The 57,671-nt window shown below is 64.0% G+C and carries 35 protein-coding genes and 2 tRNA genes (1 of these 37 running past the window's edge); 27 read left to right on the top strand and 10 right to left on the bottom strand.

The features are described from left to right. Positions 1 to 1,177, top strand: partial view of an MFS transporter gene (locus tag CSQ87_RS09410; protein ID WP_100513623.1) — the 3' portion only. It extends 185 nt beyond the left edge of the window; only the last 1,177 of its 1,362 coding nucleotides appear in the window; its start codon lies beyond the left edge, outside the window; it ends in the stop codon at positions 1,175 to 1,177. Positions 1,178 to 1,306: 129 nt separating this feature from the next. On the opposite strand, the gene CSQ87_RS09405 is transcribed toward CSQ87_RS09410, so the two are convergent. Next, positions 1,307 to 2,278, bottom strand: coding sequence for an amidohydrolase family protein (locus tag CSQ87_RS09405; RefSeq protein ID WP_165776818.1), 972 nt, complete (start codon positions 2,276 to 2,278; stop codon positions 1,307 to 1,309). Positions 2,279 to 3,209: 931 nt separating this feature from the next. Further along, entirely contained in the window at positions 3,210 to 4,007 is a 798-nt protein-coding gene (locus CSQ87_RS09400) for an SDR family NAD(P)-dependent oxidoreductase (RefSeq protein WP_100513621.1), read from the bottom strand. Positions 4,008 to 4,593: 586 nt separating this feature from the next. Between CSQ87_RS09400 and rhmD the strand changes: the two genes are divergently transcribed. From rhmD to rplA, 9 genes are all read left to right on the top strand, one after another. After that, positions 4,594 to 5,820 carry an L-rhamnonate dehydratase gene (gene rhmD / locus CSQ87_RS09395; RefSeq protein ID WP_207761136.1) on the top strand — a complete coding sequence of 409 codons (1,227 nt, stop codon included), beginning with the start codon at positions 4,594 to 4,596 and terminating at the stop codon, positions 5,818 to 5,820. 67 nt (positions 5,821 to 5,887) lie between these two features. Beyond that, positions 5,888 to 6,652 (top strand): aldolase/citrate lyase family protein, encoded by a 765-nt coding sequence (locus tag CSQ87_RS09390; protein ID WP_100513637.1) that lies wholly within the window; start codon positions 5,888 to 5,890, stop codon positions 6,650 to 6,652. Between the two features lie 221 nt (positions 6,653 to 6,873). After that, positions 6,874 to 7,668 (top strand): IclR family transcriptional regulator, encoded by a 795-nt coding sequence (locus tag CSQ87_RS09385; protein ID WP_100513619.1) that lies wholly within the window; start codon positions 6,874 to 6,876, stop codon positions 7,666 to 7,668. A gap of 59 nt (positions 7,669 to 7,727) precedes the next feature. Next, on the top strand, positions 7,728 to 8,954 hold the full coding sequence (locus tag CSQ87_RS09380) for a pyridoxal phosphate-dependent aminotransferase (protein WP_100513618.1): 1,227 nt from the start codon (positions 7,728 to 7,730) through the stop codon (positions 8,952 to 8,954). A gap of 232 nt (positions 8,955 to 9,186) precedes the next feature. Further along, positions 9,187 to 9,259 (top strand) — tRNA-Trp (locus CSQ87_RS09375). 41 nt (positions 9,260 to 9,300) lie between these two features. After that, a complete protein-coding gene (secE, locus tag CSQ87_RS09370; RefSeq protein WP_100513617.1) occupies positions 9,301 to 9,531 on the top strand; it encodes a preprotein translocase subunit SecE in 231 nt (76 codons plus the stop codon). Positions 9,532 to 9,672: 141 nt separating this feature from the next. After that, positions 9,673 to 10,527, top strand: a complete 855-nt coding sequence (gene nusG, locus CSQ87_RS09365; RefSeq protein WP_100513616.1) for a transcription termination/antitermination protein NusG — start codon at positions 9,673 to 9,675, stop codon at positions 10,525 to 10,527. 682 nt (positions 10,528 to 11,209) lie between these two features. Further along, positions 11,210 to 11,641, top strand: coding sequence for a 50S ribosomal protein L11 (gene rplK, locus CSQ87_RS09360; protein ID WP_100513615.1), 432 nt, complete (start codon positions 11,210 to 11,212; stop codon positions 11,639 to 11,641). A gap of 14 nt (positions 11,642 to 11,655) precedes the next feature. Continuing rightward, positions 11,656 to 12,348, top strand: coding sequence for a 50S ribosomal protein L1 (gene rplA / locus CSQ87_RS09355; RefSeq protein ID WP_100513614.1), 693 nt, complete (start codon positions 11,656 to 11,658; stop codon positions 12,346 to 12,348). Between the two features lie 220 nt (positions 12,349 to 12,568). Here rplA and CSQ87_RS09350 read toward each other — a convergent pair whose 3' ends face one another. Then, positions 12,569 to 13,339 (bottom strand): IclR family transcriptional regulator, encoded by a 771-nt coding sequence (locus CSQ87_RS09350; RefSeq protein ID WP_133122388.1) that lies wholly within the window; start codon positions 13,337 to 13,339, stop codon positions 12,569 to 12,571. A gap of 265 nt (positions 13,340 to 13,604) precedes the next feature. Here CSQ87_RS09350 and CSQ87_RS09345 point away from each other — a divergent pair, with 265 nt between their 5' ends. The 4 genes from CSQ87_RS09345 to CSQ87_RS09330 all read left to right on the top strand — a co-directional run bounded on the left by CSQ87_RS09345 (position 13,605) and on the right by CSQ87_RS09330 (position 20,254). Continuing rightward, complete coding sequence (locus CSQ87_RS09345; RefSeq protein ID WP_100513612.1) at positions 13,605 to 14,963, top strand: MFS transporter; 1,359 nt, start codon at positions 13,605 to 13,607, stop codon at positions 14,961 to 14,963. A 56-nt stretch (positions 14,964 to 15,019) separates the two neighbouring features. Then, complete coding sequence (locus CSQ87_RS09340; RefSeq protein ID WP_100513611.1) at positions 15,020 to 17,080, top strand: glycoside hydrolase family 31 protein; 2,061 nt, start codon at positions 15,020 to 15,022, stop codon at positions 17,078 to 17,080. Positions 17,081 to 17,211: 131 nt separating this feature from the next. Next, complete coding sequence (locus tag CSQ87_RS09335) at positions 17,212 to 19,401, top strand: alpha-galactosidase (protein ID WP_100513610.1); 2,190 nt, start codon at positions 17,212 to 17,214, stop codon at positions 19,399 to 19,401. Positions 19,402 to 19,579: 178 nt separating this feature from the next. Beyond that, the gene (locus tag CSQ87_RS09330; RefSeq protein WP_100513609.1) at positions 19,580 to 20,254 is read left to right on the top strand and encodes a TetR/AcrR family transcriptional regulator; all 675 of its coding nucleotides are present in this window, start codon (positions 19,580 to 19,582) and stop codon (positions 20,252 to 20,254) included. 73 nt (positions 20,255 to 20,327) lie between these two features. Here CSQ87_RS09330 and CSQ87_RS09325 read toward each other — a convergent pair whose 3' ends face one another. Together CSQ87_RS09325 and CSQ87_RS09320 are read right to left on the bottom strand one after the other, a co-directional pair. Beyond that, a complete protein-coding gene (locus CSQ87_RS09325) occupies positions 20,328 to 21,608 on the bottom strand; it encodes an MFS transporter (protein ID WP_100513608.1) in 1,281 nt (426 codons plus the stop codon). A gap of 211 nt (positions 21,609 to 21,819) precedes the next feature. Next, entirely contained in the window at positions 21,820 to 24,039 is a 2,220-nt protein-coding gene (locus tag CSQ87_RS09320) for a glycoside hydrolase family 3 C-terminal domain-containing protein (protein ID WP_100513607.1), read from the bottom strand. Between the two features lie 414 nt (positions 24,040 to 24,453). Between CSQ87_RS09320 and CSQ87_RS09315 the strand changes: the two genes are divergently transcribed. Further along, positions 24,454 to 25,584, top strand: coding sequence for an AAA family ATPase (locus CSQ87_RS09315; RefSeq protein ID WP_100513606.1), 1,131 nt, complete (start codon positions 24,454 to 24,456; stop codon positions 25,582 to 25,584). Between the two features lie 372 nt (positions 25,585 to 25,956). Here CSQ87_RS09315 and CSQ87_RS09310 read toward each other — a convergent pair whose 3' ends face one another. The 3 genes from CSQ87_RS09310 to CSQ87_RS09300 all read right to left on the bottom strand — a co-directional run bounded on the left by CSQ87_RS09310 (position 25,957) and on the right by CSQ87_RS09300 (position 31,107). Next, positions 25,957 to 27,552 (bottom strand): PucR family transcriptional regulator, encoded by a 1,596-nt coding sequence (locus CSQ87_RS09310; RefSeq protein ID WP_100513605.1) that lies wholly within the window; start codon positions 27,550 to 27,552, stop codon positions 25,957 to 25,959. A gap of 121 nt (positions 27,553 to 27,673) precedes the next feature. Beyond that, positions 27,674 to 29,908 carry a DUF6020 family protein gene (locus CSQ87_RS09305; RefSeq protein WP_133122387.1) on the bottom strand — a complete coding sequence of 745 codons (2,235 nt, stop codon included), beginning with the start codon at positions 29,906 to 29,908 and terminating at the stop codon, positions 27,674 to 27,676. Positions 29,909 to 30,513: 605 nt separating this feature from the next. After that, the gene (locus CSQ87_RS09300; protein ID WP_100513603.1) at positions 30,514 to 31,107 is read right to left on the bottom strand and encodes a biotin transporter BioY; all 594 of its coding nucleotides are present in this window, start codon (positions 31,105 to 31,107) and stop codon (positions 30,514 to 30,516) included. Between the two features lie 315 nt (positions 31,108 to 31,422). Between CSQ87_RS09300 and CSQ87_RS09295 the strand changes: the two genes are divergently transcribed. The 4 genes from CSQ87_RS09295 (at position 31,423) to CSQ87_RS09280 (ending at position 46,192) form a co-directional block, all read left to right on the top strand. Further along, positions 31,423 to 32,592, top strand: coding sequence for a biotin--[acetyl-CoA-carboxylase] ligase (locus CSQ87_RS09295; RefSeq protein ID WP_100513602.1), 1,170 nt, complete (start codon positions 31,423 to 31,425; stop codon positions 32,590 to 32,592). Between the two features lie 275 nt (positions 32,593 to 32,867). Then, complete coding sequence (locus CSQ87_RS09290; protein ID WP_100513601.1) at positions 32,868 to 34,769, top strand: ATP-binding protein; 1,902 nt, start codon at positions 32,868 to 32,870, stop codon at positions 34,767 to 34,769. Between the two features lie 6 nt (positions 34,770 to 34,775). After that, positions 34,776 to 36,488 (top strand): acyl-CoA carboxylase subunit beta, encoded by a 1,713-nt coding sequence (locus CSQ87_RS09285; protein WP_100513600.1) that lies wholly within the window; start codon positions 34,776 to 34,778, stop codon positions 36,486 to 36,488. A 224-nt stretch (positions 36,489 to 36,712) separates the two neighbouring features. Further along, complete coding sequence (locus CSQ87_RS09280) at positions 36,713 to 46,192, top strand: type I polyketide synthase (protein ID WP_100513599.1); 9,480 nt, start codon at positions 36,713 to 36,715, stop codon at positions 46,190 to 46,192. Positions 46,193 to 46,441: 249 nt separating this feature from the next. On the opposite strand, the gene CSQ87_RS11045 is transcribed toward CSQ87_RS09280, so the two are convergent. After that, a complete protein-coding gene (locus CSQ87_RS11045; RefSeq protein ID WP_207761135.1) occupies positions 46,442 to 46,984 on the bottom strand; it encodes a hypothetical protein in 543 nt (180 codons plus the stop codon). A gap of 604 nt (positions 46,985 to 47,588) precedes the next feature. Between CSQ87_RS11045 and CSQ87_RS09270 the strand changes: the two genes are divergently transcribed. From CSQ87_RS09270 to CSQ87_RS09260, 3 genes are all read left to right on the top strand, one after another. Further along, the gene (locus CSQ87_RS09270; RefSeq protein WP_100513597.1) at positions 47,589 to 48,056 is read left to right on the top strand and encodes a holo-ACP synthase; all 468 of its coding nucleotides are present in this window, start codon (positions 47,589 to 47,591) and stop codon (positions 48,054 to 48,056) included. Between the two features lie 604 nt (positions 48,057 to 48,660). Then, entirely contained in the window at positions 48,661 to 50,409 is a 1,749-nt protein-coding gene (locus CSQ87_RS09265; protein WP_100513596.1) for a sodium:solute symporter family protein, read from the top strand. Positions 50,410 to 50,454: 45 nt separating this feature from the next. Beyond that, positions 50,455 to 50,805, top strand: coding sequence for a hypothetical protein (locus CSQ87_RS09260; protein WP_100513595.1), 351 nt, complete (start codon positions 50,455 to 50,457; stop codon positions 50,803 to 50,805). A gap of 156 nt (positions 50,806 to 50,961) precedes the next feature. Here the strand turns inward: CSQ87_RS09260 and CSQ87_RS09255 are convergent, their stop codons facing one another. Further along, the gene (locus tag CSQ87_RS09255) at positions 50,962 to 52,200 is read right to left on the bottom strand and encodes a MalY/PatB family protein (protein ID WP_243388906.1); all 1,239 of its coding nucleotides are present in this window, start codon (positions 52,198 to 52,200) and stop codon (positions 50,962 to 50,964) included. A gap of 302 nt (positions 52,201 to 52,502) precedes the next feature. Between CSQ87_RS09255 and CSQ87_RS09250 the strand changes: the two genes are divergently transcribed. The 5 genes from CSQ87_RS09250 to CSQ87_RS09230 form a co-directional block, all read left to right on the top strand. Further along, a tRNA-Gly gene (locus CSQ87_RS09250) sits at positions 52,503 to 52,576 on the top strand. 139 nt (positions 52,577 to 52,715) lie between these two features. Further along, complete coding sequence (locus CSQ87_RS09245; protein ID WP_133122386.1) at positions 52,716 to 53,471, top strand: hypothetical protein; 756 nt, start codon at positions 52,716 to 52,718, stop codon at positions 53,469 to 53,471. Between the two features lie 134 nt (positions 53,472 to 53,605). Continuing rightward, entirely contained in the window at positions 53,606 to 53,875 is a 270-nt protein-coding gene (gene rpsO, locus CSQ87_RS09240) for a 30S ribosomal protein S15 (RefSeq protein WP_100513592.1), read from the top strand. Between the two features lie 236 nt (positions 53,876 to 54,111). Beyond that, positions 54,112 to 56,844 carry a polyribonucleotide nucleotidyltransferase gene (locus CSQ87_RS09235; RefSeq protein WP_100513591.1) on the top strand — a complete coding sequence of 911 codons (2,733 nt, stop codon included), beginning with the start codon at positions 54,112 to 54,114 and terminating at the stop codon, positions 56,842 to 56,844. 528 nt (positions 56,845 to 57,372) lie between these two features. Continuing rightward, positions 57,373 to 57,671: hypothetical protein (locus CSQ87_RS09230; RefSeq protein ID WP_207761134.1), on the top strand; the 299-nt coding region annotated here is incomplete at its 3' end.

The following is a 57,671-nucleotide window of genomic DNA, read 5'->3' as shown; positions in this document are numbered from 1 at the left end:
GAACGCCGCGCAGGTCGGCGCGGTCTCCGCGATCCTGACCTTCGCCTTCGCCGCCGGCTCGTTCTGCGGCGGATTCGTCGCCCAGCGCTTCGGACTGGTCCGCATGTTCAACCTCAACGCCTTCGTCTGCGCGATCGCGCTCGCCGCCTGTGCCGCGGCCCCGAACTTCATCGTGCTGGCCCTGGGCATCGGCGTGGCCGCGCTCGCCGTGGGCTTCGATCTGCCGGTGTCGATCAGCGTGATCACACACGACGTGCCCGACGAGACGCTGAAGGGTCAGCTGGTGAGCCGCACGCAGGTGCTGTGGTCGGCTGGCATCCTCGGACCGTACGTGCTCGCGCTGGCCGTCAGTCCTCTGGGATTCCTTGGTGCGCGCGTAGTCTTCGGCCTGCTGGCGGTCGTCGCCCTGGGCACGGCGCTGTGGCGCGTGGCGGATCAGCGCATCTCCCGCCTGCATCGTGCGGCCGCCGATCGTGAGCGGGCCGCCTTTTCGGCCGGGGTCGACGACTCCCCGTCCACCCGTTCGATGGGCATCGTCGACGTGCTGCGATCGGTGCATGAGCGGACCGGACGCAGCTACGCGCTGCTGTTCTCGGTGCTGGCGCTGTTCTACGTGATGTGGAATCTCATGGCCAACACCATCAACCAGTTCCAGACGTATCTGCTGGTCTCCCAGCACGCTTCGCAGATGCAGGCGGTGTTCATCGGCATCGTCGCCGCGGTGCTGTGCGTGGCGGGCGGCATGGCCTACGGCCGGGTGCCGAAGGGCGTGTGGCGCGACCGCCTGTTCTGGGTGGGCGCTGCCGCGCAGGTGCTGGCCATGGCGATCATGGCGGTCGGCGGCACGATGTGGTCCACGGCCCTCGCCGTGATGCTGTTCCAGTTCTTCGGCAACTTCGCCGGTGAGATGAACGCCAAGGTGTGGACGCAGGAGACGTTCCCGGTGGCGGTGTCCGCTGAGGCGCAGAGCCTGATCCTTGGCATCGGCCGCATTCCCTGCGCCTTCGCCTCGCTGGTGCTGCCGTCGCTGCTCGTGCCGGGCGTGATCGACGTGGCGCTGTGGGCGTTCGTCGTGGTGGCGGCCCTCTCCGGCGTGTTCGGCGGCCTCGTCGTGCGACTGACGACGGGGCGGGGCCGTGCCGATACCACCGCCCGAGTCGGCGTTTCCGCCGCGTAGGTGAAATTAATCGCTTGAGCTGCCGGTGGTTGACGGTGATGTGTGCGTCTTCAAGGCGCGGGAGACGAAGGCGTACGGTGGTACGTCGAGTCTTCCGCAACGCCGAAGACGCTCCATCACCGTCAACCACTAGAAGCGGTAATATTTGTGGGCATTACCTACAAACAGGGCATCCTGCTCGTCCTCGCTGAGGGTTTCCACACAGCGCGCGTAGGCGTGCACGAGATCCACGTACGAGCAATGCAGCTTGTCGACCGGGAAGTTCGAGGCGAGCATGGTCTTATCGATGCCGAACGCGTCGAGCACCGTGTAAATGCCGGGCTTGATGCTCTCGATCGTCCAATAATGATCCATCGACGGCTGGCCGGAAATCTTGATCACCGCGTTGTCGCGTTTGCCGAGCTCCGCCAGCCCGTTCTTCCACAGCTGGAATCCGGCCAGATCGCGGTCGGCCCACATGCCGGCATGGTTGATGATGAACAGGGTGTTGGGGTGCGCGTCGATCACTTCGGCGGCACGGGCGAACTGCGTGGGGTACAGCTGCATGTCGAAGCTCAGACCGTGCTGCTCGAGCAGGGCGAGGCCGTCGAGCCACGAGGGCTCGTCCATGTACGAGCGGCTCACATAGTGGTACAGCGGATGCGGGTGCATGTTGAGGTTCTGGCGCACGCCGCGCAGACTCGGATGATCCAGCTCCCGTTCCAGAGTGGCGGCGAAGTCGGGGGAGGAAAGATCCCCGCCACCGACGGTCACCACAGGCAGCCCGGTTTCCCTGCTCTGTCGCTCCACGCTGGCGATTTCGGCCACCGGATCGTCGGCATTGGCCTGAACATGCACCGCGCCGACGAGATCGATGTTGCTGCCCTTGGTCTCGTCGAGCAGATCGGACGCCAGATAGTCGCCGGCCTTGAACAGCGGATCCCACGGCCCTTCGAAGGTGGGGGCCTTGGAATCGTTGAACCACGAGTACAGGGCGGTTTCCATGAGATGCACATGCGTGTCGATGAACGGGCGGATCCGTTCGACATGCTCGGGCGTCTCCGGGATGATGGTGTACATGCGGCCGGGGACGGGCTGCTGGTAATCCTCTCCAAGCGTCATTGCTAGGTGGTCCTTTCTCATGATGGAGTGTCTGCGGCGTCATGATGGAGTGTCTGCGGCGTTACGGGAAGCTCGACGTACCTTTGTACGCCTTCGCTTCCCGCGCCTTGCGGCCACACGCATCATGGGCAAGGACGGGTGTGGCTGCGGAATGTGGGTCTGCGGCGTTGCTCCTCGGTCGACGTACCTTCGTACGCCTTCCCTCGGTGCGCCTTGCAGCCACACGCATCATGAGCAAGGACGGTGTGGCTGCGGAATGGGGTGTCTGCGGCGTTGCGGGAGGCTCGACGTGCTCCGCTGTGCGAGGGAACGATATGACGTTGTCGATACGCTCCGGGCCGCTCAGGCCAAGTCCTTACGATCGACAACGCCATATCGTCCCCTCTCGGGGTACCGTGTGTTTGGCCACCCCCAGTCCCGCTGTCGCGCGATAGTCCCTGACGTATTGCGCGCCGCACGGCTGAAGCTTGCGGGAAGTTGTGCTCCCGCTGGCGGGAGCTGGCAGCCGTAGGCTGACTGAGGGTGGTCGAGCGGAGTCTTGTGGAAGGGCTGCGGTGGTGCGGTGTTTGGCCACCCCCACCCGGCTTACGCCGGGAGCCCCCGACATCTTGTGCGACGCATGGCCTTTGGTGGCCCATGCTGCTATGGACAGTCCACCGGACTGTCCATCCGGCGGGGGCGAAGCCTCATCATGCCTTCCATTGAGCGCCGCTGATGCCAAGTTTTAGCACCGCTAATGCCAAGCTTTAGCACCGCTGATGGCGGGAGGATGTGTGTGGCCGCAAGGCGTGGGAGACGAAGGCGTCGATTTCTTCCCGCCTAGCACCGCTGATGGCGGGGTAATGTGTGCGGCTTCAAGGCGCGGAGGATGAAGGCGTACAAAGGTACGTCGAATCCTCCGCAACGCAGAAGACGCTCCATTACCACGCCATCACAACACGGAGCGGGTGTCGGATTCGTAGGAATTGCGTCCCTGTCCCGTGGCGGCGGTGGTGCCGCCGTCGACGGGGACGACGAGGCCGGTGAGGTAGGAGGCGCCGGGGGAGGCGAGGAAGAGGGCGAGGTCGGCGCAGTCTTCGGGCTTGCCGGTGCGGCCGAGGGCGACGCGGTCGATGTAGGGCTTGAGGCGTTCGGGGTCGGTCCAGACTTCCTTGTTGATGTCGGTTTCGATGAAGGCGGGGGCGAAGGCGTTGATGCGGACGCCGTACTGGCCGTAGTCGAGGGCGACGCAGCGGACGAAGCCGTTCATGGCGTGCTTGGTGGAGTTGTAGGCGGTCTGGCCCCAGTCGCCGTAGAGGCCGGAGACGGAGGTGTCGACGACGATGTTGCCCTTGGTTTCCTTGAGGTAGGGGAGGGCTTCCTTGGTGAGGTAGAAGAGGCCGTCCATGTTGACGGAGAAGAGCTTGTGCCAGACTTCGTCGGAGACGTGTTCGATTTCGCCGCCTTCGAAGATGCCGGCGTTCGATACGACGACGTCGAGGTGTCCGAATTCGTTGACGACGTCCTGGACGAGGTCGTGGACCTGTTCGTGGCTGGAGACGTCGGTGATGTGGGTGTGGCCGTGTTCGTAGCCGGCGACGGTTTCGTCGAGCGGGGCCTGGCGGAGGCCGACGGCGACGACGGTGGCGCCGTTGTCGAGGAAGCCGCGGGTGATGGCGCGGCCGATGCCGGTGCCGCCTCCGGTGACGATGACGACCTTGCCTGCGAAGTTGTACTGGTTTGCGGTCATGTTCTCCTCGTTTCTATACGTGTTGACTGCGTTGTCTGCGGGCCGTGGGGCGCTGCGATGCCGCCGTGCCGTCGTCTTGGCGGCGATGCAGGCGGCGTATCGGTCGCGGTACGGTCCCTGAGAACTAAGTTCAGTATAGGAAGTGTGGAACAAAATCCCTATATGTGGGATTTGTTTCCGACGAAGGACCGTTGCGGAGAAGATATTGTGCCGGATTGTGCCGGACCGAGACGGATTGTGCCGGACCGAGACGGATCGCCACGGATCATGACGGATGTCGCCGGACCGAACCGGGTCGCGAATCGCCGGTCGAGATCGCACGGGATATCCGTGGTTGCGGATGGCGGGTCCGGGGACTATCGAAAAGAGACCTTCCGGCCGATCGGCCGCCGAATGCCGCCAGTCAACGCCGTAAATCCCAAATATGGGGACGCCATTTCAAGACTGGTACAGTGACGAATGTCAACGATTCGAGACGCCGCGACATCGCGGTATCGGCCGACGAGGCAGACGATGCGACGACGCGTCAACGAACGATCCTCCACCGACGTAGGCGGGGGACGCCACACGAACAAGGACAGGCACTATGGCACTAGCACCATCATTGAAGCTGCCCACCATCAAGCACATCCGTGCTTACAGCATGGGCGGCGCCGCGGCCAAGGTTCACGGCCAGGGCGGCGGCGACTACCACGATCAGGGCAAGGACCACTGGATCGACGATCACATCGCCACGCCGATGAGCAAGTACGAGGAGTACAAGCAGTCCCGTCAGTCCTTCGGCATCAACGTGCTCGGCACGCTGGTCGTTGAGGTCGAGGCCTTCGACGGCACTACCGGCTTCGCGATCTCCACCGCGGGCACGGTCGGCTGCTTCATCGTCGAGCACCACCTGTCCCGCTTCGTCGAGGGCAAGCGCGTCGATCAGATCAAGCTGATCCACGACCAGATGCTCAACGCCACCCAGTACTACTCCGGCGGCGGCGGTGTGGTCATCAACACCATCTCCTGCGTGGATCTGGCCCTGTGGGACCTCTATGGCAAGGTCGTCAAGCTCCCCGTCTACAAGCTGCTCGGCGGCGCCGTGCGCGACGAGATCCACTTCTACGCCACCGGCGCCCGCCCGGATCTGGCCCAGAAGATGGGCTTCATCGGCGGCAAGATGCCGACCCACTGGGGTCCGGCCGACGGCGACGAGGGCATCGCCAAGGACATCGCCACGCTCAAGGAGATGCGCGAGCGCGTAGGCGACAACTTCTGGCTGATGTTCGACTGCTGGATGAGTCAGGACGTCAACTACGCCACCAAGCTCGCCCACGCGGCCGCCCCGTACAAGCTCAAGTGGCTGGAGGAGTGCTTCCCGCCCCAGCAGGTGGAAAGCTACCGTCAGCTCAAGCAGAACATGCCGAAGGGCATGCTCATGACCACCGGCGAGCACACCGGCACCCTCGAAGGCTTTAAGGAGCTCTCCGAGGCCGGCGTGGACATCCTGCAGCCCGATGTCGGCTGGTGCGGCGGCGTGACCTCGCTGTGCGAGATCGCGGCCGTGGCCAAGTCCCGCGGCCAGCTCGTGGTGCCCCACGGCTCCTCCGTGTACTCGCACCACGCGGTCATCACCTTCACCAACACGCCGTTCAGCGAGATGCTCATGACCTCGCCGCACGCCGACTACGTCCGCCCGCAGTTCGACCCCGTCCTGATCGACGAGCCGGTTCCGCACGACGGCATCATCACCGCCGAGGAGCTCGACAAGCCGGGCTTCGGCGTCGAACTCAACCGCGAGTGCCCGCTCGAGCGTCCGTTCGAACACTGATCGGGCGCCGAAAAGGTACGCGATGAGCTACGGCACATCCAATGAAGAACATGTCGGAGGGCATGCCATGACATCTTTACCGCATAACGCCTTCAAACAGGCGCTGAAGGAAGGCAGGGAGCAGTACGGCCTGTGGATGGCCCTCGCCTCTCCCACCGCCGCCGAGATCTCGGCCGGCGCCGGCTACGACTGGCTGCTGGTCGACGGCGAGCACGGTCCGTACGATCTCAACACCATCCTCGACGTGCTGCGTGCCGTGGCCCCCTACGACACCACGCCCGTCGTGCGACCGGCCTCGGCCGATCCGGTGCTGATCAAGCAGGTGCTCGACCTCGGCGCGCAGACCCTGCTGCTGCCGATGGTCAACACCAAGGAGGAGGCGGAGCTGATGGTCAAGGCCGTCAACTACGCCCCCGAGGGCATCCGCGGCGTCGGTTCGCCGATCGCCCGGTCCGGCCGCTGGGGTCGCATCCCCAACTACATGCGTGACGCGAAGAACGAGATCTGCCTGCTCGTGCAGGTCGAATCCCAGGAGGCCCTCGACAACATCGAGGACATCGCCTCCGTGGAGGGCATCGACGGCATCTTCATCGGGCCGGCCGATCTCTCCGCCTCGCTGGGCCACCCCGACGATCCGGCCGCGATCATGGACCAGGTCTACGACGCGTTCGACGTGATCAGGTCGCACGGCAAGGCCGTCGGCTTCCTCGCCTTCGACGTGAAGACCGCCAAGGAGGCCTTCTCCCGTGGCGCGAACTTCGTGGCCGTGGCCGGTGACACCGACCTGTACGTCAAGGCCCTGGCCGCGGACATCGCCCAGTACAAGGGCTGACCCCGCACTTCCTTTCCGCTGTTGCTGACACGGGTCTTCCGCCGGTCCTGCCGACGGGAGGCCCGTTTTTCCGTTGTCCCGTCTTCCGGTCGGACTGGTGTCGGTCGGGTGAATGCGCGGTCGGATCGGTAAACGGTCGGACGGATATGGGGTCGGTTCGGCGAATGGTCGGATCGGTGACGGTCCGACGGGTGATCGTAAGTGAAATAAAGTAGGAGACTATGGCAGAGAACAGTGCAGCCCCCTCCGGCACGCGAACGCTGATCCACGGGATCATGGTGCTGCGCGCCGTTGCCGGCGGCGCGACCAACCTCCGCGAAGTGGTGGAGCAGACCGAACTGAGCCGCAGCACCGCCCACCGGCTGATCCAGGCCCTGCGTGTGGAACGGTTCCTGCGCGAAACCGACGGCGGCCGACTCCAGCTCGGCCCCGCGCTGATCGAACTGGGATTCCAGGCGCTCGACAGCGTGTCGCTGCAGACGGTGGCCCACCCGATTCTGGTGGATCTCGCCCATCAGGTGAAGGACACCATCCACCTGGCCGTGGAGGATGCCGGCATGGCCCTCTACCTCGACAAGATCCACGGCACCCGCGGCATCGAAGTGCGGTCATGGCCCGGATGCCGCATGCCGCTGACCTACACCGGCATCGGCAAGGCCCTGCTGCTCGACGCGCCCGACCGATGGCGCTCGCAGTACGTGCAGGACCGCAACCTCGCCGGACGCGATCCCGAACACGACTACGCCGACGAGGCCACGTTCTCCGCCGCCATGACGAAATTCGCCAAGCAGGGATTCGCCTACGACCTCGAGGAGAACGAACCGGGCATCCGATGCGTCTCCGCACCGGTGCGCGACGGCCGCGGCAAGACCGTGGCGGCGATCTCCGTCTCCGGGGCGATCCAGTTCATGCCTCCCCGGCGCATGAAGGCCCTCGGACCGGTGGTGGTGGACGCCGCCAGCCGGGTGAGCGCCGAACTGGGCTACCACACCGCCGACAACGACCGGATCTCCTGACCCGACCACACGGCCGGTCGACCTACCGTATTTCGCGATCTAGTTATAGGCTGGGCATCATGGCTGAACAAGAATCAAGGCGCACCCTGAGCGACCGAATCAACTCCGTTTCCCCCTCCGCCACCCTTGCCGTGGACGGCAAGGCCAAGGCCCTCAAAGCAGCGGGCGTGGATGTGATCGGATTCGGCGCCGGCGAACCCAATTTCCCCACCCCCGACTACGTCGTGGAAGCGGCCGCCGAAGCCTGCCGCGATCCGCGCAACTACCGCTACACGCCCACCGCCGGCCTGCCCGAGCTGCGTGAGGCGATCGCCGAGAAGACCAAGCGGGACTCCGGCTACGAGGTGAGCCCGCAGCAGGTGGTCGTGACCAACGGCGGCAAGCAGGCCGTCTACGAATCGTTCCAGATCCTGATCGACCCCGGTGACGAAGTGATCGTCCCCGCCCCGTTCTGGACCTCCTACACCGAAATGATCAAGCTCGCCGGCGGCGTGCCGGTCGAAGTGCTTTCCGGCGCCGACCAGAACTTCACGCCCACCGTGGCGCAGCTGGAGGCCGCCCGCACCGCCCGCACCCGCGCGATCATCATCAACTCCCCGTCCAACCCCACCGGCGCGGTCTGGCCCGCCGACACGATCAAGGCGATCGGCGAATGGGCGCTGGAACACGACCTGTGGGTGATCTCCGACGAGATTTACGAACACCTCAACTACGACGACGCCAAGACCACGTACATCGGCGCGGCCGTGCCCGAACTGCGCGACCGTCTGCTCGTGCTCAACGGCGTGGCCAAGACCTACGCCATGACCGGCTGGCGCGTCGGCTGGATGATCGCCGCCGAGCCCGTGGCCAAGGCCGCCGCCAAGCTGCAGGGGCACCTCACCGGCAACGTGGACAACGTGGCCCAGCGCGCCGCGCTCGCCGCCGTGGCCGGTCCGCTCGACGAGGTGCACCGCATGCGCGAGGCCTTCGACAAGCGTCGCCGCGCCATCGTCGCCGCGCTGAACGAGATCCCCGGAGTCGACTGCCCCACGCCCACCGGCGCGTTCTACGCCTTCCCCGACGTGACCGCCCTGCTCGGCCGTCCGCTGGGCGCCAACGGATCCGTGGCCGCCACCAGCTCCGAACTGGCGTCGCTGCTGCTCGACGAGGCTCATGTGGCCGCCGTGCCGGGCGAGGCGTTCGGCGCTCCCGGCTACCTGCGCTTCTCGTACGCGCTGGCCGACGATCAGCTTGTGGAGGGCATCCGCCGGTTCCACGAGTGGGTCGAGGCGGCCAAGGCCTGATCGGGGCGGCCTGATCAGAGTGGTCCGGTCGATCGGTGTCGGTCTGGTCGGATCGTCCGATTCTGGTCGGATCTCCCGATCCCGCAAAACGTTGTCATATGGCCGTACACGCCGTATGACGGTGCCGGGTGGACGAAAACCGCAATAGCCGCTAATATGTGCTCTTGGCGGTTTTTCGTCTGCCTAGCACCTCCCTGTTCCAAGGGTGTGTGTACGATAGGCAAAGTTGAATAGGGAAGTGGCGCAATTGGTAGCGCAACGGTCTCCAAAACCGTAGGTTGTGGGTTCGAGTCCCGCCTTCCCTGCTAGAGATGAACCTTGGTTCTTCGAACTGGTGAGGATGGATATGGCGAAGAAATCAAACGCTGAAGCAAGCACGGTCAAGCCGAACATCTTCATGCGAATCGGCCTGTTCATCAAGCAGATCATCGATGAGCTGCGCAAGGTCGTCACCCCCACACGCAAGGAACTGCTCCTGTGGTCCATTGCCGTGTTCATTTTCGTCATTTTCCTGATGCTGCTGGTCACCGCACTTGATTTCGGTCTGGGCAAGGCCGTGATGGCGGTGTTCGGCTGATCGTGACCGTCTGAGGCCGTAGGGGTCGTACAGGTACGCATAGGTACAGGGGATTCGATACGGTCGATACGGATACCGTGCAGAATCACATCGTGCGAATCGCCGTACAAGGCTGAGCGCCACAATCTTGAAGGACACGCTATGACTGATGAAGCTATGACTGATAAGGCTACGACTGATGAATTCAGCGAAGTGAACGACGAGGCCGTCGAGGTCCCCGCCGCCGAACCTGAGACCAACGAGTCTGAGGCTGGCGAGGTTGCCGCCGAGCCGACCGAGGCTCCTGCTGCTGAGGTTGCTGAGGCTGAGGGCGCGGGCGATGAGGCTGACGGTGAGGCGGTCGACGGCATCGCCGAGCCCGCCGCCGACGAGCCCAAGGACGCCGGCCAGATCGCCGTCGAGGAATTCTCCAAGCAGCTGCGCACCCTCCCCGGCAAGTGGTACGTCCTGCACACCTACTCCGGCTACGAAAAGCGCGTCAAGACCAACATCGAATCCCGCGTCTCCTCCTTCGGCATGGAAAACCAGATCTTCCAGGTCGAAGTCCCCATGGAGGAAGTTGAAAAGCACACCGACAAGGGCAAGAAGATCGTCTCCCGCGTCCGCATCCCCGGCTACGTGCTCATCCGCATGATGCCCGACGACGACGCCTTCCGCATCGTCCGCGAAACCGAAGCCGTCACCGGCTTCGTCGGCCAGGACCGCATCCCGGTGCCGCTCACCCGCAAGGAAGTCGTCACCATGATGTCCCCCATGATCTCCTCCGAAGCCCTCAAGGCCGCCGGCGACAAGCCCGCCGCCGCCAAGAAGCGCACCGTCGAAGTCAGCTTCCAGGTCGGCGACCACGTCACCGTCAACGACGGCCCCTTCGCCTCCATGGCCGCCGTCATCTCCGAAGTCTCCCCGGCCACCCAGAAGCTCACCGTCCTCGTGTCCATCTTCGGCCGCGATACGCCGGTGGAGCTTAACTTCGACCAGGTCGAAAAACTCGATTAATCATCGATGACGGAGTGTCTTCTGCGTTGTGGAAGGCTCGACGTACCTTCGTACGCCTTCGCCTTCCACGCCTTGAAGCCACACGCGTCATCGACGATTAATCGTAATCGTTGATGACGGAGTGTTTCCGTCGTTGCTCCTCAGTCGCGGTACCTTTGTACCGCTTCCTTCGGTGCGCCTCGGAGCCACACGCGTCATCGACGATTAATCTTGGGAATTAGTGCTTACTTGGCTTCCCCTTGGGCTGAACCCGTTAAGAAAACGCCGGAGGCGTTTTTAGGGTTCAGGCGAGCCGACAGGCGAGCTGGTTGAAGGGTCGGTCATAGACCGTCTGTTGTTGCTGTTGAAGATGGCGGCGTAAGCCGACTGATGAGGGCTGAACCCGTAAGAAAACGCCGGAGGTATTTTTGCCGTCAGATTTAGGGCCGTGGATTATATCCGCGGTCCTTCTTGTTTTCCGGGAGGCCGACCGGCGTGTTGTCCGGGGAATGAGGCAAAATAGAAAAGTTGTGTCTGGAGGGATTGTCTGCGCGGTAATCGCGTGGATGCCTGCTAGCACAGCACAGCAACAATAGGTTGCGGGAGGAGTTCGTCGCCCTCACGGTTCCGCTGGTTTTCCCATCGGATCGGGCGTTCGCGACGTTCGCCGCTACCACCGCTTCATAGAAAGAAGAACCATATAATGGCTCCCAAGAAGAAAGTCACGGCGCTGATCAAGCTCCAGATTCAGGCTGGCAAGGCCAACCCGGCCCCGCCGCTGGGTCCGGCTCTGGGTTCCCATGGCGTGAACATCATGGACTTCTGCAAGGCGTACAACGCCCAGACGCAGGACAAGATGGGTCAGGTCATCCCTGTCGAGATCACCGTCTACGAAGATCGTTCCTTCACCTTCATCCTGAAGACCCCGCCGGCCGCGGCTCTGCTGAAGAAGGCCGCCGGCGTTGAGAAGGGCACCGAAAACCCGCTGACCCACAAGGTCGGCTCCGTCACCAAGGCTCAGGTCCGCGAGATCGCCGAGATCAAGATGGAAGACCTGTCTGCCCGCGACATCGAAGCCGGCATGAAGATCATTGAGGGCACCGCCCGTTCGATGGGTATCACGGTTACGGACTGAAAGGAGAAGGACTCATGGTAAAGCGTTCCAAGAAGTACCGCGAGGCCGCCGAGAAGATCGACCGCGGAAACCTCTACACCGCCAACGAGGCCATTGCCCTGCTCAAGAGCATGCCGGCCTACAACTTCGACCAGACCGTCGAAGCCGTGTACCGTCTGAACGTCGACCCGCGCAAGGCCGACCAGCTGGTCCGTGGCACCGTCAACCTGCCCCACGGCACCGGTAAGACCGCCAAGGTCCTCGTGTTCGCCCGCGGCCCGAAGGCCACCGAGGCCACCGAGGCCGGCGCCGACATCGTCGGCGATGACGATCTGATCGCCAAGGTGCAGGGCGGCTTCCTCGACTTCGACGCCGTGGTCGCCACCCCCGACATGATGGGCAAGGTCGGCCGTCTGGGCCGCGTGCTCGGCCCCCGCGGCCTCATGCCGAACCCGAAGACCGGCACCGTGACCATGGACGTCACCAAGGCCGTCAAGGACATCAAGGGCGGCAAGATCGAGTTCCGCGTGGACAAGAACGGCAACCTGAGCTTCCTGATCGGCAAGCTCTCCTTCGACGAGGCCGCTCTGGACGAGAACTTCAAGGCCGTGGCCGACGAAGTCAAGCGTCTCAAGCCCGCCACCGTGAAGGGCCGCTACATCACCAAGGCCACCATCACCTCCACGATGAACCCCGGCGTGCCGGTGGATCCGGCCCTGCTGGCCTGATTTCGGTTCATTGATCCGGCGGAATGCGCCGACGCCATGTGATGTCCGTGACCTCCACGGATGAGCCGGCGGCATGACGCATACCGCTCCCGCTTTGTAACAAGCAAAGATTGCAACACGAAAGGCCCGAGAGCTCAACGCTCCCGGGCCTTTTCGTATTCGCGGCGATGAACGCGAAGCCAGGTCTGGTCCATTCGCCTCTGGTCGCTCCCATCGCCGCCTAGTGATTACCCCCGATCATTCCAAGATTGACGCTGATACGGTCGGCGGCCTCAAGCACCTGCTCAGCCAATTCGTCCACGCCGATCTTGCGCATCGTGGAAAGGCGCCCCGCCACGGAAATCGAAGCGCAGATCTTTTCCGAGGCATCACGAATCGGCGCAGCGATGCACAGCCGACCGAACGAGACTTCCTGATCCTCAATGCAGTAGCCGCACCGGCGTCCCTCCTCAATCTGACGGGTCAGCTCCTCGTGTGTACGCACGGTCTTCGAATTGAATGGCACCAGCTCATCGCCGAGCTTGGCCCGACGCTCCTCCTCGGTCATATCCATCATCAGGCACTTGCCCATAGCCGAGGCGTGCATGGAAACCGCCAAGCCAATAAGCGTGCGGTTCTTCGGTGAAAGACGCCCCTCGAAGTTGCAGATGTAGACCGGTGCCCCGTTCTCCTCCTTGATCACATAGGCGTTCAGTCCAGTCTCCTGTGCCAACGCCTCGCAGAGCACCCGCGATTCACGGAACAGCGGATCATGATTGAGTTTCTGACTGGAGAGTCTGAGAATCTCGGCTCCCAGCGCATACTGCTGATCATCGGTGCGGGTCACCAAGCCGTAGGCCTCCAGACTGGTTAGCAGACGAACCGTCGTGGATGCGCCGAAATTCACCACCCGTTCCACATCCGCGGCCCTCATGGAGTCCACGTCCGCATTCCCCAATGCTTCCAGTACTTTAGCTGCTTTGGCGATGGTCTGATAAGTCTCAACGGCCATATTCGTCACCTGTCTTCATTCGGTCTGATGGTCGATACGCCCATTATGCATCGACCGTATCGATGATCGTCCGCTATCTGGAACTTTACTCACACTGTTGTGTCTATATCTGGTTTGTGTTATCTTAATAGTGCAATAAGCATTGCAGATAATGCAATAAACATTGCAGAATGAACTGCAAGGCTGTCTCGGCACCGCAGCCCGGACGATAGGTCACCGCCAATAATCGCCATCCAAGCAGTATGGATTTTCAAAGGAGAAAGTCATGCATCAGGAATCGCATGAACCGTCCGCGCCGGTCGCGGACGACGAGGAACAGAAGCTCGCTCTTAAGATCGAGAGCGATGAGGACCGTCGCGCCGCGCTGCGTCGCGTGATCCCGACTGCCGGCATCGGCCACTTTGCCGAATGGTTCGACTTCGCGCTGTACGGCACGCTCGCCACCGTCATCAGCATGAACTTTTTCCAGAAGGGCGATCCGCAGGCGGCCATGCTCTCCACCTTCGCGGTGTTCGCCGCGGGCTTCCTGATCCGTCCGATCGGTGGTATGTTCTGGGGGTCGTTGGGTGATCGATTCGGCCGTAAGAACGTATTGGCCGCCATCATTCTGTGCACCACCGGCTGCACGTTCCTGATGGGCTGCCTGCCGACCTATCAGACGCTGGGCATCTGGGCCTCCGTGGTGCTGGTGCTGCTGCGACTGCTTCAGGGCTTTGCCGCCGGCGGCGAAAGCTCGGGATCGACCACCTTGCTGTTGGAATTCTCGCCCTCCAACCGCCGAGGATTCGTCACCAGCTTCATCGATCTGTTCGGCGTGGCCTCCTATCTGGCCGGATCGGGCATCGTACTGCTGCTCAGTGCCGTGGTCGGCGAAGCCGCCGTGGAAGGCTGGGCATGGCGTATTCCGTTCTTCATCGCACTTCCCCTCGGCTGGATCGGCTTCTACATGCGAGAGAAGCTGGAGGACACCCCGGAGTTCAAGGCCACGAAGAAGATGAGCAAGGTGCAGAAGTCGCCGCTGAAGATGTCGGTGATGACGCAGTGGAAGGTGCTGCTGTTCTGCGCCGGATTCGTTACCATCAAGTCGGTTGGCCACTGGATGCTTCAGACCTTCATGCCCGCCTACCTGCAGACCGATCTGGAATATGACCAGCTCACCAGCTACGGTGCCACATTCCTTGGCTTCCTCGTCTGCTTCGCATTGATCGGACCGTTCGGCATGCTCAGTGACCGCATCGGCCGGCGCCCGGTCATGGCCCTTGGATGCGTGGGCTTCATCGTATTGACCTATCCGACGCTGATCCTGATGTCGGCCGGAAGCTTCTGGGCCGCGGCCGGCGCCATGGCGATCCTCGGCATCTGCCTGGCCGCCGTGGATGGTGCGATCAACGCGGCCATGGCCGAGCTGTTCCCCACCAACCTGCGATTCACCAGCATGGCCTTGGCCTACAACATCGCAGTCTCCCTGTTCGGCGGCCTGACCCCGTACATCTCCTCGTGGCTGATCGCCAGCACCGGCAACAAGTTCGCACCTGCCTTCTGGCTGATGATCGCCGGAGCGATTTCGTTGGTTGCCGTGTGGAAGGCCCGCGAGACCGCGCATTCGCCGCTGAATGCCGGCTGAGCAATTGGTCGGAAGACGAAAGAGAACACGAACGACAACAACGGAAGTGATACACAATGAATGCAGTACTGGAACGCGACGGTGAGAGGCTGGTCTGGAGGTGTCGGCACGAGACGCTATGGCTGGAACCTTGGGGGCCGAATGCGCTGCGCGTGCGCGGAACCAAGAACCGTGCCATCGACGAGAACCTGCAATGGGCGTTGAACGAACGGCCTGTAACGCCCGGATCCTCGACGCACATCGAACTTGACGGGGCGGAAGGCGAAGCGCAGTCGGGGCGTATCGTCAATGGATCGATCACCGCCGAGATCGACCAGCGCGGCTGGATCTCCTTCCGCAATGCGGATGGCAAGGTACTGCTGGAGGAGTTCTGGCAGATCAAGGACGGCGGCGACGAAACCAGTGCCGTGGAGCTGCCGGCCCGAGATTGGCGGCCCGTCCTCGGCGGTGACTGGCGCCTGACCATGCGGTTCAAGGCTCATGACGATGAGCGCATCTACGGTCTCGGCCAGCGGCAGATCCATGAGCTCGATCTCAAGGGCTGCGTGCTGGAACTGGCGCAGCGCAACTCGCAGGCCAGCATTCCGTTCATGCTGTCCAACCGCGGATATGGTCTGCTATGGAACAATCCGGCCATCGGTCGAGTCTCGTTCGCTCGGAATCTCACCGAATGGGAAGCCGAACGTACCGATCAGCTCGACTACTGGATCTGTGCCGGGGACACCCCCGCGCAGATCGAGGAGCAGTACTCCGCGGTGACCGGTCATGTGCCGATGATGCCGGACTGGGCCATGGGATTCTGGCAGTGCAAGCTGCGGTACAAGACCCAGGAGGAGCTGCTGCGCGTGGCCCGCGGCTACAAGGAGCGTGGCGTGCCGATCTCGGTGATCGTGGTTGACTTCTTCCACTGGCCGCAGCAGGGCGAATGGAAGTTCGATCCAAAGTATTGGCCCGACCCGGCCGGTATGGTCCGTGAATTGGAATCCATGGGGATCAAGCTCATGGTGTCGATCTGGCCCACCGTGGACGTCAACTCCGAGAACTGGGATGAAATGGAGTCCAAGGGATATCTGGTGAGCACCGATCGCGGCACCCCCACGCTGATGAACTTCATGGGCAACGAAAGCTACTTCGACGCCTTCAATCCCGGTGCCCGAGCCTTCGTATGGTCGAAGGCCAAGGAACACTACTACGACAAGGGCGTGCGCCTGTTCTGGCTGGATGAGGCCGAGCCCGATCTCTCGCCGCATTACAGCTTCGACATCGTGCGCTATGACGCCGGTCCGGCCCTCAAGGTCGGAGGCTTCTATCCGGTGGAATATGCGAAGACCTTCTATGAAGGGCAGCGAGCCGCCGGGCAGCATGAGGGCGACATCTGCAATCTGTTGCGATGCGCTTGGGCAGGCAGTCAGCGATACGGTGCCCTGCTATGGAGCGGCGACGTGCATTCCACGTTTGAATCGTTCCGTCGGCAGGTGGTCGCAGGCCTCAATGCCGGTATCTCCGGCATTCCGTGGTGGACCACCGACATCGGAGGATTTACCGGCGGTGATGTGCGAGATCCGAAGTTCCATGAATTGCTGGTCCGATGGTTCCAATTCGGCGTGTTCTGCCCGGTCATGCGGCTGCATGGCTTCCGTGTCCCCATTGAATTCGATGTCACCGACGCATGGCGGAAGTTCAATGAGCCGTTCTGCTCGGGAGCCGACAACGAGATCTGGAGCTATGGAGACGACCTGTATCGAATCCTGAAGTCCTGCATCGAACTCCGGGAACGGCTGCGGCCGTACGTCGCCGAACGGATGCGCGACGCGCATGAACAGGGCACTCCGGTGATCCGTCCGCTGTTCTACGATTTTCCGGACGATCCGGACGCGTGGGGCGTGGATGACGAATACCTGTTCGGGCCGGACGTTCTGGTGGCGCCCATCCTGTACGAGGGACAGCGCAGCCGCGAGGTTCGTCTGCCAAAGGGGGCGGACTGGGTGTTCGTCGGCCCCGGTCAGGAAACGACCGAATATCAGGGCGGTGCGGTCGTGGAGGTGCCGGCGCCGTTGGATCACATTCCGGTATTCGTAAGAAAGGGGGCTGGAGTGCTGGAGGCATTACAAGACTGAGTCGAACGCGTCGGGATTCCGGCAGGTCCGGAACCGACGCGTCATCACGAACGACATTGACAACGCAACGACACTGATAAACGCCATGACATCAGCAACGTCAAGAATGGCAAGAGGAAAGAAGCAGACCAATGACAGCAACCAATCAACGCTTCACCTGGGGCAATGACCACATTGCCCTCGACATCGTGTACGGGGACGACATCCCTCCATATATCGAATCGATCCGACCTATCGGGGTGCCGGCATCCGACACCGCCTTCACGCAGCCGCAGTCGATGGTGCAGATTTCGGCTAACGGTGCGATGCAGGGCAATTTCGGATCACGGTATTCCGAGATGATCATCGGCAACGATCTACGATACGTCTCGCACGAGGAAACTCTCGGGGAGGGAAGCCGGACCCTGTCGGTGACCCTGCGATCCGAACGGTACGGTCTGCGTGCCGTAGCGCAATTCACCGCCTATGATGGCGTTGCCGCGGTCACGGGCAAGGTCACCGTAACCAATGAAGGGGAACTGCCATTGCGGCTGACTTCGGTGAGTTCACTTTCGGCCTACGTCAGGCTCGACGGCGACGATTCGCATTGGGACGTGGTCACAGGCATTTCCGATTGGACCAGCGAGAACCGTTGGCGTCGAGAACGTCTGCGTGACTATGATCTGGTCTCCGTGCTTGATATCCATCGTCGCAACAAGGCCAAGGCGGCCGCCGCCGCGCAGGCCGCCGCGTCGGCAGGCAAGAAGGTCGATTCCCGGTCCTCATCGGTCACCTCGTTCGGCAACACCCTGACCCGCAGCTCCGTCAGTAGCCGATCCACAGCCCATGATCTGCCTCAGGCGGCATTGGTCGATCCGGACACCGGGCGCTCGCTCGCATGGCAGGTGGAATCCAACGGTCCCTGGCTGTGGCAGCTGGGCGAGCGGATGGACGGATTCTATCTGGTACTGTCCGGGCCCACCGATGTGGAACATCACTGGCATGTCGATCTCAAGCGGGATGAATCATTCACCACCGTAACCGGTATGGTTGCGGTTTCCGATCGGGAACTTGATGGAGTGGTGGGCGAACTGACCGCATACCGTCGCCACACCGTCCGCACCCACGTTGATCATAAGGATCTGCCGATCGTGTTCAACGATTACATGAACACGTTCATGGGTAACCCCACCACGGCCAAGGAACTGCCGCTGATCGAGGCGGCCGCGAAGATCGGCGTGGAGTACTACTGCATCGACTGTGGATGGTATGACGAACATGGCGATTGGTGGCCGTCGGTGGGGGAGTGGAAGGAGTCCCGCACGCGGTTCCCCGGTGGCCTTGCCGAGGTGATCGATCATATTCGTGATAACGGTATGACGCCGGGCATCTGGCTGGAGCCGGAGGTCATCGGCATCTCCTCGCCGTATGTGGATGAACTGCCCGAAGAGGCGTTCCTGCATTCCGGCGGATATCGTCTCGAAACGCATCTGCGGTATCTGCTCGATCTGCGTCATCCCGTCGTACGTCGTCATCTCGACGAGACGGTCGATCATCTTGTCGATGATCTGGGCATTCGGTACTTCAAGCTCGACTATAACGTGAACACCGGTGCCGGCACGGACGTCGATGCGCCAAGTCGCGGCGAAGGGCAATTGGAGATCGATCGTGCGTATCTCTCATGGCTGGACGGTGTGGAGGATCGTCATCCGGAGGTGACGATCGAGACCTGCTCGTCGGGTGCTATGCGCGCCGACTGGGAGACGCTGAAGCGCGCCCAACTGCAATCCACCAGCGATCAGCAGGATTACCGGCTGTATGCGAATATCTCGGCATCCTCCCCGATGAGCATGCTGCCGGAACAGTGCGGCGATTGGGCGTACCCGAATGCCGACATGACGATCGACGAAGTGCGATACACCATGATCAACGGTATGGTCGGACGTCCGTATGTCTCCGGGTATCTGACGCGGATGAGCCCCGAACAACTTACCGAGATCACCGCCGCGTTGGATATCTACAAGTCGATCCGTGCGGATATCGCAACGGCGGTGCCGTTCTGGCCCGCCGGCCTGCCCGGCTGGCGTGACGAGACGGTGGCATTGGGTCTACGATCCTCGCGAACGCGCGGATATTTGGCGGTGTGGGTGCGCCCCGATGGCGCGGAAGCGTCCGATGAACCGGTATCGCTGAACCTGCACGGCGACGATGTCGATTTCGCATCCGTGAGGGTACTGTACGGCGGGAATGGTGATATTCGTTGGGATCTCGATAGCCATACGCTTACCGTGCCCGGGTCGACGGCTCCGGTGGCGTATCTGCTCGAACTCGATTACGAGTGACGATTGTCCGTACGGTAAATACGGCGATCGGTTCCATTGACGGCTCTCTGATGGCTCCGAAGGCGATGCTCTCGGAGCCATCGCCGTTCTTCGGTGTCGGACACTGAAACTGTTCTACAATTGCCCGGACGGATAAGGCTGACGGCGCTAGACGCCGGGATGGGCAAGGTTGATCGGCATGGTGATTCGCAGACGGGACCGTGTGCGCATGGATCCGCACAAGCGGCGGGAGCAGATCGTCAGGGTGGCGTCCGAGCTCATGGCGGAACGTGGATACTGGGGTACCTCGCTGCAGGAGGTCGCCGATGCCTGCGGACTCACCGTGGCTGGACTGATCCACCACGTGCAGTCGAAGACCGGCCTGCTGATGATGATTCTGGAACAGGAGGACAATCGTGCTCTTGTGGATATCTCCCGGCAGATCGACGGAGCCGAACGGACGGGAGAAAGCGGCGGGAAACGGGACTCCGGCGATGAGGACGGTCCGGATCGTGTGCAGGACATGTCCTTCGGGAATCTTTCCCTGGCGCAGGCATGCCATGTGCTGGTGGAGTACAATGCCCGCAATCCCGAGAAGGTCCGTCTGTACAGCATGCTCGATGCGGAGGCGCTTGACTCCACTCACCCCGCCTACGAATGGTTGCGCAACCGGGAGCATTTCACGTTGGAGGTCATGCGTGAGCTGGCGGCCAAGGAGCCTTCGGTGGACGATCCGATGATTTGCGCACGCAAGGTGCTGGCACTGATGGACGGCCTGCAGCTGCAGTGGCTGCGCGATAGCGAGCATCTTGATTTCGTGCGGATGTGGAAGGACGTCACCGCCTCGATTCCCGAACTGCGGTGTGAGGAGTGAGCTTCGGGGAACGATAATGAGGCGGTGACGTCGGTGGTGCGTCGGTGGTGCTGAAGGCCGTTTCCTGCTGCGGCTACCGGGCCTTGCGGATCATCTGAATCAGGATTGCGGAGACGGCGAGCAGTGCGGCGGAAACGAAGAAGACCGGGCGATAGCCGCCGGCGGACATCACCACGAACGAGGTGGCCATCGGTCCGAAGATCTGGCCGCCGGTGTTGGCCATGTTCAGCAGGCCGAGATCCTTGGCGGCGGTTTCCCTGGACGGTAGGACGTCAAAGTTCAGCGCCTGATCCACCGACATGTACGCGCCCTGCACCATACCGCTGTTGACGACGGCCAGAATCATCATCGCGGTGGGAACCGCCCAGAATGCGGGGATGAGGAACACCACGGCGGCGATGAGGCAGCATAGCACCACAAAGATCTTGCGTCGGTTGATCTTGTCGGAGATCGGCCCCGCGACGGCGCTGAAGATCAGACCGAACACCATCTGTGCGGTGGCCATGGCGGCGATTAGGTTGCCGGCTCCCGCGGTGTCGAGACCGATATAGTCGGTGGCGATGTACAGCTGGTAGCCGGTGACCGCATAGAAGGCGAGTACGAAGATGAGCTTGCCGACGAGCGCCAGATAGAAGTCTCGGCAGTTCCTGGTCGGAAAAGCGAAATTGGTCTTGATCGTGTCAAAGGAGAACTTCTTGCGTTCGACGTCCTTATTGGACTTATCCGGCGCGATCAGCACGAACAGCGGGCCGCACAGCAGAATCGCACAGGCGAAGACGATGACGCCCAACGCGGGGTTGCTGAGGAATCGGGACGCGACCACCGAGGCAAGACCGGCGCCGACCATGCTGCCCGCACCGTAGACCGCCGAGTAGGTGCCTCGCAGGGATTCGGGTGCTCGATCGGGGATCACGGCGACAAGCGGTGCGACGATGGCGTTGAGGAAGAACTGGAAGATGCACCACAGGATGAGGATCATTGCGGTGCTGGATGTTTTCGTGATGGCGAACAGCATTGCCGCGGTGACCACGGAGCCGAGCACCAGCCATGGGGCTCGGGCGCCGAAGCGGGAGCGGGTGAGATCGGAGAACGCGCCGAAGAGGATGTTGGCGATCAATGCCACGATGGAGCCGACGATGGACATCTGTGCGACGAGCGCCACCTTCTGATCGGGGGCGATCTGATCGAACAGAGCCGGCAGCAGTACGGTGACCGAACCGATGTACGGGGTCATCCATAGGATGCCGGCGAGAACAAGGCCTACGGAGAGGCGGACGGAGACCTTGTCCTTGTGCGGAGGCTGCGATGGGGCGTTCTCGGGAACGGGTGCTGAAGTGGGACTGGGGGCGGACATGATGTTCCTTTCGTCGTTGAAAGAATGATGGCCTTGGTTGCTTGAAACCTGAGATGATTGCGGGGTTGCGGAAGACGAAGCGGGTGTGGCGCGATAGCGGCGAGACACTGATCGGGATGGGACGTTCGTTCAGGATGAGCCTGTGCCGACGTGGAAAGCTGCCGTCGGCACAGGCGTGTGGCGAGGGTCGTTTCAGTTGGACGTGTTCTGGCTACAGCGTGACGTTCAGGCTGTCGTCGGCGTCGGCGTAGGAGGCTGCGATGAGGGTCACCGCAGCTGGAGCGATGAAATGCCTGGAATCCGCATCCCATTCGCTGATCGGCTCCAGTGAAACGTCGACGCTGACGTGCGTGGTTTCGCCGGCGGGAACGAACACCGATCTGAATCCGACGAGATGGCGCTCGCCGGCCTTGATCCGGTCCTCCAGATGTTTGCCGTCGGCTGCGACGCCGAACACCTGCACCACGTGGCGCCCGTCATGCTCGCCGGTGTTGGTTACATCCATGTCAAGGGTCGCGTGATGCAGACCATTGCGGTTGGCGGAGATGTTATTAAGCACGAACGAGGTGTATGACAGGCCGAAGCCGAACGGGAAGGCGGGTGCATGACCGAGCCGGTCGAGCAATCGCTGGCCGTGGAAGCGATCGTAGGTGATTTCGGTGGCATTGCGGTCGAAGAACGGCAGGTCATCCTCCGTGACTGGCACGGCGAATGGGAGTCGTCCGGCCGGTTCGGCCTTGCCGAACAGCACATCGGCTAGAGCCGCACCGCCCTCCATGCCGGAATACCACGAAAGCAGCACGGCGGGAGCCGATTCCCTCCACTCTTCGGTGATCACCGCACCGGCCGCTACGATGACCACGATGGTCTTCGGGTTGGCTGCGGCCGTGGCCTTGATGATCTCCACATCCACCGGACGTAGACGGAGACTGGCTCGATCGCCGCCATAGGCCAGTGAGTCTCCGCCGGCGGCCGTGAGTTTCTCCACATCCATGCCTTCCGGTGCGGGCGGATACATGAACGAAAGGCCGGACAGCGACGAGGCGTCAACGAACTCGCCCTCGTCCTTGTAGGTGTAGCCGACCACGACCACGGCGGCGTCTGCATCGCGTGCCGCGGTTGCGGCGGCGTCGGGATCGTCCTCGAACGCGGTGATCACGTTGTTCTTTCCGAGAATGTCGGCCAATCCGTCGTACGGTGTGACGACGTGGGGCGCCCTCACGTTCGAGGATCCATGATCGCCGGTATTGGCCATGTTCGCCAGACGCCCGATCAACGCCACCTTGCCGATGGTATTGGTATCGAGTGGCAGTACTGGGGTGGAATCGGATTCGGAGGGGACATCGTTCTTCAGCAGCACCATCGCTCGTGCCGCCGCCTCGCGCGCCAGTTCGCGGTGCTCTTCGCAGGCCACCACGTCCATGCCCGGCGCGGGTTCGTGATGTTCGGCATCGAAGCGCAGCTGCGTGGCAAGGCAGCGTAATCCGGCCCTCCTGACCCATTGCCAGGATGCTCTTCCTGCCTTGAGATCATCCGGAAGGTGCTCGGCCCGCTGCTGTCGGAACGGCTCCTCGATGTCCAATCCGGCTTCCAGGGACTTGGCGGCATCGCGTAGTCCGAAACCGAAATCGGAGACCGTGACACCGGTGAATCCCCAATCGCCGCGCAGGATCTTCGTAAGCAACTCTGGGTTCTGCCCGGCCCATTCGCCGTTCACCGAGTTGTATGATGACATGATCGCGTCCACGCCTTCCTCAACCACGCGCTTGAAATGAGGCAGGTATACTTCGTGCAGGGTGCGTTCGTCGCACTGCACGTCCACTTGGAATCGGGCGTTCTCCATTGAGTTGAGAGCATAGTGTTTGGCACAGGCCATCACGTATTTCCGTACACCGCGAACAAGTGCGGCACCCATTTCACCAAGTACGTAAGGATCGTCGGAATAGGTCTCCTGAGCGCGTCCCCAAGCGGGATGCCGCAGCAGGTTGATGCATACTCCGGCGAAGAAGTTGCCTCCCTGCGCCTTCACCTCGGCGCCGATGGCCTCGCCGATGCGCTCCTCGAGCTCCGGATCAAAGGTGGCGCCGCGGGCCATGGAGATCGGGAATGCTGTGGAATGACCGATAACCGCGCCGCGAGGGCCATCGGAGAATCGGTATCCAGGGATGCCGAGGCGTTCGATGGTGCCATGGGGAATGGGGCGGACGTTGTAGCCTTCGGTCATCATGGACATCTGTCCTGGCCAGAAGTCCTCGTCGCCGTCGAGCAGTCCGAGTCGTTCCTCGTCGGTGAGCATGTCATAGAGCTTTTCGGCCTCCTGCCCGGGGCTGGCTCCGGCGCGTACCGAGGCTACGGCATTGTCGTATGTATTGGTTTCTCCTCCGTCGGTCTCCGGAGAGGGGTCTGCGGGTGACATGTGGTCTTCTGACATGGTTGCTCCTTTGCATGAGGTTGGCGACTGCGTCCGGTCGTCGCCTGACCGCGTTTGGTGGTAGTCGGGGACCAATCGTGGTGTCGGATCGGTCTCCGTTGTAGTCGTGAAATCGTTGTGTTTACAGTTGTTTCAGCGGTTTTGCCGTTGTCTTACCTACAACCCTGTAGGTAATAGGTAAGCATACGGAAGCTAAGTGAATATGTCAATCGAAAATGGTTGTGTGTCGAATAAGCCGACTGTGAGTGCTTGTTATATTTATTATATTTGTTATATAAATGGATGAATCAAGCGATAAAATCGTTGAAATTACAGGGATTAAATGCCTGTAATGGAGAAACTCCTATTTTTTATATAGATTTTATATTTGTTATATTTGTGATGACTGTGCACCTGAATCATAGGAGGTGGAACATGGTTTTCCCTGCGAATCCATTCAAGCCGACAGCTGGTGTGATGCCGCCTGTGCTGATCGGAAGGGAATCGATCAGTCTTGATTTTCGCGAGGGTCTGGAGGATGGCCCCGGGGCTCCCGACCGTCTGATGCTGATTACCGGTCCGCGAGGATGCGGCAAGACCGTGATGCTTACGGAACTCGGGCTGATCGCCAAAAAGCGACATTGGGATGTTATTGACGAAACCGCCTCCGATGGTCTATGCGATCGTCTGATCGCCAGAATCGCCCCGAAACCGGGGCTGGTGTCCGGGGCTACCATCAAGCCGACCTTTATGGGGGCGAGTCTGGGGGAAATCAGCATTGCTCCGGCTCTTCGTCCGGCCTCTCTGCGTGACGCGATCGCCGCTCACCTGCATACCTTGGGCAAGGGCAGGGGATTGCTGATCACCATCGATGAGACGCAGGATGCGTCCTTGGAAGACATGACTGCGATCTCGACCGCGGCACAGCACCTGTTGCGGGAGAATGCGGAAGTGGCGTTCGTCTTCGCCGGACTGCCGTCATTGATATCCGATCTGCTGAATGCCAAGGTGCTGACCTTCCTTCGCCGCGCGTCGATCAAGGAACTGGGGGACGTGCCGCTCGATGAAGTGCGGACTGCGTTGGCGAGCACCATACGAGGTGCCGGCGTGAGTATCGATGAGGACGTTCTGGAATCGGCCACTCGGGCCACCGGCGGTTATCCGTATATGATCCAGCTCGTTGGCTACGGCATATGGAGGCATGCCCGTCGTCGTGATGATGGCAATGACCATGCAATTCGGGCGGAGGACGTGAAGATTGGCGTGGAGCAGGCGAGAGCCAAGCTGGGCGCTGGTGTATGCGCTCCCGTAGTGAAACGCTTGTCGAAACGCTGCGTTGAGTATCTGATGGCCATGGCTCAGGATGACGGGCCGTCCTCGACTTCGGACATCGCGAATCGGATGGGCGAGAATATGAACTATGCCAACGGTTATCGACAGCGGCTGTTGGATGAGCATGTGATCACGTCATCGTCATGGGGCAAGGTGGACTTCGCCATCCCCTTCCTCCGGGAATATCTGCGGGCGGAATATCCTAATGGCAATGATGAGGGAGCAAGCGCATAGATGCGATGATTCCCTGATTCCTCGATTCGTTCTCGCGAATGGACTCTGGAACGAAGGTCTCGAACATGGTTGACGGCCGTGTTCGGGACCTATCTGCGTTCTGGGGGCCGATTCGGGGGTATTGCAGACACCTATCTGCGTTCTGTGGGGCGGTTTGGTCGCGGAAGCGCGAGTATCTGCGTTGGAATTGCAATGCCCATACTGCGGATATTGAGGTGAAAAGACCCCGAGAATGCAGTTAGGTGTCTGCAGACACCCGAAATGTGCCCCAAGAATGGAGATAGCCCTCATGGGGCGTCCCGTCCGGTCATTTCCGGCCGTCGCGTCTCCACTGCTCATTCATACGCGCCCCACTCCTCTCCGGCAACCCCGCTACTCATCCAGCATGAGGCCGATTTTGATGGCGGTGAGCAGCACGTAGGCCTCGCGCGGGTCCATCGGATCCCAGCCGGTCACCTCCACCGACCGCTTGAGCCGGTAGCGCACGGTGTTCGGATGCACGTTGAGCTCGCGGGCGGTGACGTCGAGCGCGTTGCCGGATCGCAGGAACGTGGACAATGTGAGCAGCAGCGGATTGCGGTCGTCGTCCCCGCGCAGCACCTGATATACGTTCTCGTACAGCTCTCGCCGCGCGTCGTCGTCGCCGAGCAGGGCGCGCTCCGGCAGCACGTCGTCGGCGCGCATCGGCCGCGGCACGTTCGCCAGGCACTTCGCCGCCCGCCTGCTGTTCACCGCCGCCCGGATCGTGTACGAGGCGCCGGAAAGATTGTCCTTCAACGGTCCCACGCATACCGCGGAATCGTCGAACAGTGGCAGCAGCGCCTGCACGAAGTCGTCGGGTTCCATGCCGCGATCACCGTGACGGGGGTCGATGAGCAGCACGGTCAGATCGTCGTGCTCGCTGATCAGGCATTCGCCGCCCAGCGTGCGCACGGCCTCGCGCACATGCCGGTGCGCCATGCTCAGGCTGATGTCTCCGGTATGCGCCAGCGTGCCGGCGATGGCGAAGCAGGCGAATTCGCTACGCCACCCCAGCAGGTTCAGCCTCGACGCCACCTGATGGCTGGCCGTGCCGTCGAGCAGATCGGCGATGGTGAGCGCCTCGAGCCGGGCGTCCCAGTCGCCGCGGGCCTGCGCGCTGGAGGCATACACGTTCGCCGCGGAGAACGCCACCTCGCGCGAATAGTACATCATCGCATTGCGCGTGGCCTGCTCCTGCCCCGGCTCGGCGAACCGGGAGACGTTGGCCTCCATGGAATCCACGATGAAGCGGGTGAGCTCCACCACCTGATTGAGCGAGATCGACTTGGTGAACTCCAGCGGTGCGACGAAGAAGATCTCGTCGGTGCGCGGACTCGGCAGATCGGGCGCTGCCGTCGCTGGATCCGCGATCGCGTCCTTGACCTCGCGATACCAGTCGACGAAGTTGGCCACGGCGGTTTCCGCCACGATGTTGAGCTGGTTCTTGTCGTCCGGCATCAGATCGTGGTACCAGCGCATCTCGGTGTTCATCCGCTCCTGCGCCTCGACGATGATCTGATGGATGACCGGCGGCAGATCGGGATGTTCGGTGATCCGCGGCTTGCGCAGACGGAACCGTTCGGCCAGCGCTTGTGCCTCGCGGGCTACGTCCGGTTCGTCGTCGGTCACCTGCCGGACGGCGGAGGCGACCCGGTCGGGGCTGTCGGCGGATTGGGCGATCACTCGATCGGAGCCGCGGCTGACCGGACCCGTGGAATCACGGCCGGCGGATTGGGCGGCCGTTCGATCGGATTGGGCGGGGCCGCGATCGGATTGGGCGGAGCCGCCTGTGGGCTGAGCGGAGTCACGGCTGGTCTGGCGATCTGCCTGACGTTCGGCCTGACGTTCGGGCCGCGGCACGGTGTCCGCCTGCTTCTCGGTATGCCCGACTTCGGCATGGTCCTTGGGATCGTCATGCCGATGCGGATGCAGTACCGAAAATTTCATACACGATAGCTTAGTAGGAAAAATCCGATCGGTTCGGATGCCCCGGAACGAAGTCTCCGCCGAAGATGCCACAAAAGTCGGCTACTCGCCGTCACGTTCGACGTCGAGCAACCGTTTGGAATCATTTGGCTTGCACGGTTTTTTCGATTTTCATGGCTACCCCTGTTTTGTGGCTTTCCCGCCATACCCACAGCCCGAGGAAGGCGAAGCTGAAGGCCAGCGGCAGCATGTGGCGCTCGAAGTTGTTGGCCGGCGCGGTCATCATCACGCCCATGAGCAGCAGCATCGGCAGATGGAACGCCAGCGACCGCCAGCGCCGCAGCACCACCTCCGCCGCGCCGACGAGCAGCGTGAGGATCACCCAGAAGTTGCCGTGCGTCGGCCAGCCGATCACCGGCACGCCCGCCCAGCCGTTCGCGAACGCGGCCACGGCGTCGCGCCAGCCGCCCAGCCAGTGCTTGATGCCCGGGGTCTCGCGCTCCATCACACCGTTGTCGATGTAGTAGGTCATCGACGTGTAGGCGCCGTCGGTCACGTCGAAGTAGCCGTACATCTTGGCCAGCGCGCCGTCGACGTACGCCACGGGCGCGGCCTTGCCGATCTCCAGCCACGCCTTGGTGAACCGGGTCATGTCGCCGGCGGTGACCGTGCGCCACCGGTAGACGATGGCCTTGTCCTCCGCGGATCCGGACGACTTCATCCGGTCGGCGTCCTGCGGGAAGTAGGCTTCCGCCGCCGCATCAAGATCGATGATCGGCGCGATCTCGCGGCGCGCTTCGGCGGGGATCGCGCCGGGATCGTCGCGCATCGCCCGGCCGATCTGCTGCAATTGCAGGCCCTTGCTTTCGATCGGGTCGCCGCCGATGATCGTATCGGTGGCGGTGAGCGCGGTGAGCATGCCCTGGAACGCGATCAGCGGGATCACCAGCGCCACCAGCCAGACACGCCAGCGACGACGGTCGGCGAGCAGTGCCAGCACGATCTGCAGGGCGACCACGTACATCGCATATTTGGCGCTCGCCAGCATGACCAGCGTGCTCAGCGCGAGCGGGAGCACGGTGTGCGGCGCGGTATGAAGCGTGGTATGAGGAAGACCGTTTTCCCCCGGACCGGATTCCCGGACAGACGAGGAGGTATGCGGCAAGTTGGCACGCAGTGAGGAGGCACGCAGCTGATACAGCACGCCGAACCACCAGACGAACGCGAAGGCGAACAGCGGCGATTTGGTCAGGGAGATCGTGCTGAATACCACGATCGGATTGAGCAGCAGCAGGGCCAGCACGCCCACGCGCGCGCCCGGCCCGGACGGGGTGAGATGCCCGAACTGGGCGGGGTGGGCGTCGTCCGCGTCGCCGCCCCCATCCCCGCGCGCACGCAGGAACGGCAGGTTGAAGAACCGGTTCGCGGTGGCCGCGCAGCAGAATGCGGCGAAGACGAACTGCACGCCGGCCAGCAGAATGATGCCCGCGTCCACGGACCCGGTGACCGATCGGCTGGCGAATGCGACCGAGCCGTACAGCATGGTCAGCACGATGTTGTGCTGATTGGTCAGGAAGGTTGGATCGGTAGGCCACAGATAATGCGCGGTGGGGTAGACGTCCATGATGGTGTTCACCACGCCCGAGCCGTTGAGATAGGTCTGCGCGACACCGTGGGACTGTTCCCAGAACGACGTGAATTCGCGGATCTGCGAGAACAGATCAGCGCCGAACGCGGCGAGCAGCGTGAGATAGCACCATGCCCATCCGACGATCAGGATCAGCATGATTTTCCAACCGCGGTCGGTGGCGTGTACGATGGTCTGCTCGTGCCGGTCAAGGAATCGGCGGATGGGACGACTGACGGAGCCGAGTACACGGGCGAGCGGCGCAAGCGGACGGGGAAGCGGACCGCGCGACAATCCCCAGACTTGTTCATGTTGTGCACGGCCGGATTGATCATTACCGGATTGTCCGCTGCTGGGTTGATCATCACCGGATTGTCCACAACGGTCATCCCCATTGCTCATAACTCTGGGGATATCGTTGTTGGCCCCTGCGGCATGGTCGATTCCATCAGGGGAATTGCCGGCCGGGGAGTTGCCGGCATGGCCGTGCGCGGTACGAGTGCGATCGGGGTTCTTGCGGTCCCATCGCGACAGCAGACACACCAGCAGCCGCACCAGCGCGAAATACACGGCGAACGCCGTCACGCCGATCAGCGCATTGACCCACGAGAAGCTCGCAATCGACCGATCTGCACGGTAGATCGGCCCGACCGCCGTGCACAGCGCCAGCCAGAGGCAAGCCAGCGCGGCCAATGCCCATCGCAGACCCCGGAACACCTTGGGGGAAACCTTGTTCATCGCATTGCTCATCGATTTCATCGACCCCGATTCTACCGATGGCCGTGAATGCGCAGGCGGGTGGGACTCGACCACCCCCACCCGGCGGTAAGTCGATCGGGGTGGAGCCAATGCGCGGGCGACACCATGGCGGGGAATGCCGGAATCTGGTATTTTCCGGATTCCGTGGCGGGAGATCCTGTCACGGAACGCGATGATCGGGGAAATCCCTGTTCCGTGACGGCCGGGATCGCCGAGCGTCATATCGAAGCCGTGGAATCATGCGGTTCTGCATCGTCCGTATGCGGAAAATCGTGCCACGGAATGATGAAATGACGGTATCGGCGATTCCTTGCCACGGAATCATGGCACGGAATCATCGGCATCGTCGATATTCGTGTTCCGTGGCAATAAGTTGCCAGTCGGCATCGCATGTTGGGAAACCAGCTCGCTGCCATAGGCTTTTGCGGGTATCGCGAGTATGGAGTGGAGGCCTACCACGGTCATGGGCTCCCGCTGGCGGGAGCTGTCGGCGAGAGCCGACTGAGGGTGGTCGGGCGAAGTGAGCGGATACAGAAAACCGCATGATTCCAAAGGCTTTGAAATCATGCGGTGTATACAACGATGGACGACTGAGCCTACCTGCGGTGAATAAGGGAGAGACCGGCGCAGGCGAGCGAGGCGACGGCGGCCTTGACCAGATCGCCGGCGACGAAGCCCATGGACGCCAGCGCCACCGTGATCAGGGACGCACCGGTGAGCGCCGACTGAACGGCGAAGCCGAAGGCGTACACCACGACGACGCAGCCGATGAGCGAGGAGCCGAAGTACCGCAGCGCGGTGAGAACGCGGGACCGCATCGGAGCGCGGCCCTTCAGCGCGGCGGTGACGATCACGCCCGGCAGGAAGCCCAGCAGGAATCCGGCGCTCGGTCCGAACAGCGCCATCGTCGAGGCGCCGCCTGCGAACACCGGCAGACCCGCGGCACCGGCCGCAAGATACAGCGCCACCGAGGACCCCGCCTCGCGCCAGGAGAGCGTGAGACCGGCCAGCATCACCACGAAGGTCTGCAGGGTGATCGGCACGGGCGTGCCTGGGATCGGAATCTCACCGGCCGCGGCCGCCGCCCACATCAGGACGGCGAACAGTACGACCTTGCCCGTCGAGACGAGCAGCTTCGGCACGGCGTTGGAGGAACGGACAACCGTGGAATCATGATGTTGTGAATTCATACAAAACCCCTCTCTGGATGAATTGCATGATGAGGTGCCAAAGTACGCCAGTCATGCCGTAAAGCCAGAAAAAATCCAATGCGACTAACGAAAATTGCCGCTGATCACTCAGCATAAAGCCGTGGGCCGTAAACCATGTTTGTAGAAAACTACAAAATTGACTGCCGAATTTTGTCACCGTACGGCTTTCGCATCGATTCGCCACGTTGTTAGCTTGAGACTAACCACCAGTGTCGCCGGTGGGGGTATGGCCGGCGGCATCGATCGCCGCACCGGACCCGATGCGACGCAACCAGATGTCAGAAGGCGAGGCGTATGCACGATCAGCAGTCCGAGCAGATTCGCAGCGCATGGCGGGGATCCCTCGGCCATACGAAGCGCGCGGCCGATTCGGTATGGCTGTCCGCCAGCGCGGATTCGACGAATTCGGTGATCGCCCGCGCCATCGCCGATCGCAATGCCACCGATCGCAAGGCCGGTACGTCCCGTCCGCTGAACGAGACCGTCCGCACGCTGTTCGCCGATCCTGATTCCGTATCCATCGCCGCGAAAACCGATCATACGGCCGACGATCCCGGATCCGACGACCCCGAGGCCGACGCCCTCGCCGAACTGACCCGCCGCGCCGACGTGGACTACGACGCCAACGACGCCGACACCGCCGCCGCATGGCTCGCCTCGGCGGGACTGCCGCCGGACCCTGAGGCCCTGGCGGTGCAGGTGCCGGTCAGCGTGGCGATCGCCGACACCCAGACCGCCGGCCGCGGCCGACTGGGGCGTGCCTGGTACAACAAGGCGGGGGAATCATTCATCGCTTCGTATGCGGTCGCAGTGCCGAAGGCGCTCGCCGTAGGGGGAAGCTCCGGCTGGCTGACCATGATCGCCGGTCTCGCCGCGCTCGATGCCCTGGGCGCCGAACTGACGAACGATTCGGCCCGCGAACTGGACCCCGAAGCCCGGTTCACGCTCAAATGGCCGAACGACGTCTTCCTGATCGGCCGCAAGCTGGGCGGCATCCTCACCGAGCTGACCGCGGTGGACGACGAGTGGGCGGCCGTGACGTTCGGCATCGGACTCAATCTGTTCGTCGACCCCGACGAACTGCCCACCGAGGATTCCACGTCGCTGCAACTGCACTACGCGCCGCTGCCCTCATACGGCGAGCTGCGCGATCGTCTGGCCGCGGGGATGGCCACGGCGCTGCGCGTGCGGCTGAGCGCGTTCGCCTCCCATCCCGAGATCGTCGGGCATCTGCGCGGCGAGGTGACCGATCGCAGCTGGACGCTGGGCCGCAAGGTCCGCGCACAGTTGGTCGCCGGGGGAGCCGCCGCGGGATCGGCCGCCGACGGCAAGACCTGTCTCGGCGAAGTGATCACCGGCACCGCCGAATCGATCAACGCCGACGCCTCGCTGACCGTACGGCTGGCGGACGGCACCGAACGCACGATCACCACCGGGGATGTGGGGGTGCTGCCCGATGCCTGATCGTCAGTTGCCTGATCGTCGGATGCCGGACTGTCGGATGCCAGACCGGCTGCGATCGTCCGGCCCGCGATAACCCGGACACCGAACCGGCAGATCCGGTCGGACTCCGGCGGCCCGACCGCACGAATCACCAACACCACACGCCGATAACGGGTATCATTCCCGTTCCTCTGATTTCCGACTTTACAACCGTCACAACCCTCTTCTTCCCGACGTCATCCGACCGGACCGAATCGCACCGGCCCCGTCGGAAGACCTACCGTCGAAAGGCACCTATGAAGAAACTGCTGATAGCGAACCGCGGCGAGATCGCCCTGCGCGTGGTCCGCACCGCACAGGAGATGGGCATCTCCACCGTGGTGGTGTACGCCGAACAGGACCGCGACTCGCAGGCCGCGCAGATGGCCGACGAGGCGTATCTGCTTTCCGGCGACACCTACAAGGACACCTATCTCAACGAGGACCTGATCATGAGCATCGTCGAGCGCTCCGGCGCCGACGCGGTGCACCCCGGATACGGCTTCCTCTCCGAGATCCCCAGCTTCGCGCAGAAGGTGATCGACGCCGGCGTGACCTGGGTGGGCCCGAACCCCACCGCCCTGACCGATCTGGGCGACAAGATCACCGCCCGCCGCGTGGCCGAGGCCGCGCACGTACCGCCGGTGCCGGGCCTGAGCGAGCCGGTGAGCGACATGCGCGAGCTGCTTGACTTCGCCAACTCGCACGGCTACCCGGTGATGCTCAAGCGCACCGACGGCGGCGGCGGACACGGCATCACCGTGGTGCACGACGACGACGAGCTGCGCCGCTTCTTCCTCAACCACGACGCCCTGCAGGGCGGCGACCTGAACGAATACTTCATCGAGAAGTTCGTCGACAAGTCCCGCCACGTCGAAACCCAGTCCGGCCGCGACAGCCACGGCAACTTCACCGTCTACTCCACGCGCGACTGCTCGGTGCAGCGCCGCAACCAGAAGCTGGTGGAGGAAGCCCCCGCCCCGTTCCTGCCCAGCGACGTGGAACAGCAGCTCAAGGGCTTCTCCGAGCGCCTGTTCCGTCAGGTCGACTACGTGGGCCTCGGCACCTGCGAGTTCATGGTCACCCCCTCCGGTCGCGTGTACTTCCTCGAGGTCAACCCGCGTCTTCAGGTGGAGCACACCGTCAGCGAGGAGGTCTCCGGCCTCGACCTCGTCCGCGAGCAGCTCGTCATCGCTTCCGGCGGCGAGCTGACGCCGGCCCCCGCCCCGCGCGGCCACAGCTTCGAGCTGCGCATCACCTGCGAGGACCCGGCCACCAACCTCACCCCCAGCTCCGGAACGCTGGAGCGCATCGTCTGGCCGTCCGGCCCCGGCATCCGCATCGACTCCGGCGTCGAGGAGGGCGACACCGTCTCCCCGAAGTTCGATTCCATGATGGGCAAGGTGGTCGTCACCGCGCAGGACCGCGAAACCGCCGTGGCCCGCGTGCGTCGGGCGCTGCGCGAACTGCAGATCGACGGCGTGCCCACCCCGGCCTCGCTGTTCCAGAAGATCTTCACCAACGACGAGTTCACCGCCGAGCACGGCCACCCGTTCACCGTCACCACCAAGTGGCTGGAACGCACCTACCTCAACAAGACGCCGCGCACCACCGTCACTGGTCAGCCCGCCTCGTTGGCCGGCGGCGAGCAGACCCGCGAACAGCCGGCCGCCGAAACCTTCGTGATCGAAATGGACGACCGCCGCGTCAAGCTCACCCTGCCCGAGGCCATGCTCGCCGGGCTCGGATCGGGCGCCGGCCGCCGAGGCGAACGCCGGCCCACCCAGCCGCTGCGCGGCGCCGGTCTCAAGGACGTGGACGCCAAGGCCCAGCGCGCCGACGACGGGGCGAAGTCCGGCATCATCGCCTCCCCGATGCAGGCCGTGGTCACGCGCATCAACGTGGCCGAGGGCCAGCAGGTGGCCAAGGGCGACCTGCTCGTCGTGCTCGAATCCATGAAGATGGAGAACTACGTGTACGCCCCCGCGTCCGGCACGGTGACCAAGATCTTCGTCTCCCCGGCCGACGGCGTGGAAGCCGGCGAAACGCTGGTCACGCTCGACGTGACCGGCGGGCAGCAGTCCGGAAATCAGCCGTCCGGAAATCAGCCGTCCGGCAGCCAGCAGTCCGGCACCCCGGACACCGGAAAGGAACGGTGATACGACATGACCGACGTAGTGACCAGTCCCAACACCCGGGCATTGCTCGACCGACCGACAGTGGGATCGCCGACAGTGGGATCGGCGGGATCGGTGACGTCCGGACCGACATCGTCCGGACCGACCCGCGGCACGGCGGCGAACGCCGGCGGACAGACCGGCGCCGACGGCGGCCGTCAGCCGATCCGCTCGGCCGTGATCCGCGCCGCCCAGCTCGCCCGCGACGCCGAGGACCACGCCCGCAAGCGCCAGCACGCCAAGGGCAAGTACACGGCCCGCGAGCGCCTCGACCTGCTGTTCGACACCGACACCTTCGAGGAGATCGGCCGGTTCTCCGGCGGCAACATCAACGACGGCGTGGCCGGTTCCGCGGTGATCACCGGATTCGGCGAGGTCTACGGCCGCAAGGTGGCCGTCTACGCGCAGGACTTCTCGGTCAAGGGCGGCACGATGGGCCGCGCCGAGGGCGCGAAGATCTGCCACCTCATGGACATGGCCATGGATCTGAAGATCCCCGTGGTGGCGCTGATCGACTCCGGCGGCGCGCGCATCCAGGAGGGCGTGGCCGCGCTCACCCAGTACGGGCACATCTTCCGCAGGACCTGCGACGCCAGCGGATTCATCCCGCAGATCTCCCTGATCCTCGGTCCGTGCGCGGGCGGTGCGGTGTACTGCCCGGCCCTGACCGACCTGATCATCATGACCAAGGAGAACTCGAACATGTTCGTCACCGGTCCCGACGTGATCAAGGTGACCACCGGCGAGACGGTAAGCATGGACGAGCTCGGCGGCGGCTACGTGCACAACGCGAAGTCCGGCGTGGCCCACTATCTCGGCGAGGACGAGGCCGATGCGATCGACTATGCGCGCACCGTGCTCGCCTACCTGCCCTCCAGCTCCGACGCGAAGCCGCCGGTGTACGCCTACGCCTCCGGTCACGCCGAGGCTGAGGCGGCGAAGCGGCTGGCCACGATCGTGCCGGCCAACGACCGCCAGCCGTACGACGTGCTCGACGTGATCCGCTGCATCGTCGACTACGGCGAATTCGTGCAGGTGCATGAGCTGTTCGCCCAGTCCGCGGTCGTCGGATTCGCCTGCATCGACGGGCATCCGGTGGGTGTGGTGGCGAATCAGCCGAACGTGCGCGCCGGCATCCTCGACGTCGACTCCTCCGAGAAGGTGGCCCGCTTCGTGCGGCTGTGCGACGCGTTCAACCTGCCGGTGATCACGCTGGTGGACGTGCCGGGCTACAAGCCGGGCAGCGATCAGGAGCATGCGGGCATCATCCGCCGCGGCGCGAAGGTGATCTACGCCTACGCCAACGCGCAGGTGCCGATGGTCACGGTGATCCTGCGCAAGGCCTTCGGCGGCGCGTACATCGTGATGGGCTCCAAGGCCATCGGCGCGGACATGAACTTCGCGTGGCCCAGCTCCCAGATCGCTGTGCTCGGTGCGGCCGGCGCGGTGAACATCATCCACCGCAAGGACCTGCAGAAGGCCAAGGAGGCCGGACGGGACGTGAACGAGCTGCGCAAGCAGCTGGCCGACGAGTATGAAAGGACCACCGTGAACGCCAACCTGTCGCTCGAAATGGGCGAGATCGACGCGATGATCGATCCCGAGCAGACCCGCGAGGTGATCGAGCAGTCGCTGAGGCTGCTGGCCGGCAAGCGCCGCCACCCCCGCACCACCAAGCACCACGGCAACGGGCCGCTGTGACGGGCGGGGGCTCGCCTGTCGGCTCGCATTTCGCCTACAAACGGCTCTGCCGTTTGCTTGACGGCGAAATCCCTGAGGGGAAGCTGGCAGCCGGAGGCTGACTGATGAGGTGACGGGCGGAGGCTTCGTTTGAGGCCCCTCATCCGACCGGCGAAGCCGGCCACCTTCCCCCGGCGGGGGAAGGCAACAACAGAAGACTTAACCAAATAACAGCAAGGAACATCATGACAGACACTTTCTTCCTGAATCGTCTCGCCGGCCAGCCGCACGCCCTGGCGTTCGCCGGGCAGTCCACGCCGTGGCCGGTGGCGCTGGCCGATCAGATCGCCAACCCCGATCTCGACCGGGCGCTGCGCGACCACATGGCCGCCGCCCACCGCATCCTCACGCCGGTGGCCGCCACGCTGCTCGCCACCACGGGCCGTCCGGTCGACCTGTTCGGCTTCGAGCCGAATCCGGCGCGTCTCGGCGCCGCGGCCGACGCCCCCGCCTCCGTGCCCGGCATCGCCCTGAGCCAGCTGGGTGCCATCCTCGACGCCGAGGCGCTCGGCTACGACGTTGCCAAGGCGAAGCCGGTCGCCGTGCTCGGCCATTCGCAGGGCATCCTCGCCGTGCACATGGTGCAGGCCATCGAACAGGCCGGTTCCGTCGAAGGCGCGCGCGAGGCCATCGACGAGATCCTCGCCATCGCCGAGCTGATCGGCGTGGCCGGCACCCGTCAGGCCCGCCAGCTGGGCCTCGCCCCCCGCTCCGGCGACGCCACCCCGATGCTGAGCGTGAAGGACGCCACCCGTGCCCAGGTCGATGCGCTGATCGCCCGCGTGACCAACACCCGCGGCCCGATCGCCGTGGCCGTCACCAACTCCGGCACCCACACCGTGCTGTCCGGATACCCGGAGGACCTCGCCTCCTTCGCCCTCGAAGTGGCCAAGGAGCACAAGAAGCAGGCGCAGCTGCGTGAGGAGAAGGTGCGCGGCGGTCGCGTGTTCGACCCCACGCTCGAATACCTCGACGTCACCCTGCCGTTCCACAGCCCGCTGATGGCCGACGCGGTCGAGCAGGCCGTCGAATGGGCCGCCGAATGCGATCTCGACGCCGAACACGCCCGTCTGCTCGCCGCCGAAGTGCTGCTCAACCATGTGGACTGGGCGTCCCGCGTGCGTGAGGCGCTCGAAACCACCGATCCGGCCGAACTGTGGGTGCTGGACTTCGGCCCCGGCACCACCGTCGGCAAGCTGCTCGGCACCGTGGCGCAGGGCACCGGCGTCGGCGTGGTCGACGCCTCCACCGTCGCCGCCCGCACGGCACTCTCCACGCTGGATGGCGAGCCGGAGCGCACCCAGAACTGGACCCGCTTCCTGCCGCAGGTGGTGCACACCCCGGCCGGCGACAAGGTCCGCACCAAGTTCACCGAGCTCACCGGCAAGGCCCCGGTGCTGCTCGCCGGCATGACCCCCACCACCGTGGAGCCCGAGATCGTGGCCGCCGCGGCCAACGCCGGCTACTGGGCCGAGCTCGCCGGCGGCGGACAGGTGACCGCCGAGGTCTTCAACCGTCACGTCGCCAGCCTCGAGGAGGAGCTCGAGGAGGGGCGCACGGTGGAGTTCAACGCCATGTTCATGGACCGCTACCTGTGGAACCTCCAGTTCGGCTCCACCCGCATCGTGCCGAAGAAGCGTCAGTCCGGCACGCCGATCGACGGCGTGGTCGTCTCCGCCGGCATCCCCGAGCTCGACGAGGCCGTGGAACTCATCCACTCCCTGAACGCCGATGGCTTCCCCTACGTGTGCTTCAAGCCCGGCACCGTCGACCAGATCCGACAGGTGGTGCGCATCACCAAGGCCGTGGCCCCCGTGAAGATCATCATCGAGGTCGAGGGCGGCGCGGCCGGCGGCCACCACAGCTGGGAGTCGCTCGACGATCTGCTGATCAGCACCTACGCCGAGGTGCGCGAGCAGACCAATCTGGTGCTCGTCGTCGGCGGCGGCATCGGCACACCCGATCGCGGCGCCGACTACATCTCTGGCCAGTGGGCCCGCGAATACGATCTGCCGGTCATGCCGGTCGACGGCGTGCTCGTCGGCACCGCGGCCATGACCGCCAAGGAGGCGCACACCAGCCCCGACGTCAAGCGCATGCTGGTCGAAACCCCCGGCATCGATCCGAAGGCCAAGAACGACGATCCGTTCGCCCCGCTGGGCGAGCAGTGGGTGCCGTCCGGCGTGGCCGTCGGCGGCGTGACCAGCGGTCTGAGCCACCTGCACGCCGACATCTACGAGCTGGAGAACTCCTCCGCTCAGTGCGGCCGTCTGCTCGTCCGCGTGATGAAGCACCCCGAGGAGCTGGATGCCCGCCGCGACGAGATCATCGCGGCGCTGAACAAGACCGCCAAGCCGTACTTCGGCGACCTGGCCTCCATGACCTACCTTGATTGGGCGAAGCGCTTCGCCGATCTGAGCTTCCCGTGGGCCGACGAGACCTACGCCGACCGGTTCCTGCACCTGCTGCAGCGCATCGAGGCCCGCGTAAGCGATCAGGATTCCGGCGAGATCGCCTCGCTGTTCGCCTCCCGCGCCGACGTGGAGGCCGATCCGGCCGCCGCGATCGCCAGGCTGGCCGAAGCCTACCCGCAGGCCGGCGAGATCACAGTGGTGCCCGCCGACGTGGCATGGTTCCCCGTGCTCGTGCGCGAATACCCCAAGCCCATGCCGTTCGTGCCGGTGATCGACAACGATCTGCTGCGCTGGTGGGGCCAGGATCAGCTGTGGCAGTCGGAGGATCCGCGCTACTCCGCCGACTCCGTGCGCACCATCCCCGGCCCGATCTCCGTGGCCGGCATCACCACCGTCGACGAGCCGATCGCCGACATCCTCGGCCGTTTCGAAACCGCGATGGTCGAGCGCGCCGGCGAGATCGCCTCCACTTCCTCGGCTTCCCTGCCGCAGACCGAGGCCTTCTCCACGCTCGGCGACTCCGCCACCGCCGAGGAGTTCATCCGCAAGTCCCCGAACATCTCCTGGGTCGGCCATCTCATGGCCAACCCCGCCTACGGCACCGAAACCGGCGACCGGTACTACGAGATCCGCAAGGTGGGCGACGCGGACGGCGTCGAGCAGTTCGACCTCGACATCCACCTCGACACCTACTGGGACAACGATCCCGACGGCGGCGCCTCCAAGCACGCCGTGCGCGACATCGTGATCCCGCTCAACGTCAACGGCACCGAATCCGGACTGTTCCCGGTGGTGGACCGCGACCGTCTGCCCGAACACGTCTACCGCATGCTCGCCGACACGGCCGGCATCGGCAACACCGCGATCACCGGCGACAAGCTCACCGCCATGCCCGAGATCGTCGCCTCCGACGACGCCGACCGTCCGTTCGGCGAGGCCCACACCGGCTACACGCTCTCCGCCAACCTCGGCTTCGACCATGAGGCCGCCACCGGCGGCGCCCTGCCGCTGAACCTCGCACCCAGCCGCATCGCCCCCGACGCGCTGGTCGGCCCCGCCTGGCCCGCCATCTACGCGGCCCTCGGCTCCGTGTACGTCAACGGCTTCCCGGTGATCGAAGGCCTGCTCAACGCGGTCCACCTCGACCATCTCATCGAACTCGAGGTCACCGAGGACGAACTGCTCAGGCACACCGGCGAGCGCATCTCGCTCACCAGCTGGGCCGAGGACTACTTCGAATCCGCCTCCGGCCGCGTGGTCACCATCCATGTGACCCACGCCGCCGCCGACGGCACCGTGCTCGCCAACGAGACCGAGCGTTTCGCGATCCGCGGCCGCGCCTACTCCGACGCCCTGCCGCCCGAGGCCCCCGACTACGGCGGCCTCGACGCCGACACCTCCGACACCCCGCGTCGTCTGCTGCGTCGCGTGAAGGTCAAGGCCCCGCACGAGATGACCGCGTTCGCCCGCACCTCCGGCGACTTCAACCCGATCCACACGTCCCGTCGTGGCGCGGCCGTCTCCGGTCTCGCCGCCCCGCTCGTGCACGGCATGTGGCTGTCCGCCACAGCCCAGCACGCCGTGCAGGCCACCGACGACGCCGGCGCCCACTATGAGATCGCCGGCTGGACGTACAACATGTACGGCATGGTGCAGCTCGACGACGAGGTGGAGATCTCCGTCGAACGCGTGGGCAAGGTCAACCACGGCGGCATGGTGCTTGAGGTTACCAGCCGCATCGACGGTCAGATCGTCTCCCGCGGCACCGCCGTGGTGCGCGCCCCCAAGGCCGCGTTCGTCTACCCCGGCCAGGGCATCCAGAAGCAGGGCATGGTGCTCGACGAGCGCGCCCAGTCGCCGGCCGCCCGCGACGTGTGGGAGCGGGCCGACAGGCTCACCCGCGCCAAGCTCGGGTTCTCGATCCTCGCCGTCGTGCGCGACAACCCGAAGGAGCTCACCGCCAACGGCGTGACCTACCGTCACCCCGACGGCCTGCTCAACCTCACGCAGTTCACGCAGGTGGCGCTCGCCACCGTGGCGTTCGCCCAGACCGCCCGTCTGCGCGAAACCGGCAGCGACATCTGGCCCGCCTACTTCGCCGGCCATTCGCTCGGCGAGTACAACGCCCTGTCCGCGTTCGCCAACGTGATCCCGCTGGAGACCGTGCTGGAGCTGGTGTTCCACCGCGGTTCGACCATGCACCACCTGATCCCGCGCGACGCGCAGGGCCGCTCCAACTACCGCATGGGGGCTCTCCGCCCGAACCAGTTCGGCGTGGACGACGCCCATGTGAAGGACTACGTGGAGTCGGTGGCCGAGAAGAGCGGCGAGTTCCTGCAGATCGTGAACTACAACCTCGCCGGCCAGCAGTACGCCATTGCCGGCACGATCGCCGGTCTCAAGGCCCTGAAGGCCGACGCCGCCAGGCGCGTGGCCGAATACGGCGGCAAGCCGGCGTTCATGCTCGTGCCCGGCATCGACGTGCCGTTCCACTCCACGCTGCTCAGGAAGGGCGTGCCGGAGTTCCGCGACAAGCTCGACGCCCTGCTGCCCAAGTACATCGACTACCGTGGGCGTCTGGTCGGCCGCTACATTCCGAACCTCGTGGCCGTGCCGTTCGAGATGACCAAGGAGTTCGCGGCGAAGATCCTCGAGGTCGTGCCCTCCGAGCGCATCAAGGCCGCGCTGGACGACGACGCCGTGTGGGCGTCGTACGCCGCGGACGATCAGAAGCTCGGCCGTCTGCTGCTGACCGAACTGCTCTCCTGGCAGTTCGCCTCCCCGGTGCGCTGGATCGAAACCCAGGCGCTGCTCTTCGGCAGCGAGACCAAGGGCGGACTCGGCGTGGAGGAGTACGTGGAGGTCGGTCTCGGCAACGCGCCGACGCTGGCCAACCTCGGCTCCAAGACCCTGCGTCTGCCGGAGTTCTCCCGCCGCAAGGTCACCGTGTACAACGTGGGCCGCGACGCCGCCCGCGTCTACGAGACCGATTCCGATTCGCTGGTGCCCGAGGAGGAGCCGGTGGAGGCCCCGTCCGCTGCCACCGCTCCGGCTCCGGCCGCTGCGGCTCCGGCTACTGCGCCTGCTGCCGCGACTGAGGGTGGTCAAACCGCCGCCGCTCCCGCCGCCCCCGCCGCCGGTTCCGCGGTCGCCGAACTCGGCTCCGCCCCCGCCGGCCCGGTGGACGATCTGCCGTTCAAGGCCTCCGACGCCATCGGCGTGCTCATGGCCTACTCCACCAAGGTGCGTCTCGATCAGATCGGCGCCTCCGACACCACCGACACCCTGACCAACGGTGTCTCCTCCCGCCGCAACCAGCTGCTCATGGACATCAGCTCCGAGCTGGGCGTGGCCAGCGTGGACGGCGCCGCCGAGGCCACGCTGCCGCAGCTCGCGCAGATCGTGAACAAGGCCGCCCCGAACTACAAGCCGTTCGGCCCGGTGCTCTCCGACGCGATCCGCGACCGTCTGCGCTCGCTGTTCGGCGCGGCCGGCGTCAAGCCCTCGCACATCCGTGAACGCGTGACCGGCGTGTGGCAGCTCGGCGAAGGCTGGGTGGCCGCCGTCACCGCGGCCCTGCTGCTCGACACCCGTGAGGGCGCCAGCTCCCGCGGCGACGATCTGGCCAAGCTGCCCACCGGTGCCGTGGCCAACGCGGCCGCCGCCGACAAGCTCATCGACGATGCGGTGGCGCTGGTCGGCCAGACCAAGGGTGTGGCCGTCTCCAAGCCGAGCGCCGGTGGCGCGGCCGGCGGTGCCGTGGTCGATTCCGCGGCCCTCGACGCCTTCGCCGAGAAGGTGACCGGCGCCAACGGCGTGCTCGCCTCCACCGCACGGTTCGTGCTGAACGAGCTGGGCGTCACCGCTCCGGCGGCCGAGCCGGGCGACGACGAGAACGCGGCCGTGGTGGCCACCGTCGAGGCCGAGCTCGGCTCCGACTGGCCCAAGCAGGTGGAGCCGCGCTTCGACGCGAACAAGGCCATCCTGTTCGACGACCGCTGGGCCTCCGCCCGCGAGGATCTCGCCCGCGCGTTCTACGACGGCGACGCCTCCGCGCTCGACGGTTCGTTCCGCGGTCTGGGCAAGGCCGTCGCCGACGAAGCCAAGTGGTTCGCCGCCAAGGCGGATGCTGCATCCGATGGTGACGCTGTGTCGCTCCCGCTGGCGGGAGCTGGCGAGCGTAGCGAGACTGAGGGTGGTCAAACGAAGCTTGCCGCCGCCTTCGCCCGCATCGCCGAGGAGGCCGTCGAAACGGCCGCCGACGATGCCGCCGCATCCCGCTTCGCCGGGGACGTGGCCGTGGTCACCGGCGTGGCCCCGAACTCCATCGCCGCGCAGGTGGTCAACGGACTGCTCGCCGGCGGCGCGACCGTGATCGCCACTTCGCACAGCTTCCGCCAAAGCGTCAAGGCGTGGGCCAAGCAGACCTACCGCGAGCACGCGACCGGCGACGCGAAGCTGTGGCTCGTGCCCGCGAACCTGTCCAGCTACCGTGACGTCGACGCACTGGTCGACTGGGTCGGTCATGTGCAGAAGAAGGTCAACGGCGCCACCACCACGATCCTCAAGCCGGCCTACGAGCCGAGCCTGTTCTTCCCGTTCGCGGCCCCGCCGGTCCACGGCACGCTGGCCGATTCGGGCGAACTGTTCGAATCCCAGGCCCGTCTGATGCTGTGGGGCGTGGAGCGTGCGATCGCCGGTCTGTCGAAGATCGGCGCCGACACCGACGTGCAGCACCGTCTGCATGTGATCCTTCCCGGCTCGCCCAACCGCGGCATCTTCGGCGGCGACGGCGCGTACGGCGAGGTCAAGAGCGCCTTCGACGCGATCGTCAAGCGCGCCCACGCCGAAACCGTCTGGTCGGATCGCGTCACCTTCGCCCACCCGAAGATCGGCTGGGTGCGCGGCACCGGACTCATGGGCGGCAACGATCCGCTGGTCGAGGTCGTCGAGAAGCACGGACTGAAGACCTACTCCACCGAGGAGATTTCGGTGAAGCTGCTGGATCTCGCCACCGCGGACGCGCGTGCCAAGGCCGCGATCGCCCCGCTCGACGTGGACCTGACCGGCGGGCTCGGCGGTCAGCCGCTCGACATCAAGGCCCTGCGTGCCGAGGCGGCGCGCGATGCCGAGGCCAAGGCTGCGGCCGAGGCCGAGACCGAGCAGGCGGCAGCCGGCGCGGCGAAGTCCGCGACTGAGGGTGGTCGAGCTGCCACTCAGACCATCAAGGCCCTGCCCACCCCGCACGTCCCGCATCAGGCCCCGGTCGATCTCGACGACTGGAAGACCGTCACCGCCCGTCCCGAGGACGAGATCGTGATCGTCTCCGTCGGCGAGCTGGGTCCGTGGGGATCCGGCCGTACCCGCTTCGAGGCCGAGCTGGGCATCCACTCCGACGGCGAGGTCGATCTCTCCGCCGGCGCGGTGCTGGAACTCGCCTGGAACATGGGTCTGCTCGAATGGCAGGACAGCCCGAAGCCCGGCTGGTATGACGTCGACGGCAACCTCGTGCCCGAGGAGGAGATCGCCGAACGGTACCATGACGAGGTCGTGGCCCGCTCCGGCATCCGTCCGTTCGAGGAGGGCATGGGCTCCGACTACAAGGACGGTGCCGACGAGGAGGAGGCCGAGGTCTACCTCGATCACGACGTGAGCTTCTCCGTGCCCACCGAGGACATCGCGAAGGAGTACGTGAAGCTCGACGAGGCCCACACCTCCATCGCGCCCGACGAGGAGTCCGGCGAATGGACCGTCACCCGCCACGCCGGATCGATGGTGCGCGTGCCTCGCCGCGCCACCATGACCCGCACGGTCGGCGGCCAGTTCCCGAAGGGCTTCGACCCGACCCGCTGGGGCATCCCCGCCTCGATGGTCGGCGACGTGGATGAGATCGCGCTGTGGAACATCGTCACCACCGTGGACGCCTACCTCTCCGCCGGCTTCACGCCCACCGAGATCCTGCAGTCCATCCACCCGTCGCTGGTCGCCTCCACGCAGGGCACCGGCTTCGGCGGCATGGCCTCGATGCGCAAGCTGTACCTCGACCGCTTCCTCAACCACGAGATCCCGACCGACATCCTGCAGGAGGCCCTGCCGAACGTGGTCGCGGCCCATGTGATGCAGTCGTACATCGGCGGCTACGGCAACATGATCCAGCCGGTCTCCGCCTGCGCCACCGCCGCGGTGTCGCTGGAGGAGGGCGCCGACAAGATCGCCCTCGGCAAGGCCGACTTCGTGGTCACCGGCGCGATCGACGACATCGGCGTGGAATCGGTGATCGGCTTCGGCAACATGAACGCCACCGCCAACTCCGAGGAGATGTACGGCAAGGGCATCGACGCACGGTTCTTCAGCCGTGCGAACGACCGTCGCCGCGGCGGCTTCCTCGAATCCCAGGGTGGCGGCACGATCCTGCTCACGCGCGGCGACATCGCGCTGAAGCTCGGTCTGCCGGTTGCCGGCGTGGTCGGCTTCATCCACAGCTACGCGGACGGCGCGCACACGTCGATCCCGGCCCCGGGCCTCGGCGCCCTGGCCGCCGGACTCGGCGGACGCGACTCCAAGCTCGTGCATGATCTCGCGGCGCTGGGCGTCACGCCGGACGACATCGCCGTGGTCTCCAAGCACGACACCTCCACCAACGCCAACGACCCGAACGAGTCGGAGCTGCACAACACGCTGGCCCACGCCATCGGCCGCACCGACGGCAACCCGCTGTTCGTGATCTCGCAGAAGACGCTCACCGGCCACGCCAAGGGCGGTGCCTGCATCTTCCAGGTGAACGGACTCACGCAGCTGTTCAACTCCGGCGTGATCCCGGCCAACGCCTCGCTCGACTGCGTCGACCCGAAGCTGCGCCGCGACGACCACATGGTGTGGCTGCGCTCGCCGCTGCATGTGGGCCGCGTCAAGGCGGGTCTGGCCACGTCGCTGGGCTTCGGCCACGTCTCGGGATTCGCCGCGATCGTGAACCCCGGCGCCTTCGAGGCCGCCGTGGCGCACACCGCGGGTGAGGACGCGCTTGCCGAGTGGCGCGAGCGGGCCAACGCCCGTCTGGCTGCTGGCCAGCGTCGTCTCGAGGAGGGCATGATGGGCCGCGCCCCGCTGTACGAGCCGATCGACAACCGTCGATTCCGCGAGGACGGCACGAAGCTCGCCGCCGGCGGCCGCTACAACGGCCACGAGGTCGAGAAGGCCATGCTGCTGAATCCGGACGCTCGCCTCGGCAAGTCCGGCTACTTCGAGGCGTGACCTCTCGCCGGGGTCGCGTCCGGATTCCGTGCGCGGCCTTGGCGGCCGCTCCCTTCGCCTACGGACAGTCCACTGGACTGTCCGCTTGACGGCTCAGCTGGACGCTCGCCTCGGCGCCTCCGGCTACTTCGAGGCCTAGCGCTCACCGGCGCTTACCGGCGCTCACTTGGGCCGCGTCCGCATCCCGACGCGGCCCAAGTGAGTCCGTTAACTTCCGGCTTCTTATCCATGCTGTGGCGGGACTCCCTATTACAGCGCTTCAACCCGCGGCGTTTCCCGGTCGTCAACGATGAATGACCCGTCATTGATGACCGAGAGGCGTTTGTTGAGTTGCTGTAAGAGGTGAAGCATCCGTGGTTTGTCTGATTTCTCCTTCTCTTCGTTGAACCAGCATGCCTGCCCATGTGAATCAATCTCGTAGTACGAGGTGTACAGGTCGCTGATTTCCTTGTTGATTCTGCGTACTTCCAGATCCGTATCGACGATGGTGTTGCCCGTCAGTGGCTCGCCGGTCTCATAGTCGGAAATCCAGATGGGTCCCTGAAGATAATCCAGTTGGATACGAATATCATCGGTCATTGGAATACCTTTCCATGAGTTTTCGTGCCACACGCTCATGAATCCTCCGGTTTGTTCATTCTGTGCCACAATATCGTGACATGGAGCGCCAAAAATCAACATGATCTGATCCCCTGCCAATCCATTGGTCGCGGAACTGCATTCGGTGCGGAAAATCACATTCCGTGATTGTCGAAAACGTTGGAATGACAACAAACGCTGATTCTGGGCCATGGCGGTCGCTGTCACGGAACGGCAGAAACCGTTGATCTGTCATCCCGTGACAGGTTGCGTTACCGGGCGCACGTTACCGGGTATGGGTTGCGTTACCGGGTATGGGACAGGTTACAGGGTGTGCCCATCCCCTGTAACCGCCTGCTAAAAACGTTGATTTTGCAACGATTCTGCGAGCGTGTTACAGGGTATGCCCATACCCTGTAACCGGGGCCGTACCCGGTGACGTGCTACCCGCGCCCTGTCGCATGTAACCCGCGCTTGGTGACGTCACTCACGCCCGGTCATGCGATCCGTGCCCTGTTAGGTATGCGTTGCGTTACTGGGTATGGGGTCGCGCTCAGGCATGGGTTGATGTTGTCGGGTATGGGGTCGCGCTATCAGGTATACGTTGGCAGGTATACGTTGGGTTACGAGGTATGTTCATGCCCTGTAACCGGGCTCATACCCGGTAACGTTTGGAAGCACCCGGTGACGGATATGATTCATTTCCCGCCTCCCCCTTGAGGGAAGGCGGGCGGCGAATGCCGGTCGGATGAGGTGACGGGCGAAACCCTGCCGGATACTGGGCAGGGAGGCAAGGCAAGCACAGGGAGGAGCCGCAATGACCGTTCTCGGATTGGGACATGACGTGGTGGACGTCGCCGCGTTCGCCGAACAGCTGGCCGAGCCCGGCTCCCGCATGCGCCGGCTGTTCTCGCCGCGCGAGCTGCGGCAGGCCTCCTTGCGCGCGCAGACCAAGCACGACGACGAATCCGCGCATCTCGCCGCGCGATGGGCCGGCAAGGAGGCCGTGCTCAAGGCGTGGAGCGAAGCGCTCGCCGACCGCCCGAACCCTTATACGATCGACGACTTCCCGTGGAGCGGCATCGAGATCCTCGACGATTCCCGCGGCCGCCCCCATGTCACGCTTCGATCCGACGCCGACGTGCGTCTGATCGAATCACTCGGCGTTGATCGTCCCGATCCCTCCGATCATGCCGTCCGTACCGATCGTCCCGCCCTGATCTGGCATATCTCCCTCTCCCATGACGGTCCCGTCGCCTCCGCAGTGGCCCTGCTGACGGACTGACCTGCCAGGTCCCAGTCCCCGCCACCGCCCCAGTCTGCGCACTGACCCAACCTGCTGGCGGCCTGACCTGCTGACGGTCAGTGCCCTCACATGGGCCGCCCGGCCCGCGTGAGGAATGCACGGTCCAAATCCGCCATTGGATCGAACGCGGCAAACTCACCCGTCCCGTGTGAGGCATGCACGGTCGGACGTCTGCGCGCGTGGTCGAAAGCCATCTGTGCTCTCGACCGAATCGCACAGATTCGGTCCGTATGTTGAATCGATCGAAAATGTGAGGAATCATACGTTTCTCCGCCGCGATCGTGTGCGAAATCACGGTCTCGGGCAATCGTCCGGTGGGCGAACGGCGAAATATGTTAACCGGTTACATGGTCGGAAAACCGCGATAATCAATAATCATGACGGGCATCATCTCGGTCTCCCCGAACCGCACATGGTAAAGCGTAAAACACCCCATTTTGTTAAGAAATCTGTTTCATACTGTTGTCTTTTTGTTTGACTTTCGCGCGATATCGCACAACAATGGGAGCCGTTCATACGGACCGGTGCTGGTCCGTCCCCGGCGCAGTCGCCGGACGAACGTTTGGAAGGAAGGAAGGACAGTATGATCACGAATGCTGTCGGAGAGTCTGCGATCCGCCTGTCGCTGAGTTGGGTGGACTGGCTGATTCTCGTCATTTATTTCGCCATGATCGTGTGGATCGGCTACACCATCCACAAGCAGCAGAAGTCGAGTGAGGACTTCCTGCTGGCCGGTCGTTCGATGCCTGCATGGATCGCAGGCCTCGCATTCTGCGCCGCCAACCTGGGCGCCACCGAGATCCTCGGCATGGCCGCCAACGGTGCGCAGATCGGTATGCCGACCATCCACTACTACCTGATCGGCGCAGTGCCCGGCATGGTGTTCCTCGGCATCTTCATGATGCCGTTCTACTACGGCTCCGGCGTACGCTCGGTTCCTGAGTTCATGTACCGCCGCTTCGGCAAGGGCGCCCACCTGATCGTCTCCCTGTGCTTCGCGGTCTCCACCATTCTTCAGGCCGGCATCAACCTGTACGCCATGGCCCTGATCCTTCAGGCCATGCTGGGTTGGAACCAGTGGACGGCCATCATCATCTCCGCCATCTTCGTGCTCGCCTACATCACGCTGGGTGGCCTGACCTCCGCCATCTACAACGAGGTCATGCAGTTCTTCGTCATCGTCGCGGCCCTGATCCCGGTCACCGTGATCGGTCTGCATCAGGTCGGCGGCTGGAGCGGCCTGACCGCCAAGCTCACCAGCATGCAGGACTGGTCCGGTAGCATCCACGCCTGGGCCGGCACCGGACTGGGCAACGTCACCAACCCGGTCGGCGGCGACTGGTTCTCCATCCTCATGGGCCTCGGCTTCGTGCTCGGCTTCGGCTACTGGACCACCAACTTCACCGAGGTGCAACGCGCCTTCGCGGCCAAGTCCATGACCGCCGCCCGCATGACGCCTATCCTCGGTGCCATCCCGAAGATGCTGATCTGGATCATCATCATCATCCCGGGTCTGGTCGCGGCCGCCACCGTCGGCAACCTGTTCGCCGGCGACCACCCGGTCCTGCAGTACAACGAGGCCATTCCGTACCTGTTCAAGATGTATCTGCCCAACGGCGTGCTCGGCGTCGCCATCACCGGCATGATGGCCTCCTTCATGGCCGGCATGGCCGCGAACGTCTCCTCGTTCAACACCGTGTTCACCTACGATATCTGGCAGGACTACGTCAAGCCCGGTCAGAACGACAAGTACTACCTGAACATGGGCCGCCTGATCACCGTGATCGGCGTGATCATCTCCGTGGCCACCGCATGGATCGCCAGCCAGTTCGGCAACATCATGACGTACCTGCAAACGCTGTTCAGCTTCTTCAACGCCCCGCTGTTCGCCATCTTCATCCTCGGCCTGGTGTGGAAGCGCGTGAGCAACGTGGCCGGCACCATCGGCTACGTGTGCGGCATCGTCGCCCCGCTGATCACCTACATCGCCTACCTGAACTCCGTGGCCGCCGGCGCCCCGATCTTCGGATCCGCCACCGCCGAGACCTGGTACGGCGCCATCATCTCCTGCCTGGCCACCTGGATCGTGGCGGCGATCATCACGCCGTTCACCAAGGGCAAGACCGACGCCGAGCTCGAGGGCCTCACCTTCGCCAACGGCGGCATGAAGTACTTCCAGGCCGCCAAGGACGAGGAGCTCGAGGACGCCAAGCGTGCGGCCAAGGGCGTCAAGGACACCGCGCTGGTCAAGGTTCCTTGGTACCGCAAGCCCGCCATCCTCGGCACCGTGATCTTCATCCTCGGCCTCGTGTTCTACATCCCGTTCTTCTAAACCTCGGTTTGAGTATCGATTCCATCGATTGATAAGGAGTTTGAAATGGCAGAAGATACTAAGTCCGGCACCGCCGGCAAGGGCCTGCTGACTCAGGCCGAAAAGGATCAGGCCGTCAAGGCCGCCCGCCGCAATGATCTGCGACTGCTGATCGGCGTGCTGTTCGTGATCTACGGCGTGATCGTCACGCTCGTGGGCATCGTCGATCCGGCGGCCGACGTGGCCAAGACCGGTGGCATCGCCATCAACCTGTGGACCGGCATCATCATGCTGATCGTCGGCGTGCTGTTCCTCGTGTGGAACTTCGCCCGTCCGCTCGCGGCAGAGGACATCATCGCCTCCGCCGAGGCGTCCGCGGCCAAGGCCCAGGTGCAGCACGAAGGCAGCAAGAAGTGAGACGTCGCTTCTGATCCGCTGACCGGCCACCTGACGGTTCGGCTGACCGGCCGAATACCGGCACAAAAACCCCGAAATCCGCGATTCGCGGTGCCAAAAGGTCGTTATTCCACCAAATTTCGACCATAAGGCACCATGAATCGCGGATTTCGGCATTTATGCGAAGACGTATTGGCTGAGGCGGCGCATGGCCTCCTCGACGCGCTCCCGCGGCAGCGCCAGATTCACGCGCACCGCGCACGGATGCTGGAACAGCCGCCCGTCCTGCCACGCCACGCCCACGTTCCAGGCGCGCTTCTCCAGCTCGTCGATGGTCTCGCCGTGCCGCTCGCACCATTCGGTGCAGTCGAGGAACAGCATGTACGTGCCCTGCGGTCGGCTCACCGCCACGCCGTCGAAATGCTTGCGAATGTAGTCGACCGCATAGTTCACGTTGCCGGTGAGCACATGGCGCAGCTCATCGAGCCATTCATGGCCCTCGGGCCGGTAGGCGCCGACCAGCGCATGCATCGACAGCACGTTCATCGCGTTGTAATGGGTCTTCTCGCTTACCGAGACCAGCCGGTCGCGCAGGTAGGGGTTGTAGACGATGTGGTAGCTGCCGACCAGACCGGCCAGATTGAACGTCTTGCTCGGCGCGTAGAAGGCGATGGTCCGGTTGCGCGCGTCGTCGCTCACCGACTGGGTGGGAATGTGACGGTACCCGTCGAGGATGATGTCGGACCAGATCTCGTCGGCGATCACCACGCAGTCGTTGGACCGGTACACCTCCATCGCCCGCTCGATCTCCCAACGTTCCCACACGCGGCCGCAGGGGTTGTGCGGCGAGCAGAACACGGCCACATGGATGTGGTTCTCCTTGATCTTGCGGTCCATGTCGTCGAAGTCCATGCGCCAGGTGCCTTCGTCATCCCGTTTGAGCGGGCTGTGCACGATCCGATAGCCGTTGCCGCCGATCGATTCGGTGAACCCGACGTAGGTGGGGGAGTGCAGCAGCACCGCGTCACCGGGGGTGGCGAACGCCTTCAGCGCGCTGACCACGCCGCCCAGCACGCCGTTCTCGTAGCCGATGTGCTCGGCGGTGAGGCCGGTCACTCCGTTGCGCGACGACTGCCAGTCGATGATCGCGCGGTAGTACTCCTCGCTCGGCTCGAAGTAGCCGAACAGCGGGTGTTTCGCGCGTTCGATGATCGCGGACTGGATCGTGGGCACCGTGGCGAAGTTCATGTCCGCCACCCACATGGGGATCATGTCGAAGCCCGGTTCCGGCGGATCGGGGGCGATCGGCATGTGTCCCAGACCGTCGACGGCCAGGGCGTCCTTGCCGTGCCGATCGATGACCGAGGTGAAGTCGTAGGTGGCCGACGTGTGATCTGACACTGTGTGATCTGACACTGTGCGTTCCGCCGCCGAATCTGCGGCTGCTGTGCCGGCTGATGAGTCGATAGTCATGAAACCCTCCTTGATACTGCATTGGAGAATAATACGGATAGTGTATCGGGCGTGATCGGATGGTCGGATGGCCTGCCGGATGGTCGGATGGCCTGCCGGACGGTCGGGTGGCCGGACTGTTTGCCGGTCGGGTGGTCTGTCGGTCGGGTGGTCTGCCGATGGCCCGTCGGGTGCCCGACGCGGGTGATTTTGCAAAATCGGCGGGGTATGTCATAATCGTGACTCGGAAGTTTTGCGCTTCCGACGCGGATGTAGCTCAATGGTAGAGCCTCAGTCTTCCAAACTGATTACGCGGGTTCGATTCCCGTCATCCGCTCCACCCAGACCCCGGCCAAGACCGGGGTTTTGCATATCCGCCGGTATCTGCCGATCCGATCGATATGCGTATGCGCAATATTCGTCGTTGCCGGTCCTGCGCAGTGGGGACGGCCGGTGACCGGACCGGGGAGGATTCCCAGATGACGTCTCAGCGTACTGATCAGCCTGACATCGAGAAATCCGCGCAATCCGTAAAATCGCAATCCGTGGAATCCGGAAAATCCGTGGAATCCGAGAAGCCCATACAGTCCGTGCCCGAGGTCAAGGGGCCGGAGGGGCGTCTGGTGCCGGCCACCGATCCGCGGGAATCCCATCCGCGCGAACCCTCGCTGGCCGAGACGGAACGCCGTCGCTGGAACAAGACGTCGTGGGCGGTGTTCATCGCCGCGCTGTTCGTGGTGATGATCGTGCCGTACTGGGGCGGTCGCGTGCTGGCGCTGAACGAGACGGAGTCGGTGATCTCGCTGGTCCGTCCGATCGACCCGCACGGCATGGCGCTGATCTCGTGGACGGTGACCGTGGTGCTGGCCACGTCGCTCGCCATGGCGCTGATGGAGGCGCGCAAGGTCTACTGGCGCGTGCTGTTCCTCGTCGCCTTCGCGCTCGAGCAGCTGATCTGCGGCGTCGGTCTGCTGCGGCTGAACTTCTGGAACTCCACGTACGTGGTGTATGGCGATGCGGCCTCGCCGATCAACGCCTCGAACATCGGCGTGATCGGTGCCGCGGTGGGCGTGGCCGTGTTCGCGGTCCTGTATGTGGGGCTGCTCGTGTGCATCCGCAAGGACTCGCCGCTCAACATCCTCACGCGTAGCTGGTCGGCGCTCACGCTGTTCTTCGTCATCGAGATCATTGCGCTGCTCGTCGTGGAGTTCAGCGGGCTGTCGACGCTGGTGTAGGGGCGGCGCCCCCCGCGCGCCGACGTCCAACCCGTGTGTATAATACTGTTTTGGCGTAAATCGCCCGCGGATAGAGAGCGCTTCGGCCAATGGGGTCGGGGCACCGCGCAACAAATCGAACACAAGGAGGAGCTGTGGCTCTGAGCAACGCTGAAAAGCAGGCAATCATCAACGAGTACGCGACGCACGAGGGCGACACCGGTTCCCCCGAGGTGCAGGTGGCTCTGCTGTCCAAGCGCATTTCCGATCTGACTGCTCACCTCAAGGAGCACAAGCACGATCACCACTCCCGTCGTGGCATGCAGCTCATGATCGGTGACCGTCGTCGTCTTCTGGATTACCTCAAGCGCGTGGACATCAACCGTTACCGCTCCCTGATCGAGCGTCTCGGCCTGCGCCGATAGCCAATACTTCCGCCCGGGCACCTACAATGGTGTTCGGGCGTTTTGCATATCGCCGTCCGACGGCAACAAGAAGATGGACCAGGAGGGTGGCCGCGAGGTGCGGCCGGAGATAAGGGTCCGACGAACGGTTGACACGAGGAACGCGGCCAAGGGGTCGCGAAAACGGGAAATGTGAAGCACGTCCGCTGAAGAGGACACCGATAGTAGGTAGAAACACAAAAACAAAGGAGGAACCCTTGGAGGGTCCCGAAATCAAGGCCGTAGAGGCCGTTATCGATAATGGTTCGTTTGGCAAGCGCACGCTGCGCTTCGAGACCGGCCGTCTCGCCCAGCAGGCTGACGGCGCCGTCGCCGCCTATCTTGACGATGATTCCATGGTGCTGAGCACCACCACCGCCGGCTCCAGCCCGAAGGAGAACTACGACTTCTTCCCGCTGACCGTCGACGTGGAGGAGAAGATGTACGCCGCGGGCAAGATCCCGGGCTCCTTCTTCCGCCGCGAGGGCCGTCCGAGCTCCGAGGCCATCTTGGCCTGCCGCATCATCGACCGCCCGCTGCGCCCGCTGTTCCCGCACACGCTGCGCAACGAGGTGCAGGTCGTGGAGACCATCCTTTCCATCAACCCCGACGACGCCTACGACGTCATCGCCCTGAACGCCGCCAGCGCCTCCACGCTGATCTCCGGTCTGCCGTTCTCCGGCCCGGTCTCCGGCGTGCGTCTGGCCCTGATCGACGGCCAGTGGGTCGCCTTCCCGCGCTGGAGCGAGCGCGAGCGCGCCGTGTTCGAGATCGTGGTCGCCGGCCGCGTCGTCGAGAACGGTGACGTCGCCATCGCCATGATCGAGGCCGGCGCCGGCAAGAACGCCTGGACCCTCATCTACGACGAGGGCCAGATCAAGCCCGACGAGACCGTCGTGGCCCAGGGTCTGGAAGCCGCCAAGCCGTTCATCAAGGTGATCTGCGAGGCCCAGAACGAGCTCAAGGCCAAGGCTGCCAAGGAAACCCGCGAGTTCCAGCTCTTCCCCGAGTACACCGACGCCCTGTACAACCGCATCGACGAGATCGCCCACGGTGACCTCGACGAGGCCCTGTCCATCGCCGAGAAGCTGCCGCGTCAGGACCGCATCGCCGAGATCAAGCAGAAGGTGAAGGACACCCTCGCCGGCGAGTTCACCGACATGGACGACGCCGAGAAGGACAAGGAGATCGGCAACGCGTTCAAGGAGCTGCAGCGTCAGATCGTGCGCCGCCGCATCCTCACCCAGGACTACCGCATCGACGGCCGTGGCCTGCGCGACATCCGCACCCTGTCCGCCGAAGTGGACATCGTGCCCCGCGTGCACGGCTCCGCCCTGTTCCAGCGCGGCGAGACCCAGATCCTGGGCGTCACCACGCTGAACATGCTCAAGATGGAGCAGCAGATCGACGCGCTGTCCGGTCCGAGCACCAAGCGCTACATGCACAACTACGAGATGCCGCCGTACTCCACCGGCGAGACCGGCCGCGTCGGCTCCCCGAAGCGCCGCGAGATCGGCCACGGCGCCCTCGCCGAGAAGGCCATCGTGCCGGTGCTGCCCAGCCGCGAGGAGTTCCCCTACGCCATCCGTCAGGTCTCCGAGGCCATCGGATCCAACGGCTCCACCTCCATGGGCTCCGTGTGCGCCTCCACCCTGTCGCTGCTTGCCGCCGGCGTGCCGCTGAAGGCTCCGGTCGCGGGCATCGCCATGGGTCTGGTCTCCGGCGACGTGGACGGCCAGCACATCTACAAGACGCTCACCGACATCCTGGGCGCCGAGGACGCGTTCGGCGACATGGACTTCAAGGTGGCCGGCACCGCCGAGTTCATCACCGCCCTGCAGCTCGACACCAAGCTCGACGGCATCCCCGCCGACATCCTGGCCGCCGCCCTGCAGCAGGCCCACGAGGCCCGCACCACGATCCTCGAGCTCATCAACGAGTGCATCGACGGTCCGGCCGAGATGAGCGAGTACGCTCCGCGCATCATCACCACCACCGTTCCGGTCGAGAAGATCGGCGAGGTCATCGGCCCGAAGGGCAAGATGATCAACCAGATCCAGGAGGACACCGGCGCCGAGATCGCCATCGAGGATGACGGTACCGTGTTCATCTCCTCCGAGGGTGGCGAGGCCGCCGAGAAGGCCAAGCAGATCATCGACCAGATCGCCAACCCGCACGTTCCCGAGGCGGGCGAGAAGTACAACGGCAAGGTCGTGAAGACCACGTCGTTCGGCGCGTTCGTGAACCTCACCCCCGGCACCGACGGCCTGCTGCACATCAGCCAGATCCGCAACCTCACCAACGGTGAGCGCATCGACGCCGTGGAGGACGTGCTCAAGGAAGGCGACACCGTCGAGGTGGTCGTGCAGGGCGTGGACGACCGCGGCAAGATCTCGCTGGCCATCCCCGGCTTCGAGGATCAGGAGTCCGGCGCCGGTCGCGGTGGCGACCGTGGTGGCCGTGGCCGTGGCGATCGCGATGACCGCCGTGGTGGCCGTGACCGCGATGATCGTGGATACCGTGGTGGCCGTGGTCGCCGCGACGATCGCGATGACCGCCGTGACCACGATGACCGTCCGCGTCGCCGTCGCCGTTACGACGACGATGATCGCGACGACTACCGTGGCGGCCGTGACGACCGCGACTACGATCGCGACGACCGTCGTTCCAGCCGTGACGATCGCGATTACGATCGTGATGATCGTGACCGTCGTGATCGTGATGACCGTCCGCGTCGTCGTTCCAGCCGTGACGACCGTGACTACGATCGTGATGATCGTGACCGTCGTGATCGTGATGATCGCCCGCGCCGCCGTGGTGGCCGCGACGACCGCAACCCGCGTTACGCCGTGGATGACTCCTACGATGAGTACCGCGCCGACCGCGAGGAGCGTTCCGAGCGTCCGCGCCGCCGCATCCGTCGCGACTTTGATCCCTTCGACGAGGACTGATCGTCCCCGTAGTCTCGGTCAGTTGATCGTTATCTGATCTTGCCTTCCCCTGTGAGGGGAAGGTGGCCGGCTTTGCCGGTCGGATGAGGTGCAGAATAAGAGCGATCGAGGGGTACGGAGCCTAACTCAAGGCTCCCTCGACACTAAGGCTTCCGCCAGTGATCGCAACTGGCGGAAGCCTTTTCGTATTTCGGGCGCATGTGCTGTTGTCAGGGCATGGGCGCGGTTGCGCGATGTGGGTGTGGTTACACGGTATGGTGTTGAGACATGTCGAGTGGTCGCGACCCGCTTCTGAAACGTTTTAGACTTGACAAGTTTTGTGAAACGTTCCAGAATAGAGATGTTTTCCGAATGGGGTCGCAATGAAGGGCCCTTGCAGGGGGAATGCAGTCATCTAGGAAAAGAAAACGGAGTTGTGAGGCTTTGACTTTCGTGACCTTCGTTTCTGGAACGTTTTAGGACCATTCTGAAACGTTTCAGAAATGCGGGGTCGAGAAATGAAGCCTCACAACTCGATGGGAGGATGCAATGACGCAGCACACGACGGCGGAAACGCCGGATATAACGGCCATCGAGGCGAAGAACCGCATCGATGAGCGGCTCGGGTACCCGAATCCGCAGCGGGTGCGCAAGACGTGGATCGATCTCAACGGCCAGTGGGACTTCTATATTCCACCGGCATCACAGTCCGCAGCGGACAACGCGGCGGACAATGCTGAGACCGAAGCGGCGGGAGGGGCCGAAGCGGCGGGGGAGTCGGGCACGGTCGCAGCCGCCGCATCGCCCGCCGCCGCATCGCCCGCCGATCCCACCAAGTCCCCAACCTG

The organism is Bifidobacterium simiarum (assembly GCF_002802905.1).
In the GTDB taxonomy this organism is placed as follows: domain Bacteria; phylum Actinomycetota; class Actinomycetes; order Actinomycetales; family Bifidobacteriaceae; genus Galliscardovia; species Galliscardovia simiarum.
This window is presented reverse-complemented; position numbering and strand designations above follow the sequence as displayed.

Bases quoted from the DNA above. Each gene is read 5' to 3' on its own strand.
- CSQ87_RS09405 (WP_165776818.1), bottom strand. From the start codon at position 2,278: ATGACGCTTGGAGAGGATTACCAGCAGCCCGTCCCCGGCCGCATGTAC.
- CSQ87_RS09400 (WP_100513621.1), bottom strand. From the start codon at position 4,007: ATGACCGCAAACCAGTACAACTTCGCAGGCAAGGTCGTCATCGTCACC.
- rhmD (WP_207761136.1), top strand. From the start codon at position 4,594: ATGGCACTAGCACCATCATTGAAGCTGCCCACCATCAAGCACATCCGT.
- CSQ87_RS09390 (WP_100513637.1), top strand. From the start codon at position 5,888: ATGACATCTTTACCGCATAACGCCTTCAAACAGGCGCTGAAGGAAGGC.
- CSQ87_RS09385 (WP_100513619.1), top strand. From the start codon at position 6,874: ATGGCAGAGAACAGTGCAGCCCCCTCCGGCACGCGAACGCTGATCCAC.
- CSQ87_RS09380 (WP_100513618.1), top strand. From the start codon at position 7,728: ATGGCTGAACAAGAATCAAGGCGCACCCTGAGCGACCGAATCAACTCC.
- secE (WP_100513617.1), top strand. From the start codon at position 9,301: ATGGCGAAGAAATCAAACGCTGAAGCAAGCACGGTCAAGCCGAACATC.
- nusG (WP_100513616.1), top strand. From the start codon at position 9,673: ATGACTGATGAAGCTATGACTGATAAGGCTACGACTGATGAATTCAGC.
- rplK (WP_100513615.1), top strand. From the start codon at position 11,210: ATGGCTCCCAAGAAGAAAGTCACGGCGCTGATCAAGCTCCAGATTCAG.
- rplA (WP_100513614.1), top strand. From the start codon at position 11,656: ATGGTAAAGCGTTCCAAGAAGTACCGCGAGGCCGCCGAGAAGATCGAC.
- CSQ87_RS09350 (WP_133122388.1), bottom strand. From the start codon at position 13,339: ATGGCCGTTGAGACTTATCAGACCATCGCCAAAGCAGCTAAAGTACTG.
- CSQ87_RS09345 (WP_100513612.1), top strand. From the start codon at position 13,605: ATGCATCAGGAATCGCATGAACCGTCCGCGCCGGTCGCGGACGACGAG.
- CSQ87_RS09340 (WP_100513611.1), top strand. From the start codon at position 15,020: ATGAATGCAGTACTGGAACGCGACGGTGAGAGGCTGGTCTGGAGGTGT.
- CSQ87_RS09335 (WP_100513610.1), top strand. From the start codon at position 17,212: ATGACAGCAACCAATCAACGCTTCACCTGGGGCAATGACCACATTGCC.
- CSQ87_RS09330 (WP_100513609.1), top strand. From the start codon at position 19,580: ATGGTGATTCGCAGACGGGACCGTGTGCGCATGGATCCGCACAAGCGG.
- CSQ87_RS09325 (WP_100513608.1), bottom strand. From the start codon at position 21,608: ATGTCCGCCCCCAGTCCCACTTCAGCACCCGTTCCCGAGAACGCCCCA.
- CSQ87_RS09320 (WP_100513607.1), bottom strand. From the start codon at position 24,039: ATGTCAGAAGACCACATGTCACCCGCAGACCCCTCTCCGGAGACCGAC.
- CSQ87_RS09315 (WP_100513606.1), top strand. From the start codon at position 24,454: ATGGTTTTCCCTGCGAATCCATTCAAGCCGACAGCTGGTGTGATGCCG.
- CSQ87_RS09310 (WP_100513605.1), bottom strand. From the start codon at position 27,552: ATGAAATTTTCGGTACTGCATCCGCATCGGCATGACGATCCCAAGGAC.
- CSQ87_RS09305 (WP_133122387.1), bottom strand. From the start codon at position 29,908: ATGAGCAATGCGATGAACAAGGTTTCCCCCAAGGTGTTCCGGGGTCTG.
- CSQ87_RS09300 (WP_100513603.1), bottom strand. From the start codon at position 31,107: ATGAATTCACAACATCATGATTCCACGGTTGTCCGTTCCTCCAACGCC.
- CSQ87_RS09295 (WP_100513602.1), top strand. From the start codon at position 31,423: ATGCACGATCAGCAGTCCGAGCAGATTCGCAGCGCATGGCGGGGATCC.
- CSQ87_RS09290 (WP_100513601.1), top strand. From the start codon at position 32,868: ATGAAGAAACTGCTGATAGCGAACCGCGGCGAGATCGCCCTGCGCGTG.
- CSQ87_RS09285 (WP_100513600.1), top strand. From the start codon at position 34,776: ATGACCGACGTAGTGACCAGTCCCAACACCCGGGCATTGCTCGACCGA.
- CSQ87_RS09280 (WP_100513599.1), top strand. From the start codon at position 36,713: ATGACAGACACTTTCTTCCTGAATCGTCTCGCCGGCCAGCCGCACGCC.
- CSQ87_RS11045 (WP_207761135.1), bottom strand. From the start codon at position 46,984: ATGGCCCAGAATCAGCGTTTGTTGTCATTCCAACGTTTTCGACAATCA.
- CSQ87_RS09270 (WP_100513597.1), top strand. From the start codon at position 47,589: ATGACCGTTCTCGGATTGGGACATGACGTGGTGGACGTCGCCGCGTTC.
- CSQ87_RS09265 (WP_100513596.1), top strand. From the start codon at position 48,661: ATGATCACGAATGCTGTCGGAGAGTCTGCGATCCGCCTGTCGCTGAGT.
- CSQ87_RS09260 (WP_100513595.1), top strand. From the start codon at position 50,455: ATGGCAGAAGATACTAAGTCCGGCACCGCCGGCAAGGGCCTGCTGACT.
- CSQ87_RS09245 (WP_133122386.1), top strand. From the start codon at position 52,716: ATGACGTCTCAGCGTACTGATCAGCCTGACATCGAGAAATCCGCGCAA.